This window comes from Pseudaeromonas paramecii (assembly GCF_039540575.1).
In the GTDB taxonomy this organism is placed as follows: Bacteria; Pseudomonadota; Gammaproteobacteria; order Enterobacterales; family Aeromonadaceae; genus Pseudaeromonas; species Pseudaeromonas paramecii.
Genome location: NZ_BAABFC010000011.1, coordinates 1 through 57671 on the forward strand (window position 1 = coordinate 1; position 57671 = coordinate 57671).

The 57671-nt window shown below is 60.6% G+C and carries 41 protein-coding genes, 4 tRNA genes and 1 pseudogene (1 of these 46 running past the window's edge); 5 read left to right on the forward strand and 41 right to left on the reverse strand.

Annotated features, from left to right (window positions below; genetic code table 11):
• Nucleotides 1-68: 68 nt before the first annotated feature.
• The 3 genes from ABD847_RS08320 to ABD847_RS08330 form a co-directional block, all read right to left on the reverse strand.
• Nucleotides 69-650 (reverse strand): superinfection exclusion B family protein, encoded by a 582-nt coding sequence (locus ABD847_RS08320; protein WP_345011912.1) that lies wholly within the window; start codon nucleotides 648-650, stop codon nucleotides 69-71.
• A 77-nt stretch (nucleotides 651-727) separates the two neighbouring features.
• Complete coding sequence (locus ABD847_RS08325) at nucleotides 728-2293, reverse strand: methyl-accepting chemotaxis protein (RefSeq protein WP_345011914.1); 1566 nt, start codon at nucleotides 2291-2293, stop codon at nucleotides 728-730.
• A 173-nt stretch (nucleotides 2294-2466) separates the two neighbouring features.
• Nucleotides 2467-3378 carry a LysR family transcriptional regulator gene (locus ABD847_RS08330; RefSeq protein WP_345011916.1) on the reverse strand — a complete coding sequence of 304 codons (912 nt, stop codon included), beginning with the start codon at nucleotides 3376-3378 and terminating at the stop codon, nucleotides 2467-2469.
• A 262-nt stretch (nucleotides 3379-3640) separates the two neighbouring features.
• Between ABD847_RS08330 and aguA the strand changes: the two genes are divergently transcribed.
• Together aguA and ABD847_RS08340 are read left to right on the forward strand one after the other, a co-directional pair.
• The gene (aguA, locus tag ABD847_RS08335; RefSeq protein WP_345011918.1) at nucleotides 3641-4735 is read left to right on the forward strand and encodes an agmatine deiminase; all 1095 of its coding nucleotides are present in this window, start codon (nucleotides 3641-3643) and stop codon (nucleotides 4733-4735) included.
• 147 nt (nucleotides 4736-4882) lie between these two features.
• On the forward strand, nucleotides 4883-6586 hold the full coding sequence (locus ABD847_RS08340) for an amidase (RefSeq protein ID WP_345011920.1): 1704 nt from the start codon (nucleotides 4883-4885) through the stop codon (nucleotides 6584-6586).
• Between the two features lie 376 nt (nucleotides 6587-6962).
• On the opposite strand, the gene ABD847_RS08345 is transcribed toward ABD847_RS08340, so the two are convergent.
• The gene (locus ABD847_RS08345) at nucleotides 6963-7730 is read right to left on the reverse strand and encodes an SDR family NAD(P)-dependent oxidoreductase (RefSeq protein WP_345011922.1); all 768 of its coding nucleotides are present in this window, start codon (nucleotides 7728-7730) and stop codon (nucleotides 6963-6965) included.
• Between the two features lie 122 nt (nucleotides 7731-7852).
• On the opposite strand from ABD847_RS08345, the gene ABD847_RS08350 reads away from it, so the two are divergent.
• Nucleotides 7853-8758: a LysR family transcriptional regulator gene (locus ABD847_RS08350; RefSeq protein ID WP_345011924.1), complete on the forward strand. Its 906-nt coding sequence runs from the start codon at nucleotides 7853-7855 to the stop codon at nucleotides 8756-8758.
• 10 nt (nucleotides 8759-8768) lie between these two features.
• Here the strand turns inward: ABD847_RS08350 and ABD847_RS08355 are convergent, their stop codons facing one another.
• From ABD847_RS08355 to ABD847_RS08480, 26 genes and pseudogenes are all read right to left on the reverse strand, one after another.
• Nucleotides 8769-9662 carry a DMT family transporter gene (locus ABD847_RS08355; protein WP_345011926.1) on the reverse strand — a complete coding sequence of 298 codons (894 nt, stop codon included), beginning with the start codon at nucleotides 9660-9662 and terminating at the stop codon, nucleotides 8769-8771.
• 60 nt (nucleotides 9663-9722) lie between these two features.
• Complete coding sequence (locus ABD847_RS08360) at nucleotides 9723-10946, reverse strand: DEAD/DEAH box helicase (protein WP_425568438.1); 1224 nt, start codon at nucleotides 10944-10946, stop codon at nucleotides 9723-9725.
• 178 nt (nucleotides 10947-11124) lie between these two features.
• On the reverse strand, nucleotides 11125-11583 hold the full coding sequence (locus ABD847_RS08365) for a methylglyoxal synthase (protein WP_425568442.1): 459 nt from the start codon (nucleotides 11581-11583) through the stop codon (nucleotides 11125-11127).
• Nucleotides 11584-11709: 126 nt separating this feature from the next.
• Complete coding sequence (tuf, locus tag ABD847_RS08370; protein WP_345011930.1) at nucleotides 11710-12894, reverse strand: elongation factor Tu; 1185 nt, start codon at nucleotides 12892-12894, stop codon at nucleotides 11710-11712.
• Nucleotides 12895-12956: 62 nt separating this feature from the next.
• Nucleotides 12957-15059, reverse strand: a complete 2103-nt coding sequence (gene fusA, locus ABD847_RS08375) for an elongation factor G (protein ID WP_345011932.1) — start codon at nucleotides 15057-15059, stop codon at nucleotides 12957-12959.
• 75 nt (nucleotides 15060-15134) lie between these two features.
• A complete protein-coding gene (gene rpsG, locus ABD847_RS08380; protein ID WP_345011935.1) occupies nucleotides 15135-15605 on the reverse strand; it encodes a 30S ribosomal protein S7 in 471 nt (156 codons plus the stop codon).
• Between the two features lie 93 nt (nucleotides 15606-15698).
• Complete coding sequence (rpsL, locus tag ABD847_RS08385) at nucleotides 15699-16073, reverse strand: 30S ribosomal protein S12 (protein WP_345011937.1); 375 nt, start codon at nucleotides 16071-16073, stop codon at nucleotides 15699-15701.
• A 185-nt stretch (nucleotides 16074-16258) separates the two neighbouring features.
• On the reverse strand, nucleotides 16259-16543 hold the full coding sequence (gene tusB / locus ABD847_RS08390) for a sulfurtransferase complex subunit TusB (protein WP_345011939.1): 285 nt from the start codon (nucleotides 16541-16543) through the stop codon (nucleotides 16259-16261).
• 8 nt (nucleotides 16544-16551) lie between these two features.
• Nucleotides 16552-16908: a sulfurtransferase complex subunit TusC gene (gene tusC, locus ABD847_RS08395; protein WP_345011941.1), complete on the reverse strand. Its 357-nt coding sequence runs from the start codon at nucleotides 16906-16908 to the stop codon at nucleotides 16552-16554.
• An 8-nt stretch (nucleotides 16909-16916) separates the two neighbouring features.
• The gene (gene tusD / locus ABD847_RS08400; protein ID WP_345011943.1) at nucleotides 16917-17312 is read right to left on the reverse strand and encodes a sulfurtransferase complex subunit TusD; all 396 of its coding nucleotides are present in this window, start codon (nucleotides 17310-17312) and stop codon (nucleotides 16917-16919) included.
• Between the two features lie 3 nt (nucleotides 17313-17315).
• Nucleotides 17316-17699 carry a RidA family protein gene (locus ABD847_RS08405; protein WP_345011945.1) on the reverse strand — a complete coding sequence of 128 codons (384 nt, stop codon included), beginning with the start codon at nucleotides 17697-17699 and terminating at the stop codon, nucleotides 17316-17318.
• 133 nt (nucleotides 17700-17832) lie between these two features.
• Nucleotides 17833-19380 (reverse strand): alkyl hydroperoxide reductase subunit F, encoded by a 1548-nt coding sequence (gene ahpF / locus ABD847_RS08410; RefSeq protein WP_345011947.1) that lies wholly within the window; start codon nucleotides 19378-19380, stop codon nucleotides 17833-17835.
• 66 nt (nucleotides 19381-19446) lie between these two features.
• Nucleotides 19447-20013 (reverse strand): alkyl hydroperoxide reductase subunit C, encoded by a 567-nt coding sequence (gene ahpC / locus ABD847_RS08415; protein ID WP_345011949.1) that lies wholly within the window; start codon nucleotides 20011-20013, stop codon nucleotides 19447-19449.
• Between the two features lie 236 nt (nucleotides 20014-20249).
• Nucleotides 20250-24551: a DNA-directed RNA polymerase subunit beta' gene (gene rpoC / locus ABD847_RS08420; RefSeq protein ID WP_345011951.1), complete on the reverse strand. Its 4302-nt coding sequence runs from the start codon at nucleotides 24549-24551 to the stop codon at nucleotides 20250-20252.
• A gap of 77 nt (nucleotides 24552-24628) precedes the next feature.
• Nucleotides 24629-28657, reverse strand: a complete 4029-nt coding sequence (gene rpoB / locus ABD847_RS08425) for a DNA-directed RNA polymerase subunit beta (RefSeq protein ID WP_345011953.1) — start codon at nucleotides 28655-28657, stop codon at nucleotides 24629-24631.
• Between the two features lie 233 nt (nucleotides 28658-28890).
• The gene (rplL, locus tag ABD847_RS08430; protein ID WP_345011955.1) at nucleotides 28891-29259 is read right to left on the reverse strand and encodes a 50S ribosomal protein L7/L12; all 369 of its coding nucleotides are present in this window, start codon (nucleotides 29257-29259) and stop codon (nucleotides 28891-28893) included.
• Between the two features lie 54 nt (nucleotides 29260-29313).
• On the reverse strand, nucleotides 29314-29817 hold the full coding sequence (rplJ, locus tag ABD847_RS08435) for a 50S ribosomal protein L10 (RefSeq protein ID WP_345011957.1): 504 nt from the start codon (nucleotides 29815-29817) through the stop codon (nucleotides 29314-29316).
• A gap of 236 nt (nucleotides 29818-30053) precedes the next feature.
• Complete coding sequence (rplA, locus tag ABD847_RS08440; protein ID WP_345011959.1) at nucleotides 30054-30758, reverse strand: 50S ribosomal protein L1; 705 nt, start codon at nucleotides 30756-30758, stop codon at nucleotides 30054-30056.
• Nucleotides 30759-30762: 4 nt separating this feature from the next.
• Nucleotides 30763-31191: a 50S ribosomal protein L11 gene (gene rplK, locus ABD847_RS08445; RefSeq protein ID WP_345011961.1), complete on the reverse strand. Its 429-nt coding sequence runs from the start codon at nucleotides 31189-31191 to the stop codon at nucleotides 30763-30765.
• A 134-nt stretch (nucleotides 31192-31325) separates the two neighbouring features.
• Entirely contained in the window at nucleotides 31326-31868 is a 543-nt protein-coding gene (gene nusG / locus ABD847_RS08450) for a transcription termination/antitermination protein NusG (protein WP_345011963.1), read from the reverse strand.
• Between the two features lie 3 nt (nucleotides 31869-31871).
• Nucleotides 31872-32255, reverse strand: coding sequence for a preprotein translocase subunit SecE (gene secE / locus ABD847_RS08455; protein WP_345011965.1), 384 nt, complete (start codon nucleotides 32253-32255; stop codon nucleotides 31872-31874).
• Nucleotides 32256-32309: 54 nt separating this feature from the next.
• Nucleotides 32310-32386, reverse strand: a tRNA-Trp gene (locus ABD847_RS08460).
• A gap of 53 nt (nucleotides 32387-32439) precedes the next feature.
• Nucleotides 32440-33626: pseudogene (gene tuf, locus ABD847_RS08465) on the reverse strand (elongation factor Tu).
• Nucleotides 33627-33729: 103 nt separating this feature from the next.
• Nucleotides 33730-33804 (reverse strand) — tRNA-Thr (locus ABD847_RS08470).
• Nucleotides 33805-33810: 6 nt separating this feature from the next.
• Nucleotides 33811-33885: transfer RNA gene (locus tag ABD847_RS08475), tRNA-Gly, on the reverse strand.
• 34 nt (nucleotides 33886-33919) lie between these two features.
• A tRNA-Tyr gene (locus ABD847_RS08480) sits at nucleotides 33920-34004 on the reverse strand.
• Nucleotides 34005-34240: 236 nt separating this feature from the next.
• Between ABD847_RS08480 and coaA the strand changes: the two genes are divergently transcribed.
• Nucleotides 34241-35188, forward strand: coding sequence for a type I pantothenate kinase (coaA, locus tag ABD847_RS08485; RefSeq protein WP_345011967.1), 948 nt, complete (start codon nucleotides 34241-34243; stop codon nucleotides 35186-35188).
• Nucleotides 35189-35191: 3 nt separating this feature from the next.
• Here the strand turns inward: coaA and birA are convergent, their stop codons facing one another.
• The 10 genes from birA to metH form a co-directional block, all read right to left on the reverse strand.
• Nucleotides 35192-36163 carry a bifunctional biotin--[acetyl-CoA-carboxylase] ligase/biotin operon repressor BirA gene (gene birA / locus ABD847_RS08490; protein WP_345011969.1) on the reverse strand — a complete coding sequence of 324 codons (972 nt, stop codon included), beginning with the start codon at nucleotides 36161-36163 and terminating at the stop codon, nucleotides 35192-35194.
• A complete protein-coding gene (murB, locus tag ABD847_RS08495) occupies nucleotides 36151-37194 on the reverse strand; it encodes a UDP-N-acetylmuramate dehydrogenase (RefSeq protein ID WP_425568439.1) in 1044 nt (347 codons plus the stop codon). Before murB ends, birA begins: the two co-directional genes overlap by 13 nt.
• A 49-nt stretch (nucleotides 37195-37243) precedes the next feature.
• On the reverse strand, nucleotides 37244-39220 hold the full coding sequence (locus ABD847_RS08500) for a DNA topoisomerase III (RefSeq protein ID WP_345011971.1): 1977 nt from the start codon (nucleotides 39218-39220) through the stop codon (nucleotides 37244-37246).
• A gap of 64 nt (nucleotides 39221-39284) precedes the next feature.
• Nucleotides 39285-41237: an ATP-binding protein gene (locus ABD847_RS08505; protein WP_345011973.1), complete on the reverse strand. Its 1953-nt coding sequence runs from the start codon at nucleotides 41235-41237 to the stop codon at nucleotides 39285-39287.
• A 65-nt stretch (nucleotides 41238-41302) separates the two neighbouring features.
• The gene (locus ABD847_RS08510; protein WP_345011975.1) at nucleotides 41303-41764 is read right to left on the reverse strand and encodes a hypothetical protein; all 462 of its coding nucleotides are present in this window, start codon (nucleotides 41762-41764) and stop codon (nucleotides 41303-41305) included.
• A 411-nt stretch (nucleotides 41765-42175) separates the two neighbouring features.
• Nucleotides 42176-46441 (reverse strand): pullulanase-type alpha-1,6-glucosidase, encoded by a 4266-nt coding sequence (gene pulA / locus ABD847_RS08515; RefSeq protein ID WP_345011977.1) that lies wholly within the window; start codon nucleotides 46439-46441, stop codon nucleotides 42176-42178.
• Between the two features lie 396 nt (nucleotides 46442-46837).
• Entirely contained in the window at nucleotides 46838-51079 is a 4242-nt protein-coding gene (pulA, locus tag ABD847_RS08520) for a pullulanase-type alpha-1,6-glucosidase (RefSeq protein ID WP_345011979.1), read from the reverse strand.
• Between the two features lie 363 nt (nucleotides 51080-51442).
• Complete coding sequence (gene asnC, locus ABD847_RS08525) at nucleotides 51443-51904, reverse strand: transcriptional regulator AsnC (RefSeq protein WP_345011981.1); 462 nt, start codon at nucleotides 51902-51904, stop codon at nucleotides 51443-51445.
• 280 nt (nucleotides 51905-52184) lie between these two features.
• Nucleotides 52185-52919, reverse strand: a complete 735-nt coding sequence (locus ABD847_RS08530) for a hypothetical protein (RefSeq protein WP_345011983.1) — start codon at nucleotides 52917-52919, stop codon at nucleotides 52185-52187.
• Nucleotides 52920-53037: 118 nt separating this feature from the next.
• Nucleotides 53038-56763, reverse strand: a complete 3726-nt coding sequence (gene metH, locus ABD847_RS08535; protein ID WP_425568441.1) for a methionine synthase — start codon at nucleotides 56761-56763, stop codon at nucleotides 53038-53040.
• Nucleotides 56764-56905: 142 nt separating this feature from the next.
• Between metH and ABD847_RS08540 the strand changes: the two genes are divergently transcribed.
• Nucleotides 56906-57232 carry an MGMT family protein gene (locus ABD847_RS08540; RefSeq protein WP_345011985.1) on the forward strand — a complete coding sequence of 109 codons (327 nt, stop codon included), beginning with the start codon at nucleotides 56906-56908 and terminating at the stop codon, nucleotides 57230-57232.
• Here ABD847_RS08540 and metA read toward each other — a convergent pair.
• On the reverse strand, nucleotides 57229-57671 hold the final stretch of the coding sequence (metA, locus tag ABD847_RS08545; RefSeq protein WP_345011987.1) for a homoserine O-acetyltransferase MetA. The gene runs 475 nt beyond the window's last position; 443 of the gene's 918 nt are visible here — the last part of the coding sequence; its start codon lies beyond the right edge, outside the window — the gene reads right to left on this strand; the stop codon is at nucleotides 57229-57231. The genes ABD847_RS08540 and metA overlap by 4 nt on opposite strands.

Sequence of the window (57671 nt, forward strand, 5' to 3'; positions counted from 1 at the left end):
CAGATCGCACAAACGACGCCGAGTTCCCTTCTTCCCCGGACAAGTGATCTACATTTCGGAACGGTTATTTAGCGATGAGCCCCCTTGGAGGCGTACTTGGGCCGGGCGTTCATGATGTACTCGATCTGCTCGTCGCTCATCTTGCCCTTGCTCAGACCCAGCACTCGATAGGTGATGTAGGGGCGCGCCGGCAAGGCGATCATCAGGGCCTTGATCTGGATGTCGTCCTCCAGATGCGGATTACCGTAGGCATAGGTCAGCACACCGGCATCCAACAGATTTTTGACGGCCGGCTCGGTGACCGGCAAATTGATGACGCTCTTGCGCTGAAAGATGAACTCCCGTAGCACCGCCTTCTCGTTAAAGTCCAGGCAGGCGATCATCTTCTCCAGCCGGGCCTGCTGATAGTGGCTGCGCAGGCGCCCAATCAGCCAGTCCCAGCCGATGAGCAGCCCCTGGCTGACAAAGTAGGAGAGCGCCACCAGCATGCCGGCCCACAACAGTAGGGTCACTTGGGCCTGCCAGACATCGAACGGCTCACCCAGCTGCTCCAGGGGCAGCAGCAACAAGGCGCCGCTGCAAAGCAGCAACCAGATCATCAGCCAGTTGAGTGAACGAAATTGGCCAAAGTAGGTGTTCCACTGTTTCATGATGTTTCCCTGACGGTTAGGAGCCTAGTGATCAGGGAATTGCAAAGGGTGTGCCAGCCTCGGCCGGCACACCCGACTCAGCGCTGGAACTGCTGGATCAAGCGGGCCAGGCCCTCCAGCCGATGCACCAGCAGACTGATCTGATCCACCGCCTTGTGGCTGTTGCGGGTGGTATCGCCGGCCAGGCCGCGGATGTTGTGGACGTTGCGGTTGATCTCTTCGGTCACATCGGCCTGCTGGGCCACGGCACTGGCGATCTGGTGGCTGGTATCGGTGACCTGATCCAGCATCACGTTGATCTCTTCGAGCACCTTGCCGGTGGCCACCGCCTGATCCCGACACACCTCGGAGCGCTCGGCCCCCTGCTCCATGCTGGCCACCGCCACCCCGGCAGACTGTTGCAGCTGGCGGATCATCTGCTGTATCTCCTCGGTGGAGCGCTGGGTCTTCAGCGCCAGCGAGCGGATCTCGTCCGCCACCACCGCAAAGCCGCGCCCGGCCTCGCCGGCCCGGGCCGCCTCGATGGCCGCATTGAGCGCCAGCAGGTTGGTCTGACCGGCGATGCTGTCGATCACCTCCAGGATACCGTCGATGCGCCGGCTGTTGGTGGCCAGCTCGTTGATCACCTGCTTGGACTGCTCCAGCTCATCATGCAGCCGGTTGACCGAGGCAATGGTGGTATCCACACTCTGCCGCCCCTGGGCCGAGGTCTGGCGGGCCAGCTCCACCAGCTCGGAGGCCGAGGTGGCGTTGCCCGCCACCTCGCGGATGGAGGAACTCATCTCATTGATGGCGGTGGCCAGCTGATCCGTCTCCGCCAACTGGCTCTCCAGCTTCTCTGTGATGCCGCGAATGTTGGCTCTGTCGTCCTCGGCCTCCTGCAGTATCAGCTCGCTGGTATCGCCGGTGCGGCCCACCACGGCCCGCAGCTCGGCCTGCTTCATGCGCAGCGCCAGCTCGATGGCCGCCAGCTCGTCCCGCCGTCCGGTGTAGATGACCTGGGTCAGCTCGGTATCAAACCCTTCCCGGGCCACCAGGGCCAAGCGGTTAAGCTTGCGGGACCACCAGGCGCCAAAGCCCAGCTGCAGCAGCAGGATTGCCAGCACGCCACACAGCAGGGGCCACTGCTGGGGTAACCAGAGGGCCAGCCCGGTAAGCAGCATGGCACTCAGCCCCATTATCTGGTTCAGCCAGCCCACCCTGAGGGCCGGCCAGCGCAGGGCGCGGGGCAGCTTGCCCTGCTGTATGCCCTGATACAGCCGCTCGGCTTGCGCCACCTCGTCGCGGGAGGGACGGCTGCGCACCGACTGGTACTCGCGCACCTGACCATCGGCATCCAGGATGGGGGTGACATAGGCATTGACCCAGTAGTAGTCGCCGTTCTTGCAGCGGTTCTTCACCAGCCCCATCCAGCTCTTCTTGGCCTTCATATGGGCCCAGAGATCGCTGAAGGCGGCGGCGGGCATGTCCCCGTGGCGCACTATGTTGTGCAGAGCCCCTTCCAGCTCGTCGGCCTGATAACCGGCGATATCGCAGAAGTGAGGATTGGCGTAGGTGATGCGGCTCTGCAGGTCCGTGGTGGAGATGAGATTATGCTGATCCGAGAAGTGTCGTTCCTGTCCCGACTGCGTTTGGGATGTCATGCCGTTGCTCCTGCCCCTGGCCAATAAACATTCAGTCCTCGGACATCTTAGCAGAGCGAGTCCCGCTCAAAAAAGCATGCCAACGGGCTCAAACAGAGATAAAAATCGAACGTTCCCAGCGATGTAACCGGCAGAAAATGCTGATATAACAATTTGATAAAAAATCTAACAGGTCAGCTGCAATCTACCAGCTGCCGCATCACCCCCTTGAGCCAGCGCAGGGCCGGCTGAGCATCCTGCACCGGGTGCCAGACACAGTTGAGGTGATAGCTGGGCATGGCGCTGGGCAGCGCCACCTGGCGCAGCGGCCAGGCCGCCGCCAGCAGGCTGGCCACCTTGGCCGGCAACACCAGCAGGTAGTCGGTCTGGCTGACGATGGCCGCCGCCGACATATAACTCTGACTGTTCACCGAGATGCGGCGGCTCAAGCCCTGGCTGGCCAGAAACTGATCGACGATGGACTCCCGGGTGCCCAGGGGCGAGTGAAAGACGTGGGGCGCCTCGATGAGCGCGTCCAGGCTCAACGCCGCCCCTATCTGCGGGTGATCCCGCCGCACCAGGCCGCTCAAGGGCTCGGTCAGCCAGGTTTCGCGGCTCAGGTGGGGCGGCACCTGCATGTACTCATCAAACCCCAGCACCAGATCGATACTCCCCTCGGCCAGCTCGGCCTCCGGCAGGCGATCCCGCAAGATCTCGATCTCGATATGCACCCCGGGCGCCAGTTGCCGCAGCCGGGCGATGAGTGGCGGGATCAGCACACACTCCACATAGTCGGTGGTGCTGATGACGAAGCGCCGCTGGCTGGTTTGCGGATCGAACACCTCCGGCGTGGTCAGCTGCTGCTCCAGCAGCAGCAGGGCCTGGCGTACCCCCTGATGCAACCCCTGGGCCCGCGGTGTGGGCAGCATGCCCTGGGGGGTGCGCACCAGCAGAGGATCGTCGAAGAAGCGCCGCAACCGGTTCAAGGCATGGCTCATGGCCGGCTGGCTGATAAAGAGGCGCGCCGCCGCCCGGGTAACGTTGCGCTCCTGCATCAAGGCGTCAAAGGCCAGCAGCAAATTCAGATCGAGCTGGTGCAGCTTCATCATCATTCCATAGGTGAATAAGGCAATTAATAATATTCATTTGATGGATGATGGCACAAGTTTCTACACTGCAGATCACTGATGCATACCGGTTCTGACCCTCGCCCAGTCGCACTCGGCCTGGGGTTGCCGATCGTCCGTCAAGGTATCGCTCTCGAACGCCACTGGTTGAGTTAAGCCAGTCCATCTAACCCAGTGGTGGGCCCAGGCCCGCCCGTTACCGCTGTTCTGGCAGCCCGTCTGCCAGCGCGAGGAGTCTGTAATGAGCAAACTTTTGAGCAGCCTGCCTGCCGCCGATGGTTTCTTTATGCCCGCCGAGTGGGCGCCGCAACAGGCGGTGTGGATGATTTGGCCGTACCGCCCGGACAACTGGCGGGAGGCCGGCCGTTACGCCCAGGCCACCTTCGCCCAGCTGGCCAAGGCCATCGGTGGAGCCACCCCGGTGTTTATGGGCGTCCCCGCCCGGTTTATGGAGCAGGCCCGGGAGATCATGCCCGCCGCCGTCACCCTGGTGGAGATGAACAGCGACGACTGCTGGGCCCGGGATACAGGCCCGACCGTGCTGATCAACGCCGCCGGTGAACGCCGTGGCGTGGACTGGGGCTTCAATGCCTGGGGCGGCCACAACGGCGGCCTCTACTTCCCCTGGGATCAGGACGAGCTGGTGGCCCGCCAGATGTTGGCGACCCACGGTTTCGACCGCTACCAGGCGCCGCTCATCCTCGAAGGCGGCTCCATCCACGTGGACGGTGAAGGCACCTGCCTGACCACCGCCGAGTGCCTGCTCAACGTCAACCGCAATCCGCACCTGAGCAAGGCGCAGATCGAGCAGCACCTGCAGGATTACCTGGGCATCCGCAAGGTGATCTGGCTGCAGGACGGCACCTACCTGGACGAGACCGACGGCCACATCGACAACATGGCCTGCTTCGTGCGCCCCGGCGAGGTGCTGCTGACCTGGACCGATGACGAGCAGGATCCCCAGTACCCCCGCTCCAAGGCGGCACTGGAGGTGTTGCAGAACGCCACCGACGCCCAGGGCCGCAAGCTCAAGATCTGGCTCATTCCGCAACCGGGTCCCCTGTACTGCAGCGAGGAAGAGGCGCAAGGCGTGATCGACGGCAGCGGCGTGCCCCGCGAGTCCGGTCACCGGCTGGCGGGCTCCTATGTCAACTTCCTCATCACCAACGACCGCATCATCTACCCGTTGCTGGATCCCAAGACGGACGCGCTGGCCCAGGCCAAGCTCGAGGAGATCTTCCCCGACCATACCGTCGTGGGCATCCCGGGCCGGGAAATCCTGCTGGGCGGCGGCAACATCCACTGCATCACCCAGCAGATCCCCAGCGGCCAGTAAGCCACGGCGGCTAACCCCGTTGGAGGGGTATCGCTGCACGGCCGGGAGAGAGCGTCCCTAAGCGCGCTCCCCGGCCCCGCCATCACGGCGAGGCTTGCCCTGTGGCACGGCCATCGCCAAACCGTCACCGTTTTTTGGAGGTCCAGCATGATCGAAGTGACCGAAGTATCCATCGCCGAGCTGCGTGCCGCGCTCGAATCCGGCCGCACCACGGCGGTCGAACTGGTGCAGGCCTATCAGGCCCGCATCGCGGCCTATGATGGCCCCGCGACCGCCACCAAACTCAACGCGGTCGTGGTGCCCAATCCCGATGCGCTGAAAGAGGCCGAAGCCTCCGATGCGCGCCGCGCCCGCGGCGAGACCCTGGGGCCGCTGGACGGCATCCCCTACACCGCCAAGGACAGCTACCTGGTCAAGGGGCTGACCGCCGCCTCCGGCAGCCCGGCCTTCAAGGATCTGGTGGCCCAGCGCGATGCCTTCACCATAGAACGGCTGCGGGCCGCCGGCGCCATCTGCCTGGGCAAGACCAACATGCCGCCCATGGCCAACGGCGGCATGCAGCGCGGCGTCTATGGCCGGGCCGAGAGCCCCTATAACGCCGACTACCTGACCGCCCCCTTTGCCTCCGGCTCCTCCAACGGCGCCGGCACCGCCACCGCCGCCAGCTTCTGCGCCTTCGGCCTGGCCGAAGAGACCTGGTCCAGCGGCCGGGGCCCGGCCTCCAACAACGGCCTGTGCGCCTACACCCCCTCCCGCGGTGTCATCTCGGTACGCGGCAACTGGCCCCTGACCCCCACCATGGACGTGGTGGTGCCCTACGCCCGCACCATGGCCGACCTGTTGGAGGTGCTGGATGTGGTGGTGGCCGACGACGTCGAGACCCGCGGCGATCTCTGGCGCATGCAGCCCTGGGTGCCGATCCCCAAGGCTTCCGAGGTGCGTCCGGCCTCCTATCTGGAACTGGCAGCCAACGCAGAGAGCCTGAAGGGCAAGCGCTTCGGCGTGCCACGCATGTTCATCAACCAGGATGAACTGGCCGGCACCAGCGAGCATCCCGGCATCGGCGGCCCCACCGGTCAGCGCATCCAGACCCGCGCCTCGGTGATCGCCCTGTGGGAGCAAGCCCGCCAGGCCCTGGAAGCCGCCGGCGCCGAGGTCATCGAGGTGGACTTCCCCCTGGTCTCCAACTGCGAAGGGGACAGACCCGGCGCCCCCACGGTATTTAACCGCGGCATCGTCTCGCCTGAGTTTTTGCAGGACGAGCTGTGGGAGCTCTCCGGCTGGGCGTTCGACGACTTCCTGCGGGCCAACGGCGATCCCAAGCTCAACAAGCTTGAGGATGTGGACGGGCCGCAGATCTTCCCCCACGACCCCGGCACCTTGCCGAACCGCGAGGGGGATCTGGCCGCCGGCATGGACGAATACGTCAAGATGGCCCAGCGCGGCCTCACGCCGTGGAACGAGATTGCCAGCGTGCCGGACGGCCTGCGGGGCCTGGAGCAGACCCGCAAGCTGGACTTGGAGGAGTGGATGGATGAGCTGAGGCTCGACGCCGTGCTGTTCCCCACGGTGGCCGACGTCGCCCCGGCCGATGCGGATGTGAACCCCGCCTCCGCCGATATCGCCTGGAGCAACGGCGTCTGGGTGGCCAACGGCAACCTGGCCATCCGCCATCTCGGCGTACCGACCGTCACAGTCCCCATGGGGGTGATGGCCGATATCGGCATGCCGGTGGGCCTGACCTTCGCCGGCCGCGCCTATGACGACAACAACCTGCTGCGCTTTGGCGCGGCCTTCGAGGCCACCGGCAGCAAGCGGCTGGTGCCGCCACGGACACCGGCGCTGGGCTGAGGCCAATCCGGCGTTCGCTATGCCGGATTGGCGCTATCAGCACATTAAAAACCACCTGAAAGCAGGTGGTTTTTTATCTGGCGCGGTCGGGTGACGCCGGCGCCGTTGCGCCATTGGTCAGCCGCTTAGCGGGGAAACAGCATGTAGGGGCGATTGGCGCAGCGTAATCGCCCGCACAGCAGGCGAAACAATAGTTAGACGAGCCTTGTTGGCGTGAGCGTGTGGATAGGCAGGTGCGATTTAAAACAGATCCCATCATTGGCTTTGTATTTATATGGGCGATTACGCTCTGCTAATCGCCCCTACGATCCTTGGCACACTCCTGCATACACCAAAGCCAAACCACCTGCTTGGCAGGTGGCTTGGTAGGGGCAGGTTACAGGAACATGCCGCCGGAGGCTTCGATGCGCTGGCCGGTGATCCAGTGGTTGTCATCGGCCAGCAGGGCGGCCACCACGGGGCCGATGTCCTCCGGCAGGCCGGCCCGGCCCAGGGCCGTCTGGGCGGCGACAAACTGGTTCACCGCCGGATTATCCCGCACCAGGCCATTGCCAAAATCGGTGGCGATGGCGCCCGGCGCCAGTGTGTTGACCGAGATGCCCCGCGCCCCCAGCTCCCGAGCCAGATAACGGCTCAGCACCTCCACACCACCCTTCATCACCGCGTAGGCGGAGGATCCCGGCAGGGAGAAGCGCGCCAGCCCGCTGGAGATATTCAGAATACGGCCACCGTCGGCCAGTTGCGGTAGCAGGGCCTGGGTCAGGAAATAGGGCGCCTTCAGGTGGATGCGGAACAGCTCGTCAAACTGCGCCTCCATGGTGTCGACGAAGGGCGCATGCAGACCGACGCCGGCGTTGTTCACCAGGGCATCGAAGCGCTGGCGCTGCCATTGATCCGCCAGCAGGGCGCGCACCGCGGCGGCGAACTCGACAAAGCGGCGGCTGTCGCCCACATCCAGTGGCAGCACGGCCACCTGGGCGCCCAGAGCCCGGGCCTCGGCGGCGGTCGATTCGGCCTCGTCGCGGCGGCTATGGTAGGTGAGTATCAGGTCCCGGCCGCCTTGCGCCAGCCGCAGCGCCATGCTACGCCCCAGGCCACGGCCGCCGCCGGTGATCAGAACAATCTTGCGCTTGCTATCCATCATCAGGTTCCTCGCGGTAGTTCGGGAGCCCTCTCCCGTTACCCCAAGTCTATTGATTTCAGGTTGGCGATAAATCCGTCTAACTTTGTTAGATTGTTCACCAGCTTTTGACAGTTGGAGTCATCATGGATCAGTTGCAGGCCATGCGTGTCTATGTGCAGGTGGCGAAACTCGGCAGCTTCACCCAGGCCGCCGACAACCTCGGCATGCTCAAGGCCAGTGTCTCGAATGCGGTACGCCAATTGGAGGAGCAGCTGGGCACCCGTCTGCTGCACCGCACCACCCGCAAGGTACAGATGACGCAGGACGGCCAGCTGTTTTACGAGCGCTGCCAGGATCTGCTGGCAGACATGGAGGAGCTGACCACCTGGTTCAGCCGCGAGGAGGATCAGCCGCTGCGCGGCCGGCTCAGGGTGGACATGCCGTTGGCCCTGGCCCGCACCCTGGTGATCCCCGCCCTGCCGGCGTTTTTGCGGCGTCACCCCCAGCTGGAGATGGAGCTGAGCAGCACAGACCGCCGGGTGGACATGGTGCGCGAGGGCTTTGATTGCGTGGTGCGGGTGGGAAATGTCCATGATCAGGGGATGATTGCCCTGCCCCTCGGCCAGATGGCGCAGATTAATTGTGCCAGCCCGGCCTACCTGGAGCGCCATGGTCTGCCGCAGGGCCCCGAGGAGCTGGCCAGTCACCAGCTGGTGCACTATGCCCAGTCCCTCGGCAGCCGACCGGCCGGCTTTGAATACCAAGACGCCGAGGGGCAGCCGCAGCGACTGACGGTGCCGGGCAGTGTGACGGTGAATAACTCCGATGCCTATCGGCAGGCGGCGCTGGCCGGACTCGGCATCATTCAGGTGCCCAGACGGGGTGTGCAGCGCTGGCTCGATAGCGGCGACCTGGTGGAGATACTGCCGGATCACCTGCCCGCCCCCCTGCCGGTGTCCCTGCTGTACGCCAATCGACGGCATCTGCCGGTGCGGGTGCGCCGCTTCATGACCTGGCTGCAGGCCTTGCTCCAGCCGGCGCTGAGCTGAGTAGCGGCCCCTAGCGCGGCGAACGCGTGCTAGGGCTCAGCACCAGCCAGGTGGCCACGCCGATCACCAGGGCGCCGAACACAAAGCCGGAGTTGAGGCTTTCCCCCAGCACCAGATAACCCCAGAAGATACCGAACGGAGGGATCAGGAAGGTGACGGTCAGGGAGCGCAGCGGGCCTATGTCGTGGAGCAGGCGAAAGTAGAGGATGTAGGCCACCGCCGTACAGAGCAGGCCCACCGCCACGACGCTGAACCAGGCCGCCGGCAGGTTCCAGTCAGGCAGGGGGCTGGTGACCTGGCTGTAGGCAAAGAAGGGCAGCAGGAACAGGCTGGCGCCGATCTGGGTGCCCAGGGCCAGCTGCATGGGATCGAGCCCTCCACGCTGGCCGACCCAGCGGCGGGTTAAGAAGCCGGCCAGGCCATAGCAGGCGGTGGCCAGCAGGCAGGCGAGGATCCCCTGCAAGGTGACCAGCGACAACGCCATTTGTCCCCGGGTGGTGATCAGCATGACCCCCATCAGCCCCAGCACGACGCCGCCGCTCTTTTTCAGGGTCAGCTGCTCACCAAAGAACAGACTGCCGATGGCTACGCCCATCAGGGGGGTGGTGGCATTCAAGATGGCGGAATAGCCGGCAGGCAGCCATTTGGCCGCCAGGCAATACATCAGAAACGGCAGGCCGGAGTTGATGATGCCCAGCAGCAGGGCCACCGGCAGCTTGTCGGCAAAATCGATACGCCGCCGGATCACCAGCACCAGCAGGCTCAGCCCCAGGCTGGCAAACAGCACCCGCAGGAAGGCGGTGTTGATGGCCCCCAGCGCCGGCGCGGCGATGCGCATAAACAGAAAGCTGGCGCCCCATATGGCGGCAAGTAGCAACAGTCGGCAATAATCGGCGGCACGCATCTCTAGACTCCAGCAACAGGGTGACGGCATCAATCAAAGGGAATAGACCATAGCATAGGGCTAGCGGCGGCGTCCCTTGCTCCCCAGAGCCCGCTGCTTGGCGCGCTGCTTCTGTGCCGCCTTGCCGTGGCGGCGTGGCGCGGGAGCGGTGCGGGTCAGATCCGGCTCGAAGCCCGGGCACCACTGCTGGGGCAGCCGGGTATTGAGCACCGCCTCCACCTCTTCGAGCAACACGCTGTCCTCGACGCTGAACAGGGTGATGGCCAGCCCCGCCTTGCCGGCCCGGCCGGTGCGACCGATGCGGTGCACGTAATCCTCCGGCTGGAATGGCAGCTCCAGGTTGATGACATACTGGAGATCCGGAATATCCAGGCCGCGGGCCGCCACATCGGTGGCGATGAGCGCCTGCAACTGACCGTCGCGAAATGCCTGCAGCACCTGCTCCCGGGCGGCCTGGGAGAGATCGCCGTGCAGGGCCTGGGCGGCGATCTGGCGAGCACTCAAGGCCTTGGCCAGCTGATCGCAGCCCTGCCGGGTACGGCTGAAGATCAGCACAGGCCGACAGCCCTGGGTCTGGATCAGGTGGGCGATAAGCTCTGCCTTGCGCTCGGCATCCACCACATAGACCCGCTGCTCGATAGGCGCCGCCGCCGTGTTGGCCGGCGCCGCCTCGATGCGCAGGGGCTCCCGCAGTCGCGCCCGGGCCAGGGCATAGACGGCTTCGCCGAAGGTGGCGGAGAACAGCAGGGTCTGGCGCTCGTCGGGCAGCTGGGCCAGCAGGGCGTTGATCTCGTCGGCAAAGCCCATGTCCAGCATGCGGTCGGCCTCGTCGAACACCAGCACCTCCAGCCCGGCCAGACTGACCACCCCCTGGCGCAGGTGATCCAGCAGGCGCCCCGGGGTGGCGATGATGAGATCCACCCCGGCCTGCAGCACCTCAGACTGGGCGGCGATGCTGACGCCGCCATAGACCAGCGCCGCCCGCATGCCACAGCCGGCGCCATAGCGCTCGACGCTCTGGTGGACCTGCTGGGCCAGCTCGCGGGTGGGCACCAGGATCAGGGCCCGCACCGCCGGCGTGGCGGCCGGGTTCAGCAGCCGCTGCAGGATAGGCAGCACGAAGGCCGCTGTCTTGCCGGTGCCGGTCTGGGCCGCCGCCAGCAGATCCCGCCCCGCCAGGATCGGCGCCATGGCCGCCTGCTGGATGGCCGTCGGCTGCTGGTAGCCCAGGGCCTGCAGGTTGGAAAGCAGACGCGGGTCGAGAGCGAAGTCGGCAAAGGTCATAGGGATCACCATGCTAGAGAAAAGAAGAGGGCCCGGTCAGCAAGAACGGTCAGGGCGCACATGGTAGCAAATCCTGATGTCACCGGTCGCAAATATGCTGCCGAGGCGGTTCGCATGGCCGAAAACGACCCAATAAAAAGCCAGTCAGGCGACTGGCTTGTTACGGCTGATGGACGGACTATTTGCTTTCGGTCCGCGCCTTGAGATAACCCGCATAGTCGGGCACCGCCACTTCGAATGCGCGGTCCATGTGCGGACAGTCCATCAGAAAATCGGCGGTGGCCTCATTGGTGGCCATGGGGATGTTCCACACCGCCGCCAGACGCAGCAACGCCTTGACGTCCGGGTCGTGGGGCACGGCGTTCAGGGGATCCCAGAAGAAGATCAGCACATCGATCTTGCCTTCGGCGATCAGAGCGCCGAGCTGCTGATCGCCGCCCATGGGGCCGGAGAACAGGCAGGTGATGGGCAGGCCCGCTTCCTTGCTCAATATGCTGCCCGTGGTACCGGTGGCATACAGGTGATGCAGCTTGAGCTGCTCGCTGCGCCGCTTGACCCAGCGAACCAGATCCATCTTCTTGTGATCGTGTGCCACCAGCGCCACCCGCTTGTGGGCCGGCATCTCACGATTGACCATCGCTTGCATGTAAGACTCCTTGTGAAAAGCGTGTCATCTTGGTACCAGATTGACCCCGCCCCCGCAATCGCCGGGATAAAAAAAGGGCGGCCTGGGGCCGCCCTTTTTCACTTTCGCGAATCGATATTACTCGATAACGCGAGCAACCACGCCGGCGCCGACGGTACGGCCACCTTCACGGATTGCGAAACGCAGACCTTCGTCCATCGCGATCGGGCAGATCAGGGTTACTACCATCTTGATGTTATCGCCAGGCATAACCATTTCCACGCCTTCCGGCAGCTCGATGGTGCCGGTTACGTCGGTGGTACGGAAGTAGAACTGCGGACGGTAGCCCTTGAAGAACGGGGTGTGACGACCACCTTCTTCCTTGGACAGTACGTACACTTCAGATTCAAACTTGGTGTGCGGGGTGATGGTGTTCGGCTTAGCCAGTACTTGGCCACGCTCTACTTCTTCACGCTTGATACCACGCAGCAGCACGCCTACGTTCTCACCAGCACGGCCTTCGTCCAGCAGCTTGCGGAACATTTCTACGCCGGTACAGGTGGTCTTGGCGGTGTCCTTGATACCTACGATGGCAACTTCTTCACCTACCTTCACGATACCGCGCTCTACACGGCCGGTAACTACGGTACCACGACCAGCGATGGAGAATACGTCTTCGATCGGCATCAGGAACGGCATGTCGATGGCACGCTCCGGCTCGGGGATGTAGCTATCCAGGGCCTCAGCCAGCTCGATAACCTTCTTTTCCCACTCGGCATCGCCTTCCAGCGCCTTCAGCGCGGAACCACGGATCACCGGAGTGTCGTCGCCCGGGAAGTCGTATTCGCTCAGCAGTTCGCGAACTTCCATTTCTACCAGGTCCAGCAGCTCTTCGTCATCAACCATGTCGCACTTGTTCAGGAACACGATGATGTACGGTACGCCTACTTGGCGGCCCAGCAGGATGTGCTCACGGGTTTGCGGCATCGGGCCGTCGGTGGCAGCTACTACCAGGATAGCGCCGTCCATCTGAGCAGCACCGGTGATCATGTTCTTAACGTAGTCGGCGTGGCCCGGGCAGTCTACGTGCGCGTAGTGACGGGTCGGGGTGTCGTATTCTACGTGAGAGGTGTTGATGGTGATACCACGAGCCTTTTCTTCCGGCGCCTTATCGATTTGGTCGAAGGCGAAGGCCTTACCACCGTAGGTCTTAGCCAGTACAGCGGTGATGGCAGCGGTCAGGGTGGTCTTACCGTGGTCAACGTGGCCGATGGTGCCTACGTTGAGGTGGGGTTTTGTACGTTCAAACTTTTCTTTAGACACGACGTTGTCCTTCCTAGGTTAATTACCGCCCACCTTGGGCGGGCGGCATTGATTACTTGGGATTACTTGGCTTTACGCGCTTCAATCACGGTTTGGGCGATGTTGTTAGGCGTTTCAGCGTACTTACCGAACTCCATGGAGTAGGAAGCACGGCCTTGGGTGGCAGAACGCAGATCGGTTGCATAACCGAACATTTCAGCCAACGGCACCATGGCACGAACGATCTTGCCAGAGGGGCCGTCTTCCATGCCTTCTACCATGCCACGACGACGGTTCAAGTCGCCGATTACGTCACCCATGTAGTCTTCCGGAGTTTCCACTTCCACCTTCATCAGCGGCTCGAGCAGCACAGGTTGTGCTTGCATGAAGCCGGCCTTAAAGGCCAGAGAGGCGGCGATCTTAAACGCCAGCTCGGAAGAGTCCACATCGTGGTAAGAACCGAAGTGCAGACGAACACCCAGATCCACCACCGGATAACCGGCCAGCGGACCAGACTTCAGCTGCTCTTGGATACCCTTGTCAACGCCGGGGATGAATTCACCAGGAATCACACCACCCTTGATGTCGTTGACGAATTCGTAGCCCTTGCCTTCTTCCAGCGGGTACATGTCGATCACCACGTGACCGAACTGACCACGACCACCGGATTGCTTGGCGTGCTTACCAGTGATGTCAGCCGCCTTGGCACGGATGGTTTCGCGGTAGGCAACCTGCGGCTTACCGACGTTGGCTTCTACCTTGAACTCACGCTTCATACGGTCAACGATGATTTCCAGGTGCAGCTCGCCCATACCGGCGATGATGGTCTGGCCTGATTCTTCGTCGGTCCATACGCGGAAGGAGGGGTCTTCCTGAGCCAGACGGCCCAGGGCCAGGCCCATCTTCTCTTGGTCAGCCTTGGTCTTGGGCTCAACGGCCACGGAGATTACCGGCTCAGGGAATTCCATCCGTTCCAGGATTATCGGAGAGGATTCGGCACACAGGGTGTCACCGGTGGTGACGTCCTTCAGACCGATAGCCGCGGCGATGTCACCGGCACGAACTTCCTTGATTTCTTCACGCTTGTTGGCGTGCATCTGTACGATACGGCCGATACGATCGCGCTTGCCCTTGACGGAGTTCAGCACGCTGTCGCCGGAGTTAACCACACCGGAGTAGCAGCGGAAGAAGGTCAGGTTACCCACGAACGGGTCGGTAGCGATCTTGAACGCCAGAGCGGAGAAAGGCTCATCATCGCTCGGGTGACGCTCAGCCGGAGTACCATCGTCCAGTTGACCGGCGATAGCAGGTACGTCGATCGGCGCAGGCAGGAACTCGATAACGGCGTCCAGCATCGCCTGAACACCCTTGTTCTTGAACGCAGAACCACAGGTAACCAGGATGATTTCGTTGTTCAGAACGCGTTGACGCAGAGCGCCCTTCAGCTCGACCTCGGTCATCTCTTCACCGCCGAGGTACTTTTCCATCAGCTCTTCAGAGGCTTCGGCAGCGGCTTCAACCAGGTTCTGGTGCCACTCTTCGGCAGCGGCTTGCAGCTCAGCCGGAATGTCTTCGTATTCGAAGGTGGTGCCTTGGTCGGCTTCATTCCAGTTGATGGCCTTCATCTTGATCAGGTCGATGACGCCCTTGAAGTTTTCTTCGGCGCCAATCGGCAGCTGCAGGGGAACGGCGTTACCCTTCAGACGAGTCTTGATCTGTTCAACCGCGCGCAGGAAGTTGGCACCGGTACGGTCCATCTTGTTGATGAAGGCGATACGCGGAACCTTGTACTTGTTGGCCTGACGCCATACGGTTTCGGATTGGGGCTGCACACCACCTACGGCACAGTACACCATGACGGCGCCGTCCAGTACCCGCATGGAACGTTCTACTTCGATGGTGAAGTCAACGTGACCGGGGGTATCGATGATGTTGATGCGGTGCGGTTGGAACTGCTTGCCCATACCACTCCAGAAACAGGTGGTAGCGGCGGAGGTGATGGTAATACCACGCTCTTGCTCTTGCTCCATCCAGTCCATGGTGGCGGCGCCATCATGCACTTCACCGATCTTGTGGTTAACACCGGTGTAGAACAGGATACGTTCGGTAGTGGTAGTCTTACCGGCGTCGATGTGAGCGGAGATACCGATATTACGGTAGCGCTCAATGGGTGTTGAACGAGCCACGATAGCTATCCTCTTACTAAGGTTGTGCCTTAGATAATGAAAATATGTGCAGACCCGAGGGCCTGCACAGCGGGATTACCAGCGGTAGTGAGCGAAGGCCTTGTTCGCTTCCGCCATACGGTGCACGTCTTCACGCTTCTTGACCGCAGCACCCTTGTTGTCAGCGGCGTCCAGCAGTTCGCCGGCCAGGCGCTGAGCCATAGATTTTTCACCACGTTTGCGGGCAGCTTCAACCAACCAGCGCATAGCCAGGGCATTGCGACGTACCGGACGAACTTCGACCGGAACTTGGTAAGTGGAACCACCAACCCGACGAGACTTAACTTCGACGGTCGGACGGATATGATCCAGGGCTTCTTCGAAGGTGGTCAGGTGATCCTTGCCACTCTTCTGGGAAATGATATCCAGGGCGCCATACACGATGGCTTCGGAGACGGACTTCTTGCCGTCTACCATTACGACGTTAATGAACTTAGCCAGCAGTTCAGATCCGAACTTGGGATCCGGCAGGATTTTACGCTGACCAACAACGCGACGTCTTGGCATTTTGAATTCTCCGTAACTTCAGGTTTTACCCAAAACTAGAAATAGATTTCTAACTAAACGAATGATCGTTTGGCCTTACTTAACGGGAATCCATTAAGCCTTAGGCTTCTTCACGCCGTACTTGGAGCGGGATTGCTTGCGGTCTTTCACGCCAGAACAGTCCAGGGCACCACGAACGGTGTGATAACGAACACCGGGAAGGTCCTTAACACGACCACCACGGATCAGCACAACACTGTGCTCTTGCAGGTTGTGGCCTTCGCCACCGATGTAAGAAGTGACTTCGTAACCGTTGGTCAAACGGACACGGCAAACCTTACGCAGCGCTGAGTTCGGCTTCTTCGGAGTGGTGGTGTACACACGGGTACAAACGCCACGCTTCTGAGGGCACGCTTCCAGCGCAGGAACGTTGCTTTTCACAACTTGCTTAACGCGCGGCTTGCGAACCAGCTGGTTAATAGTTGCCATTAAAAAGCTCCTGATATTAGCTTTACAAATTTACAAACATGTGAAAAATCCTCCCCGCAGAGACGGGGACGCGAAATTCTATGCTCCTCAACCCCATGAGTCAAGATTTAGACAACCTGGCTCACAGACAGTGCCTGAACGGAGTGGCAGGGGACTCTAGCGGAGCAAAATGACGCCTTGATGATCTAGCCCCACAGCAGGGGATTGCCCTGCTGGGCCACCAGCTCAACGAAGCCCGCCATGTCGATGACCTCCCCCACCCCGGCATTCAGCCCACGGGCAGCCAGATCCTCCGCCAAAACATAGACGGGAACCGCCAGGGCGGCCAGTTGTGCCTGCCAGTGAGGTGAGGCGGCCGCAATCACGGCATCGCGGCTAAGCAGCAGCCGATCCTGCCCAGGACGCAGCCGTGTCAGGCACTGGGCCAGGGAACACTGTTCGAAGGGGGAATGAATGATGTGATAGAGCATGGCCTCTCCTAAAACATCAGGCGCACCGGATATTGCGCCAGGGTGTCGGCCAGGGCCTTCGCCGCCAAGGGCTGGCCCGGGATCAGCAGGCTATCGGCCGCCAGGCCACGGGCCGTCAGGCTGTCCTGGCAAAAATAGATCTGCTCTATGTCATACAAGGGCAGCAGTTTGAAGGAGGGTGCGTGATCCCGGCTCAGCACCTGAGCCGGCGCCTGCTCCGGCAACAGCTGATAGAGGCCATCCTCGACGAAGAACACCGCCAGATCCTCGCTGAACGCCGAGGTGGCCAGCAGGGCATCCAGCCCCTCCCGCCCCGTGGCGCGGCCATGGGGGGCGGTACGAAACACGAAGGCAATCTTGTTCATCGCCCCTCCTAGAACTGCACCAGACGATCGGCAGACAAGGCCGCCTCGGCCAGCTGCCCCAAGCCGCTCAATACGAAGGGAGCCGACAGATTATGCCCTATCTTGCCGGCCTCCTGGGCCTCTGCGGCATCCAGCACACCACGGCGCTGTGCCGCCGCCACACAGACATCCAGGCAGATCCCCTGCGCCAGTGCCAACGCCCGCCACTGCGCAACCAGATCGACTTCGTCCGAGGCGGGACAGACATAGCCGTTGGCGTTATACACCCCGCCTTGGTAGAAGAACACTTGGCTAAGACGATGGCCACGCGCCAGCAGGGCCTGAGCGAACAGCAAGGCCTGGGCCGAGGCCTCGCAGCCATAAGGGGGCCCCTGCACCAGCAGGGCAAAGCGCAGTGCGGACATGATTTAGGCCAGGTGGGCGATGGCTTCAACTTCTACCAGCACATCCTTGGGTAGTCGGGCCACCTCGACGCAAGAACGCGCCGGTGCCGCTTCACCAAAGTACTGGGCATAGACCTCGTTGAAGGGGCCGAAATCGTTCATGTCCTTGAGGAAGCAGGTGGTCTTGATGACGGTGTCGGCGCTGGCGCCGGCCGCCACCAGGATGGCCAGCAGGTTCTTCATCACCTGTTCAGCCTGGGCACGGATATCCCCTTCCACCAGGGTCATGGTCTCGGGAATCAGCGGGATCTGGCCTGAGGTGAAGATGAGATCGCCAACCCGGGTGGCCTGCACGTAGGGACCGATGGCAGCGGGGGCGGCGGGGGTGTTGATAACCTGCTTTTGCATCCTTGACTCCTTGCATGACGGATGGGGCCCAACGGGCCAAACCCCAGCAAGGTATAAAACCCCCGCCGGGAGCGCAAGGGCTCAAAAACAAAGAACCACCCCGCAGGGTGGTTCTGATGATGCGGGCTGAGGCTTAAACCGAGGTGCGGATCAGGTAGTCGAAGGCCCCCAGCGCTGCCGTCGCACCGCTGCCCATGGAGATGATGATCTGCTTGAAGGGCACCGTGGTGGCGTCCCCGGCAGCAAACACCCCAGGCATGGAGGTGGCGCCCTTGGCATCGATCTCGATCTCGCCAAAGCGGGTCAGGCTGATGTCGCTCTCCTTCAACCATTCGGTGTTGGGCACCAGGCCGATCTGCACGAAGATACCCGCCAGCTCCAGCTGTTTGACCTCGCCGCTGCTGCGGTCCTTATAGGCCAGCCCCACCACCTTGCTGCCATCCCCGATCACTTCCGTGGTCTGGGCATTGAGGATGATGTCAACGTTCGGCAAGGAGCGCGCTTTCTTCTGCAGTACCTCGTCGGCCCGCAGGGTGTCGGCAAACTCCACCACGGTCACATGCTCGACGATGCCGGCCAGATCGATGGCCGCCTCGATGCCGGAGTTACCGCCGCCGATCACCGCGACCTTCTTGCCCTTGAAGAAGGGACCGTCGCAGTGGGGGCAGTAGGCTACGCCCTTGGTACGGTACTCGGCCTCGCCGGGGACGTTCAGCTCCCGCCAGCGGGCGCCGGTGGCCAGCACCACGGCCCGGCTCTTGAGCTTGGCGCCACTCACCAGATCCAGCTCGACCTGATCGGCGCGGGTCAGCTTGGCCACCCGCTGCTCCGTGATGATATCCACGCCATATTGGCGCACATGTTGCTCCAGGCTGGCGGAAAGCTTGGGGCCTTCGGTATAGGGCACCGAGATGAAGTTTTCGATGCCCACGGTATCCATCACCTGACCACCGAAGCGCTCAGCCACCAGGCCGGTGCGGATCCCCTTGCGCGCGGCATAGATGGCGGCAGCCGCGCCGGCCGGGCCGCCACCCACGATCAGCATGTCGTAGGGGGCCTTTTCGCTCAGCTCGGCGGCCTTGCGTTCGGCCGCACCGGTATCCAGCTTGCCGACGATCTCAGGCAGCGTCATGCGGCCTTGACCGAAGGGCTCGCCGTTGAGGTAAACATTGGGCACCGCCATGATCTGACGGGCATTCACCTCGTCCTGGAACAGGGCCCCATCGATCATGGTGTGGGTGATGTTGGGATTCAGGGTCGCCATCAGGTTCAGCGCCTGGACCACGTCCGGGCAATTCTGACAGGACAGCGAGATATAGGTCTCGAAGTGGAACTCGCCCTTGAGCTGACGAATCTGCTCCAGCAGTGCCGGATCGGCCTTGGACGGGTGACCACCACTTTGCAGCAGCGCCAGCACCAGGGAGGTGAACTCGTGGCCCATGGGAATACCGGCAAAGTGCACGCGCGGTGCCTGGCCGGCGGCCGCCACGCTCAGGGTCGGTTGCCGCGGGGCATTACCCACCTTGAGAGAAATTTTGGCTGACATACCGGCAACCTCTTCGGCGAGGGCCTGCAATTCAGCGGACTTGGCTTGATCATTACCGGACACGCTGAGCTCAATCGGGGTCACAATGTAGTTCAGATAGGTATCCAGTTGCTGTTTCAGATTGCTGTCTAACATGGCGTGTCCTTAGATCTGTTGGTAAAAGGCCGGCTTGCGCCGGCCTCGACATGGTTTGGCAGTGGCTTAGATCTTGCCGACCAGGTCCAGAGACGGAGCCAGAGTGGCGTCGCCTTCCTTCCACTTGGCGGGGCACACTTCGCCCGGGTGAGAAGCCACGTATTGAGCCGCCTTCACCTTGCGCAGCAGTTCCAGGGCGTCACGGCCGATCCCGCCGGCATTGATTTCCACGATCTGGATCTTGCCTTCCGGATCGATGACGAAGGTACCGCGGTCAGCCAGACCGGCTTCTTCGATCATCACGCCGAAGTTGCGGGTGATGACGCCAGTCGGGTCACCGATCATGGGGTACTGGATCTTCTTGATGGTGTCAGAGGTGTCGTGCCAAGCCTTGTGGGTGAAGTGGGTGTCGGTGGAGACGGAGTAGATTTCCACGCCCAGCTTCTGGAATTCGGCATAGTTGTCAGCCAGATCGCCCAGTTCGGTGGGGCAAACGAAGGTGAAGTCAGCCGGGTAGAAAAACACGACAGACCACTTGCCCTTCAGGTCAGCGTCGGAAACCTGGATGAATTGACCATTGTGGTAGGCGGTGGCGGTAAAGGGCTTTACTTCAGTGTTGATGTAGGTAGACATGGTTCGCTCCTTGGTAAAGAACCCTCAGACCGTGAGGGATTCGACGGGTTCATAGTAGACTGACCACACACTTATGCATAACGGTAAAAACCGACAGCAACAATCGACTCAACCGATTGCCAGGTCAACACCGCAGGGAGTCAATCTACCCCATTGCCATGGCAAACGCATGAACCCAGATAGCAAAAAGGGCCCCGAAGGGCCCTTTATCTTAGTGTCGGCATGCAACGACGTGCTTATTCGCCGTCGAAGCTGCCGGCGGCGTTGAGCAGATCCGCCAGGTTCTGCTCGGCCTCGTCGGCGGTCACGTGCGGCACAGCCTGTTGCTCCAGGGCAGCCTTGCGTTTCTGATGACGGCTCTGGTGGTAGGCAAAGCCTGTACCCGCCGGGATCAGACGACCCACGATGACGTTCTCCTTCAGACCGCGCAGATCGTCGATCTTGCCGGAAACGGCCGCTTCGGTCAGCACCCGTGTGGTCTCCTGGAATGAGGCCGCAGAGATGAAGGACTCGGTGTTCAGAGACGCCTTGGTGATACCCATCAGCACACGGCGATAGGTGGCCGGACGCTTGCCTTCGGCTTCCAGCTTGCGGTTGGCAATCTTGACCCGGGCCACTTCCACCTGTTCGCTTTCCAGGAACTCGGAATCCCCACCGTCGATGATCTCACCCTTACGCAGCATCTGACGCACGATGACTTCGATGTGCTTGTCGTTGATCTTAACGCCTTGCAGACGGTAAACGTCCTGCACTTCGTTGACGATGTAGTTGGCCACCGGGCTGATGCCGCGCAGGCGCAGGATGTCGTGAGCAGACTCGGGACCGTCCGCCAGCACTTCGCCCTGTTGCACCTTTTCCCCTTCGAATACGTTGAGGTTACGCCACTTGGGGATCATCTCTTCGTAAACGTCGCCACCATCGGTCGGCGTGATCACCAAGCGGCGCTTGCCCTTGGTTTCCTTGCCGAAGGAGATGGTACCGGAGATCTCGGCCAGAATGGCCGGTTCCTTCGGCATACGCGCTTCGAACAGGTCGGCAACGCGGGGCAGACCCCCGGTGATGTCCTTGGTACCGCCGGATTCCTGCGGAATACGTGCCACCGCATCACCCACGTTTACCTGGGCGCCGTCTTCCAGCTGGACGATGGCCTGGCCAGGCAGGAAGTACTGAGCGGCCACTTCGGTGCCCGGGATCAGGATGTCCTTGCCCTGCTCATCCACCAGCTTCACGGTCGGACGCAGTTCCTTACCGGAAGAGCTCCGCTCGTTGACGTCCAGCACCACGATAGAGGACAGACCGGTCAGCTCGTCGGTTTGACGGCTGATGGTGATGCCTTCGATCAGGTCGATGAACTTAATCCGACCGGCCACTTCGGTGATGATCGGGTGGGTGTGCGGATCCCAGTTGGCCACGATCTGGCCGGCAGTGACCGGTTGACCATCCTTCACTTCCAGTACGGAGCCGTAGGGCAGCTTGTGGCTTTCCTTGGTCCGGCCCAAGTCGTCCATGATGGTCAACTCGGAGGAGCGTGAGGTGATAACCAGCTTGTCGGCACTGTTGGTAACAAACTTGGCGTTTTGCAGCTTGATGTTACCTGTGTTCTTGACCTGTACGTTGCTCTCGGCCGCGGCACGGGATGCCGCCCCCCCGATGTGGAAGGTACGCATGGTCAGCTGGGTACCCGGCTCACCGATGGATTGGGCGGCGATGACGCCAACCGCTTCACCGGCGTTGACGATGTGACCACGGGCCAGATCGCGACCGTAACAGTGGGCACAGACACCGAAGTCAGTCTCACAGGTGATGGCGGAACGCACCTTGACGCGGTCGACGGAGTGACGCTCCAGCTCGTTACACCACTTTTCGTCCAGCAGGGTGTTACGGGTGACCAGCACCTCGTCGGAGCCCGGCTTGATGACGTCTTCAGCCACCACACGACCCAGCACGCGCTCACGCAGCGGCTCGACCACATCGCCACCTTCGATCAGCGGGGTCATCCACAGACCTTCTTCGGTACCACAGTCGGACTCGGTGATCACCAGATCCTGGGCCACGTCCACCAGACGACGGGTCAGGTAACCGGAGTTCGCGGTCTTCAGTGCGGTATCCGCCAGACCCTTACGGGCACCGTGGGTGGAGATGAAGTACTGCAGTACGTTCAGACCTTCACGGAAGTTCGCCACGATCGGCGTTTCGATGATGGAGCCGTCCGGCTTGGCCATCAGGCCCCGCATCCCCGCCAGCTGACGGATCTGGGCAGCAGAACCCCGCGCCCCGGAGTCGGCCATCATGAAGATGCTGTTGAAAGAGGCTTGCTCTTCTTCTTCACCGCGGCTGTTGACGGCCTTCTCCTTGGAGAGGTTTTCCATCATCGCCTTGGACACACGCTCGTTGGCGCTAGCCCAGATGTCGATAACCTTGTTGTAGCGTTCGCCCGCAGTCACCAGACCAGACTGGAACTGCTCCTGGATCTCGGCTACTTCGGCCTCGGCGGCCTCGATGATGTCCTTCTTGGCATCCGGGATCACCATGTCGTTGATGCCCACGGAGGAGCCAGACAGGGCGGCGTAGTGGAAACCGGTATACATCAGCTGGTCAGCGAATATGACGGTGTCCTTCAGGCCCAGACGACGGTAGCAGGTGTTCAGCAGCTTGGAGATGGCCTTCTTGCCCAACGCCTTGTTGGAGACATGCTTGAACCAGTTCTCCGGATGGGCAGCCAGGTCGGCCTTCTCGGCGTCAGACAGCACCTTGGGCTCGTCGATCAACGCATAGTCCATGCCCTTGGGCAGGATCAGCGACAGGATGGAGCGACCCACTGTGGTGTTCTTCAGCTCGGTCTTGGCCACCAGCTCACCGGCTTCGTTCTTCACGTACTCGGTGATACGGCACTTGACCCGGGCATGCAGGGAGGCAAGACCGGCACGGTAGACCTTCTCGGCTTCCTTCGCGCTACCCAGCACCATGCCTTCACCCTTGGCACCGACCTTGGCACGGGTCATGTAGTACAGACCCAGTACCACGTCCTGAGACGGCACGATGATAGGCTCACCGGAGGCGGGAGACAGGATGTTGTTGGTGGACATCATCAGCGCACGGGCTTCCAGCTGGGCTTCCAGGGTCAGCGGTACGTGGACCGCCATCTGGTCACCGTCGAAGTCGGCGTTGAATGCGGAACACACCAGCGGGTGCAGCTGAATGGCCTTACCTTCGATCAGGGTCGGCTCGAACGCCTGGATACCCAGACGGTGCAGGGTCGGCGCCCGGTTCAGCATGACGGGGTGTTCGCGGATCACTTCGTCCAGGATATCCCACACCACGGCTTCTTCGCGCTCGACCATCTTCTTGGCCGCCTTGATGGTGGTGGCCAGGCCGCGGGCTTCCAGCTTGCCGTAGATGAAGGGCTTGAACAGCTCCAGCGCCATCTTCTTGGGCAGACCGCACTGATGCAGACGCAGGGTCGGACCTACGGTGATAACGGAACGACCGGAGTAGTCGACCCGCTTACCCAGCAGGTTTTGACGGAAACGACCTTGCTTACCCTTGATCATGTCGGCCAGGGACTTCAGCGGACGCTTGTTGGAGCCGGTGATGGCTCGGCCACGACGGCCGTTATCCAGCAGGGCATCCACGGACTCTTGCAGCATGCGCTTTTCGTTGCGCACGATAATGTCCGGCGCAGCCAGATCCAGCAGGCGCTTCAAACGGTTGTTCCGGTTGATCACGCGGCGGTACAGATCGTTCAGATCGGAGGTGGCGAAACGGCCACCGTCCAGCGGTACCAGCGGACGCAGGTCCGGCGGCAGCACCGGCAGCACCGTCATGATCATCCACTCCGGCTTGTTGCCGGACAGCAGGAAGGCTTCCATCAGCTTCAGGCGCTTGGTGGTCTTCTTGCGCTTGGTTTCGGAGTTGGTCTGTTGCAGCTCCTCGCGCATCTGGGCGATTTCCTGCTCCAGATCCAGGCCACGCAGCAGCTCCAGGATCGCCTCGGCGCCCATCTTGGCTTCGAACTCGTCACCGTACTCTTCCAGGGCATCCAGGTACTGTTCTTCGGACAGCATCTGGCCGCACTCCAGGGCGGTCATGCCGGCTTCGATCACCACGAAGGATTCGAAGTACAGCACGCGCTCGATGTCACGCAGGGTCATGTCCAGCAGCAGACCGATCCGGGACGGCAGGGACTTGAGGAACCAGATGTGAGCCACCGGGGAGGCCAGCTCGATGTGACCCATGCGCTCACGGCGCACCTTGGTCTGAGTGACTTCAACGCCGCACTTCTCACAGATCACGCCACGGTGCTTGAGGCGCTTGTACTTGCCGCACAGACATTCGTAGTCTTTCACCGGGCCGAAGATACGTGCGCAGAACAGACCGTCACGCTCCGGCTTGAAGGTACGGTAGTTGATGGTTTCCGGCTTTTTCACTTCACCGAAAGACCAGGAGCGAATCATGTCCGGAGAGGCCAAGGCAATCTTGATGCCGTCAAACTCTTCGGTTTTGCTCTGTGCTTTCAAAAACTTAAGTAAGTCTTTCACGTGTGTCTCCCGTCAGGAGTTCAATCATGGCGCCCCGCAGGGCGCCCTTTTCTATCACGGCACTAAGGGCTGAACCCTTATTCCTCTTCCAGCTCGATGTTGATCCCCAGGGAGCGGATTTCCTTCAGCAATACGTTGAAGGACTCGGGCATGCCCGGCTCCATGCGGTGGTCGCCATCCACGATGTTCTTGTACATCTTGGTACGACCGTTCACATCATCAGACTTGACGGTGAGCATTTCCTGCAGGGTGTAGGCGGCGCCATAGGCTTCCAGCGCCCACACTTCCATCTCCCCGAAACGCTGACCGCCGAACTGGGCCTTACCACCCAGCGGCTGCTGGGTAACCAGGCTGTAGGAACCGGTGGAACGGGCGTGCATCTTGTCGTCCACCAGGTGGTTCAGCTTGAGCATGTACATGTAGCCCACGGTGACCTGACGCTCGAACGGCATACCGGTACGACCATCGAACAGGGTGATCTGGCCGGACTCCGGCAGATCGGCCAGCTTGAGCAGCGACTTGATTTCGCGCTCCTTGGCCCCGTCGAATACCGGGGTAGCCACGGGCATCCCCTTGCGCAGGTTCTGCGCCAGGGTCCGCACCTCGTCATCAGACAGGCTGTTGATGTCCACCTTCTGCTTGGTCTGCTCGCCCAGGTCATACACTTCCTGGAGGAAACCACGCAGCTTGGCCAGCTCCTGCTGTTCCTTGATCATGCGGTCAATCTTCTCACCGATGCCCTTGGCCGCGAGACCCAGGTGCACTTCGAGAACCTGACCGATGTTCATCCGGGACGGTACGCCCAGCGGGTTCAGCACGATATCCACCGGACGGCCGTACTCGTCGTGCGGCATGTCTTCAATGGGGCAGATCTTGGAGATAACACCCTTGTTACCGTGACGACCGGCCATCTTGTCACCCGGCTGGATGCGACGCTTCACGGCCAGGTACACCTTGACGATCTTCAGCACGCCGGGGGCCAGATCATCGCCTTGGATGATCTTCTGACGCTTGGCTTCGAACTTACGATCGAACTCTTCCTTCAGCGCCACGTACTGCTCGGCGATCTGCTCCAGCTCAACTTGCTTGGCTTCGTCGTCGATGGCCTGCTCCAGCCACTTCTTGCGATCCATGGCGTCGATCTTGTCGGCAGACACCCCGGAGTTCACCAGCAGGGAACGGGCCCGGCCGAAGATACCGTCTTCGAAGATCTTGAACTCTTCGGTCAGGTCCTTCTTGGCATCCCGCAGCTGCATGTCCTCGATTTCCTTGGCACGCTTGTCCTTCTCCACGCCATCGCGGGTAAAGACTTGCACGTCAACCACGGTACCGTAGACACCGTTGGGCACCCGCAGGGAGGAGTCCTTCACGTCGGAGGCCTTCTCACCGAAGATGGCGCGCAGCAGCTTCTCTTCCGGAGTCAGTTGGGTTTCACCCTTCGGCGTCACCTTACCCACCAGGATGTCGCCACCTTGCACTTCGGCACCCACGTAGACGATACCGGACTCGTCCAGCTTGGACAGGGCGGCTTCACCCACGTTGGGGATATCGGCGGTGATCTCTTCCGGGCCAAGCTTGGTGTCCCGGGCGATACAGGCCAGTTCCTGGATGTGGATGGTGGTCAGGCGATCTTCCTGCACCACACGCTCGGAGACCAGGATGGAGTCTTCGAAGTTGTAACCGTTCCAGGGCATGAAGGCGACGCGCAGGTTTTGACCCAGCGCCAGTTCACCCAGGTCGGTGGACGGGCCGTCAGCCAGCACGTCACCGGCCATGACCGGCTCACCCATCATCACGCAGGTACGCTGGTTGATGCAGGTATTCTGGTTGGAGCGGGTGTACTTGGTCAGGTTGTAGATGTCGATGCCTGCTTCGCCGGCAGCCAGCTCATCTTCGTTCACCTTGATCACGATACGGGAGGCGTCGGCATAATCCACCACGCCACCACGACGGGCCACCACGGTCACCCCGGAGTCAACCGCCACGGCACGTTCCATACCGGTACCCACCAGCGGCTTGTCGGCACGCAGGGTCGGCACGGCTTGCCGTTGCATGTTTGACCCCATCAGCGCCCGGTTGGCGTCATCGTGCTCCAGGAAGGGGATCAGGGACGCCGCCACTGAGACCACCTGTTGCGGACTCACATCCATGTACTGGATCTGGTCAACATTCATGAAGGTGGACTCGCCCTTGTGACGGCACGGCACCAGCTCGTCAACCAGCTTGCCGTTTTCATCCACATTGGCGTTAGCCTGGGCGATAACGTAGTTGCCTTCCTCGATGGCGGACAGGTATTCCACCTCGTCGGTGATCACGCTGTCCACGACCTTACGATACGGGGTTTCCAGGAAGCCGTATTCGTTGGTACGGGAGTAGACCGCCAGGGAGTTGATCAGACCGATGTTCGGACCTTCGGGGGTCTCGATGGGGCACAGACGACCGTAGTGGGTCGGGTGTACGTCACGGACTTCGAAGCCGGCGCGCTCACGGGTCAGACCGCCCGGGCCCAACGCGGAGATACGGCGCTTGTGGGTGATCTCGGACAGCGGGTTGTTTTGGTCCATGAACTGGGACAGCTGGCTGGAACCGAAGAACTCCTTCACCGCGGCAGAGATCGGCTTGGCGTTGATCAGGTCCTGCGGCATGACGGCATCCAGATCGCCCAGAGACAGGCGCTCCTTCACGGCACGTTCCACCCGCACCAGACCGACGCGGAACTGGTTCTCGGCCATTTCGCCCACGGAGCGGATACGGCGGTTACCCAGGTGGTCGATGTCGTCCACTTCATCGTTACCGTTACGGATATCGATGAGTTTCTGCATGACTTCGACGATGTCGTCCTTGGTCAGGATGCCCGGGCCAGTTTGATCTTCGCGATGCAGACGGCTGTTGAACTTCATCCGGCCCACGGTGGACAGATCGTAGCGATCTTCGGAGAAGAACAGGTTGTCGAACAGCTGTTCGGCCGCATCCCGTGTCGGCGGCTCACCGGGACGCATCATGCGATAGATTTCCACCAGGGCCTCGAGGCGGTTGGTGGAGGAATCGATGCGCAGCGTCTCGGACATGTAGGCGCCGTGATCCAGTTCGTTGGTGAACAGGACTTCGAATTGCTTGTGTCCGGCCTGAGACAGGTTGGCCATGGTTTCCAGGCTCAACGCCGCGTTGGCGGGGACTACTACCTCACCGGTATCGGCGTTGACATAATCCTTGGCAGACACCTTGCCAACCACATACTCGAGCGGAACCTCGATCTGGCTGACACCGGCTTTTTCCAGTTGGCGAATGTGGCGAGCAGTGACCCGACGGCCCTTCTCGACGACCACGTCCCCACCGGCAATGATGTCGAAGGTGGCGGTTTCGCCGCGCAGGCGTTCCGGCACCAGCTCCATCATCAGCTTGCCTTCTTTGATCTCGAACTTGATGGTCTCGAAGAAGCGCGCCAGGATTTCCTCAGTGGTGAAATCCAGGGCCCGCAAAATGATAGAGGCCGGCAGCTTGCGACGACGGTCGATACGCACAAACAGGTTGTCCTTGGCATCGAACTCGAAGTCCAGCCAGGAACCACGGTAGGGAATGACCCGTGCGTTGTACAGGACCTTACCAGATGAATGGGTTTTGCCCTTATCGTGATCAAAGAAGACACCCGGGCTGCGGTGCAATTGGGAAACAATAACCCGCTCGGTACCATTGACGATAAAGGTACCGTTCTCGGTCATGAGCGGAATTTCGCCCATGTACACTTCTTGTTCCTTGATGTCCTTGACAGTTCCAGGAGCCGCTTCTTTATCGAACAGCACCAGTCGCAACTTCACGCGCAACGGCGCGGAGTAGGTCACACCGCGAATTTGACATTCTTTGACGTCAAAGACTGGCTCACCCAGACGATAGCTCACATACTGCAGCGCGGCCGTACCAGAATAACTGGTGATCGGAAAGACGCTGCGGAAAGCTGCCTCAAGCCCGTAAGCCCCTTCCGGGTCGGCTTCGAGGAACTGTTTAAAGGAGTCCAGCTGAATGGACAACAGATAAGGCGTATCCAGTACCTGATCGCGCTTACCGAAGTCCTTACGAATGCGTTTTTTTTCGGTATAAGAGTAAACCATAGGGTTCCTCAGCTCGCTGATAAGTGACCCACTCTGCTCTGCAAAGAGCAGTTCTGATTTGACACCGCTTTGTGGTAGACGGACCAGTTAACAGTCCGTTACGCTGACCACGGACAAGAGGACGAAACGGTGTGGAAATCCTCTCATCACACAGCGCAAAAGGGCTGGTGAATAAAAATTCACCAGCCCTAGCCTGATTTTTACGTCAGGCCGCGAATCTGTCGTTCAACAGATTACTTGATCTCAACGGAGGCACCGGCAGCTTCCAGCTCTTTCTTCAGAGCTTCAGCTTCGTCCTTGGAGACGCCTTCCTTAACCGGAGTCGGAGCGGCTTCTACCAGGTCCTTGGCTTCCTTCAGACCCAGAGAGGTAGCACCACGGACGGCCTTGATGACGGCAACCTTGTTGGCGCCAGCGGCAGTCAGAACTACGTCGAACTCGGTCTTTTCTTCTACAGCTTCAGCAGCAACAGCCGGGCCAGCGGCAACGGCAGCAGCAGCAGAAACACCGAACTTCTCTTCCATAGCGGAGATCAGTTCAACAACTTCCATTACGGACATGGAAGCAACGGCTTCGATGATTTGGTCTTTAGTGATAGACATGACAAAGGTTCCTGTCGTTGAAGTTTTTTAAGTAACGAGATCCAGTTACAAGAATTAGGCCGCTTCGGCTTCTTTCTTGTCGCGCAGCGCAGCGAACGTACGAACCAGCTTGCCAGCGGCGGCTTCCTTCATGGTAGCCATCAACTTGGCGAGTGCTTCTTCGTAGGTCGGCAGCGTGGCCAGACGGTCGATTTGAGCTGCAGGGATAAATTCACCCTGGAACGCACCACCCTTGATGGAGAACTTATCGTTCCCCTTGGCAAACTCCTTGAACAGGCGAGCAGCAGCGCCCGGGTGTTCGTTGGAGAAAGCGATCAGGGTCGGACCGACAAATACGTCTTTCATGCATTCGAAGTCGGAACCTTCTACTGCGCGGGTCAGCAGAGTGTTACGAACTACGCGCATGTATACGCCTGCTTCACGAGCAGACTTACGCAGAGCGGTCATCTTGGCCACGGTTACGCCGCGAGAATCGGCAGCAACAGCAGACAGTGCGCCTTTGGCAGCTTCGGCGACTTCAGCGACAATTGCCTTTTTGTCTTCGAATCCTAATGCCATTGGCATAACTCCTGGAGATTAAACTGGGCAAGCCCAGCTACTGACATCACCTCCCCTAAATGGGGAGCACTGCGGTGGCAGATTCCAGAAGAAAGTAATCTTTCTCGCTGGGTTCCGGCACCGTCTACGCAGGACATTAAGGCTTGCGCCACCTGCGGTCTTGGACGGGAGTCGAGACCCCCAACCAAACAGAGCGCGAAATTTTAACCAAAACCTCGCGCCCTGTAAACGCTCAATTAGGCAGCGTTGGCATCCAGGGAGGACTGGTCAACAGCCACACCCGCACCCATGGTGGTAGAGATGCTTACCTTCTTGATGTACTGACCCTTGGCAGCAGAAGGCTTGGCCTTCTTCAGGGCGGCCAGCAGAGCTTCCAAGTTTTGCTTCAGTTGCTCTTCGGAGAAGGAAACCTTACCGATGGTGCTGTGGATGATACCGTTCTTATCGTTACGGTAACGGATCTGACCGGCCTTGGCGTTGTTAACGGCTTCGGCAACGTTCGGAGTTACAGTACCAACCTTGGGGTTCGGCATCAGGCCACGGGGACCCAGGATTTGGCCCAGTTGGCCAACAACGCGCATTGCATCCGGAGAGGCGATGACGACGTCGAAGTTCAGCTCGCCCTTCTTGACCTGCTCGGCCAGATCGTCCATGCCCACCAGGTCAGCACCGGCAGCCTTGGCGGCTTCGGCGTTGGCACCTTGGGTGAACACGGCAACGCGAACGGTACGACCGGTGCCGTGCGGCAGCACGGTGGCGCCACGGACGTTTTGGTCGGACTTACGAGCGTCGATGCCCAGGTTTACGGCAACGTCTACGCTCTCAACGAACTTGGCAGTGGCCAGTTCCTTGAGCAGGGCAACGGCTTCAGAGATACCGTATTCCTTGGTACCGTCAACCTTCTCACGAATTACGCGCATGCGCTTGGTCAATTTAGCCATCGTCTTAGTCCTCCACTACCAGGCCCATGGAACGGGCAGAACCCGCGATGCAGCGGGCCATCGCTTCCAGATCGGCACCGGTCATGTCCGGTTCCTTGGTCTTGGCGATTTCCAGCAGTTGAGCTTGGCTTACCTTACCAACCTTGTCCTTGTGCGGCTTGGAAGAGCCGGAGGTGATACCGGCAGCCTTCTTCAGCAGGAAAGAGGCAGGCGGAGTCTTGGTTTCGAAGGTGAAGGAGCGATCGCTGTATACGGTGATCACCACCGGAGTCGGGGCACCCTTCTCCAGCTTTTCTGTACGGGCGTTGAACGCCTTACAGAATTCCATGATGTTCACACCGTGTTGACCGAGCGCCGGACCAACAGGAGGAGACGGGTTGGCCATACCGGCCTTAACTTGCAGCTTGATATAAGCTGTGACTTTCTTAGCCATTTTTCATTTACCTCAAAATGGGTGATAACGCCTCGGAGAAGGTAACTTCCCCTCAAAGGCTCCCCAGTGGAAAAAGGGGCAGCGAATTATAGTGAAGTCCACCGCCCCAGACAAGCTGGTTGGCTAGATTATGCTCAGGACTTTTCCACCTGACCAAAATCCAGCTCGACCGGTGTGGCGCGACCGAAGATCAGCACGGACACCTTGAGGCGGCTCTTCTCGTAGTCCACCTCTTCCACCACACCGCTGAAATCGGCAAAGGGACCATCGCTGACCCGCACCACTTCCCCCGGTTCGAACAGGGTCTTGTGCTTGGGTTTGTCGACAGACTCCTGCAGACGGTTGAGGATGGCATCCGCTTCCTTATCGGAGATGGGGGCCGGACGATCGGAGGTGCCGCCAATGAAGCCCATCACCCGTGGCACATTCCGCACCAGGTGCCAGGTGGCATCGTTCATCAACATCTGTACCAGCACATAACCGGGGAAGAACTTACGCTCACTCTTGCGCTTCTGACCGGCACGCATTTCGACCACCTCTTCGGTAGGCACCAACACCTCACCGAATTGATCTTCCATGCCATGCATCTTGATGTGCTCTTTCAGAGACTTGGCAACGCGGCCCTCATAACCGGAGAAGGCTTGGACCACATACCAACGCATACGTTGTTCTGACATGACTTAACCCTGTACTCCAGTAATAACCCCGACCAGCCAAATCAGCAGGCCATCCAGCAGGAACAGGAACAGACCCACAACCGCGGTGACAGCAAAGATGATCAAGGTTGTCTGAATGGCTTCCTGACGAGTCGGCCACACTACCTTGCGCACTTCCATACGGGATTCGCGGGCAAACGCCAGCACGCCCTTACCGGTACCGGTTTGGAAGGCAATGACGCCTGCCATCACCAGAGTCACGATCACACCGGCAAAGCGAACATATGCCGGCTGCTCGCTGAACAGGTAATTGCCCAATACTGCGGCCGCCAGGAGGATGAAAGTCAGGCACCACAACAGAATGTCTTTCGCCTTGCTGCCGCCCTGGCTCTCAATATTCACACTCATACAACCTACCTGTAAGTTAATAGACGCAAAAGCCCCGCATACGCGAGGTGCAACTGGCAGGGGCGGAGGGACTCGAACCCCCAACCATCGGTTTTGGAGACCGCTGTTCTACCAATTAGAACTACGCCCCTACACAAAATAAAGCCCCTATTATAGGGGCCTTATTCATTTTATGTAAACCTGATTACTCGATAACGCGAGCAACCACGCCGGCGCCGACGGTACGGCCACCTTCACGGATTGCGAAACGCAGACCTTCGTCCATCGCGATCGGGCAGATCAGGGTTACTACCATCTTGATGTTATCGCCAGGCATAACCATTTCCACGCCTTCCGGCAGCTCGATGGTGCCAGTTACGTCGGTGGTACGGAAGTAGAACTGCGGACGGTAGCCCTTGAAGAACGGGGTGTGACGACCACCTTCTTCCTTGGACAGTACGTACACTTCAGATTCAAACTTGGTGTGCGGGGTGATGGTGTTCGGCTTAGCCAGTACTTGGCCACGCTCTACTTCTTCACGCTTGATACCACGCAGCAGCACGCCGACGTTCTCACCAGCACGGCCTTCGTCCAGCAGCTTGCGGAACATTTCTACGCCGGTACAGGTGGTCTTGGCGGTGTCCTTGATACCTACGATGGCAACTTCTTCACCTACCTTCACGATACCGCGCTCTACACGGCCGGTAACTACGGTACCACGACCAGCGATGGAGAATACGTCTTCGATCGGCATCAGGAACGGCATGTCGATGGCACGCTCCGGCTCGGGAATGTAGCTATCCAGAGGGCCTCAGCCAGCTCGATAACCTTCTTTTCCCACTCGGCATCGCCTTCCAGCGCCTTCAGCGCGGAACCACGGATCACCGGAGTGTCGTCGCCCGGGAAGTCGTATTCGCTCAGCAGTTCGCGAACTTCCATTTCTACCAGGTCCAGCAGCTCTTCGTCATCAACCATGTCGCACTTGTTCAGGAACACGATGATGTACGGTACGCCTACTTGGCGGCCCAGCAGGATGTGCTCACGGGTTTGCGGCATCGGGCCGTCGGTGGCAGCTACTACCAGGATAGCGCCGTCCATCTGAGCAGCACCGGTGATCATGTTCTTAACGTAGTCGGCGTGGCCCGGGCAGTCTACATGCGCGTAGTGACGGGTCGGGGTGTCATATTCTACGTGAGAGGTGTTGATGGTGATACCACGAGCCTTTTCTTCCGGCGCCTTGTCGATTTGGTCGAAGGCGAAAGCCTTACCACCGTAGGTCTTAGCCAGTACAGCGGTGATGGCAGCGGTCAGGGTGGTCTTACCGTGGTCAACGTGGCCGATGGTGCCTACGTTGAGGTGGGGTTTTGTACGTTCAAACTTTTCTTTAGACATGATCGTCCCTCTAACTAACACTGGTTTAGTGGTGGCTAGCTAACCACGGCACAAGTTGACAAATCGTATACAAAATACACGCAGCTTGAGGGTTTGGCGAGAGTGGTGCTGATAGCCAAGCCGAAGTGCCGACCTCACCCTTACCAAGGGTGCGCTTTACCGACTGAGCCATATCAACATTTTGTGGAGCGGGCAGCGGGAATCGAACCCGCATCATCAGCTTGGAAGGCTGAGGTAATAGCCATTATACGATGCCCGCTTTGCTCATCACCAAAGGCCGCAACCGGTGAAAATGGTGGAGGGGGAAGGATTCGAACCTTCGAAGGCAGAGCCGTCAGATTTACAGTCTGATCCCTTTGGCCACTCGGGAACCCCTCCTGAACTCTGTGAGCACGCACCTCCCTGCCAAACGGCGGGCAGGACAAACCGTGCCGACAGATGAGCGGTGGGCATTTTATTGCATGCCCCAGGCAGTCGCAACAGTTGCCCTGCCGTTTTTTTGGCTAAGACGGTCATTTTGTTAACTAATCAACCGGCGCTGTGGCCGCTGATCCTTGTGAGCCCGGGGGGCTTGGTGTAATGTCCCGTTGCTTGTAACCCTATGTGGCCCGCCGATGAACGATGTCGATAACCTCCTGTCTCCCTACCTGGTTTTCAACCGCGACCAATGGTCGGGACTGCGCAATTCCGTTCCCCTGACGTTAACCCAGGAGGATCTGGTCAACCTGCGTGGTATTCATGACGAGCTGTCGCTGGAGGAGGTCAAGGATATCTACCTGCCGCTGTCCCGCCTGCTCAATCTGTATGTGCGGGCCCGTCAGCGTCGCAGCAAGGTGATCGAACAGTTTCTCGGCACGGAACCGGCCCATGTGCCCTATGTGATCAGCATCGCCGGCAGTGTGGCGGTGGGCAAAAGCACCACGGCGCGCATCCTGCAGGCCTTGCTGGATCGCTGGCCGGAGCATCCCACGGTGGAGCTGGTCACCACAGATGGCTTCCTGCATCCCAACCATGTGCTGGAATCCCGCGGCCTCATGAAGAAGAAGGGCTTTCCCGAGTCCTACGACATGCACACCCTGGTGAAGTTTGTGGCCGACATCAAGGCCGGCAAGTCCCAGGTCAGCGCCCCCGTCTATTCACATCATATCTATGACATAGTGCCGGGCGCCAAGAAGGTGGTACAGAGGCCGGATATCCTGCTGCTGGAGGGGCTGAATGTGCTGCAAAGCGGCATGGACTATCCTCACGACCCCCACCGCGTCTTCGTGTCGGACTTCGTGGACTTTTCCATTTATGTGGACGCAAGCGAGGATCTGCTGAATCAATGGTATGTGGAGCGCTTCCAGTGTTTTCGCCGTAGTGCCTTCTCCGACCCTAACAGCTACTTTCACCATTACAGCCAGCTGTCTGACGCCGAAGCCGAGACCATCGCCAACCAGATCTGGCAGGAGATCAACTACCCAAACCTCAGGGCCAACATCCTGCCGACCCGTGAGCGGGCCAACCTGATCCTGACCAAGGGACAGTGTCACGCCATCGAGCAGGTCAGGCTGCGCAAGTAGCCCTTAGCGGGGGCGCAGAGAGATCTCGCCCCCTACCAGGGTCTGCAGTTCGCCCGCTTCATTTTCCAGCAGCAATGCCCCCTGGCTATCGATACCCCGGGCGATGCCATGCCAGCTGCGCTCCCCACTGATGAGCCTGACCGGTTGATCCCGATACAGATCCAGCTCATTCCAGCGCGCCACAAAGGGGGCCATGCCCTCTTGCTCGAAGCGGGTCAGGCACTGGCGCAACTGACGCACCACGGCACAGGTCAGCCGATGCCGATCCAGACGGCCCTCCCCCACCAGTGTCTGTAGTTCAGCCCAGGGCTGATCGATCTTCTGCGCCTCTCCCAAGGGCAACTGCAGGTTCATGCCCACCCCCACCACCATCTGGCAGGCGCCGCCGACGGTGGCGGCCATCTCCACCAAAATGCCGGCCAGCTTACGGCCATCCAGATAGAGATCATTGGGCCACTTGACCTTGATGCCCGCCAGCCCTTGCGACTCCAGCGCCTCCACCAGGGCGATGCCCACCACCAGGCTCAATCCCATGGCACTGGCCATGCCCTGCTCCAGGCGCCAGAACAGGCTCAGGATCAGCTGGCTGCCAAAGGGGGAATGCCACTGTCGGCCGCGCCGGCCTCGCCCGGCAGTCTGGCACTCCGCCAGCACACACTCGCCTTTTTGCCAACGATCCAGCTGACTCATCATGAAGTGGTTAGTGGAGTCGATGACCGCCAGCACCTGCACAGGAGCCTCAAGCAAGTCTTGCTGCAGGCGCTGGGCATCCAGCAGCTGTATGGGCAGCGCCAGCTTATGTCCCTTGCCGCTGACGCTGTGCAACTCCACCCCCAGCTCCCGCAACCCTTTGAGCTGCTGACTCACCGCCGCCCGGCTGATGCCCAGGGCCTCACCGATCTGTGGGCCGGGATGAAACTGGCCATCGGCCAGCAGATGCAGCAGCTGTTGTTGACGCTCACTCAGTCGGCGCATGACAAGGCCTCCTTCCACTCTCCCATCGCCCCCATGATCCGCACCTCATGCTCCAGCCAGAGACCAAAGCGCGCGTGTACGGTTTGCCGCACATGGCGGGCCAGCTGCAGCAACTCCTCGGCCGTCGCACCACCGAGGTTCACCAGTACCAGCGCCTGCTCCTGATGCACTGCGGCCCGGCCTAGCCGGTAGCCCTTGAGCCCGGCCTGCTCGATCAACCAGCCGGCCGCCAGCTTGGCAGCGCCATTATCAGCAGGATAGAGCGGCATATTGGGATACTCGGCCTTGAGGGCTGCGGCAAGAGCTTGGGGAACCGTGGGATTTTTGAAGAAACTGCCGGCATTGCCCAAGACCGCCGGATCCGGCAGCTTGGCCTGCCGCAGCTGGCAGATCCGCTCATAGATGTCTTGAGCACTGGGCTGTGACAGCGCCGCCAGGGGGCCGTACTGGCAGTGAGGTTGCCAATGCTTGTTTAGGCGTAGGCCGATGCCGGTGATGATATGGCTATGCTGCCAGTCGCCCTTGAAGCGGCTCTCCCGATAACCAAAGCGGCACGCCTCGGCTGGCAGGCGCTCCAACTGCCCCGTCAGCAGATTGAAGGCATCCACGTGTTCACACACCTGGGCCAGCTCGACGCCATAGGCGCCGATATTCTGCACCGGTGCGGCACCGGCACAGCCGGGGATCAGGGCCAGGTTCTCCAGCCCCGGCATGCCTTGTTGCAGGCTCCAGGCCACCAGCGCCGGCCAGTCCTCGCCGGCCGCCACCTGCAGATACCAGGCGTCGGCCGTCTCGGTGACCTCAATCCCCTTGAGCCGGTTGAGCAACACCAGACCGGCAAAATCACAGCTCAGCAGCAGGTTGCTGCCGCCGCCGATCACCAGGCGTGGCAGCTCGCGCCATTTGGGCTCACTCAGCAGCCGTTGCAGGCCGTCCAACTCGGTGATTTCACAGCCCCAGCGGGCGCGGGCGGCCAGGCCAAAACTGTTGTAAGGCTGCAGGTCAAAATCGGCAAGGGGTTGGCAAGACACGGGCTGACTCCAGGAAAACCATGGCCGCCGAGTGTACCCGATCCGCCCCTCAAGCCATAGCCTTGCGCCGGGTACTGCGCGTTCGGGAGGAAGACGAAGCAGGCCGCGCGCCCTTGGCGGATCGGCGCCGTGACGGCTTGCCGGCCGGAGCTCGGCTCAAGGCCCCCAGCCGTTGGCGAAGTTCGCCGGACAGCTGTTGCCCCTGTTCGATCAGCTCACTCAATTGGCGGATAAGCGGTGACATAAAATCACCGTAAGCCAGGGCCTTTTGTTCTATCTTGGCCAATCCCTGCTCCCAGCGCGCCGTCATATCCGGTTGCACCAACACCGGCGGCAAGGCATCCACCAGGGCGCAGCCGGCATCGCTGGCATGGATCTGCTTGCCCTGGCGATGCAAATACCCCCGGGTAAACAGCAACTCTATGATGCCGGCCCGGGTCGCCTCCGTGCCCAGGCCATCGGTTTCTTTAAGGATCGACTTCAAGGCCGGATCCGCCACGTGGCGCGCTATGCCGGTCATGGCGGCCAGCAGGCTAGCATCCGTGTAGGCCTTGGGCGGCTGCGTCTGCTTGTCATGGCGTTGTGCCGTTTGGCAAGCCAGTGCTTGCCCCGGCTGCAAGGGCGGCAGGGCCGCCGCCTCTTCGTCATCTGGCTCCACCGTCTGGCGGTCAAACAGGCTGCGCCAGCCCGACTCCCGCACCACCCGTCCCTTGCCAATAAACAAGCCCCCCGCCAGACGGATCTCGGCTCGGGTCTGTTGGTATTGGTGATCGGGATAGAACTGCGCCAGATACTGGCGGGCGATGAGGCGATAAAGCGCCAGCTCATCGCGACTCAGCTTGGCAGGATCCCCTCCCCGCTCGGTGGGGATGATGGCGTGGTGTGCCTGTACCTTGGCATCGTTCCAGGCGCCGCTGCGCCGGGTCAGATCCGCACTCTGGATCCGGTGCTGCCAATCGGGCAACAGCTGGGTCATGGCCCCACACACCTGAGCGGCGCGGCCATGGTGCTCCCGCGGCAGGTGGCGGCTATCGGATCTGGGATAGGTGATGAGCTTGTGCTGTTCGTACAGCCGCTGACACAGATCCAGTACCTGCTTGGCGGTCAGGTTCAACTGCCGGGCCGCATCGATCTGCAGGCTGGAGAGGTTATAGGGCAAGGGCGGCGACCGCCGGCACTCCTTCTGCTCGACCCGCTCTACCTGGCCGGTTTGCCCCTGCACCGCAGCCACCACCTTGTCGGCCAGGGCGCGATTGAGCACTCGCCCCTCCTCATCCTGCCAGGGCTGGCAGGCGGTCGACGGCTGCCACCAGGCGGTGAAGGTTTCGCCGCCCGCCGTCTGCAGCTGGACACTGACCTCGAAGTAGTCATGGGGTACAAACTGGGCGATGGCGCGATCCCGCGCCACCACCAACCCCAGCACAGGCGTCTGGACCCGGCCCACCGACAGGAGTGCCTCAGCGCCAGCTTCCCGGGCCAGCAGGGTATAGGTGCGGGTCAGGTTGATGCCAAACAGCCAGTCCGCCCGGGAACGGGCCAGGGCGGCGGTGCTTAGAGGCACAAACTCCTGATTGGCTCTGAGGCCGGCCAGGGCCCGGCGCACCGCCGGCAGGTTGAGATCGCTGATGAGGCAACGCTGCATGGTCTGGCGCTTGGCCGCCGGCACCTTGAGGTAATCGATCACCTCGTCCACCAGCAGTTGCCCCTCCCGATCCGGATCACCGGCATGCACCAGCTGGTCGGCCTGCTTGATCCAGTGGCGGATGACCTTGAGCTGGGCGGCACTGCCGCGCCGCGGCTCCCGCTGCCAGGTTTGCGGCAGTATGGGCAGATCGGTCAGGATCCAGCGCCGGTAGCGGGCGTCGTAGGCTTCAGGGGCCGCCTGCTCCAGCAGGTGCCCCACACACCAGGTCACCACATCCTGCTCGCCACACTGGATAAAGCCCTCCCCCTTACGCTGAGGAGACGGCAGGGCCGCCGCAATGGCACGGCCCAGGCTGGGTTTTTCGGCGATAAACAGGCGCATGGCAGGCTCGACTAACTGTATTTAAATACAGTATCTGAGATTCGGGGGATTTTGCCAAGACCGCCTAAGGGGCTGGCGGCAACAGCTCGGCTGGGGTGACCGGCAGGCAGACGGCCATGCAGGTATAACGCCCCGGTACTGAGCGAACCGCGATCCGGCCCTGATGCTGGGCGATGATCTGCTGACAGACATGCAACCCTATGCCCAGACCAAAGTTGCCATCGCGTTTGGTGGTGAAATTCAGCTCGAAGATCCTGGCCTGCAGCTCGGGGGCGATGCCGTGACCGTTGTCTTCCACCTCGATGCGGATCCAGGGAGCCCCGGCCTCGTCGTACACTTGGCTGCGCACCTGGATCCGCCCCTCTCGCCCCAACTCCGCCACCGCATCCAGGGCGTTGGCGATGAGGTTGGTCCACACCTGCTGCAAGGCGATGGGATAACAGAGCACCTTGGGCCGCGTCTCGTCATAGTGCCGCTCCAGGGTCAGCTGCTTGAGACGGTTTTCGAAGATGGTCAGGGTGTCTTCCAGTCCCTCCAGCAGATCCACCCGTTGCGGTACCGCATTATCCTGCCGGGCATACTGCTTGAGGCCCTTGACCAGATCGGCGATGCGCCGGGCACAGACATGAATGTTGTGCAGGAAGTTGCCCATCTGGTAGTAGTCGTCCAACCGCGCCAGCTGCGTCTGACGGGCCGCCGCCGACAGAGGGGCAAATTGGCGTTGCCAGAGGGCGGGGTCATCCAGCTGCATCTGCACCAGCTGCCGGGCCTGGGTGCGATCACCGGTGTAATGCTCGGCCTGGGCGGCCCGCTGGCGCACCGTGGCGGTGGACAGCGGCGTCACCTGCATGGCCTGCTGCAGTATGCTGGCGGCCAGGGCGCGCCAGGGCTCCGCCATGGGCTCCATCAGCAGGCCCGGCAGTTGGGCCTGCAGGGTGTCGGCACCGCGCAAGATGGCCGCCACCGGATTGTTCAGCTCGTGGGCCACCCCGGCCACCAGCTGGCCCAGCACCGCCAGCTTTTCCCGTTCCACCAGCTGCGCCTGGGCCTGCTCCAGCGACGCCAGGGTCTTTTGCAAGGCCATCTTGGTCTGGATGCTGTTCTGCAGTCGACGGTTGAAGTGGCGCAACAGCAGGTGGGTAAACAGCGGCAGCAAGTCGGACTTGGCCTGCATCACCTTGGCAAACAGCGCCTTGTCCAGCTTGATCACCTCGGCGGCGGTCAAGGTTACCCCTGTGGTAAAGGCCGGTTCACCGGTGACAAACGACATGCCCCCTACCAGCGCCCCCTGCTGATAGCGCACCACCTCCCACTCCTGTCCTTCGGCGTCGCGCTTCTTGAGCACCACCTCCCCCTGGGCAATAAACCAGAGGAACTCATTGCGCTCCCCTTGCCGGGTCAGCACATGATTGGGACTGTAACGGCGGCAGGCCCGAGTCTCGTCGTTGCCCTCGAAGAACTGGTACAGCGCCCGGATCACGGCGGCCGACAGCGCCTCGTCGGTGTAATGGGTGTAGTCCATGAAGCCCTGGCGATAGGCCGCCATCTGGCGATCCAGCTGGGCTCTGAGCAGGCGTTGGCCATCCAGCAGAGGCGCAAAGCGCAAGGGTTCATCCTGTTGGCGCGCCACATAGTCGGTGAGCTGCTGACGCACCGCCTGCAACAAGGTACCGGGCGCCCAGGGATACAAGAGCACATGATCCAGCGACCCACGATTGACCGCCTCGATCAGCTTGTCCGAGGCCTGCTGTCGCCCCCACAGCACCCGCTGACAACCTGACTGGGCCACCAGTGCACTGCCCAGCAACAGGCTGCCCTCGCCATCCTCCAGCTGCTGCTCACACAACACCAGGGCCACAGGTGCCGCCTCGCTGGCCTGGCTCAGGCACTCATAGGCGGCCGCCAAGGAGGAGGCCGTCTGCCAACCAAACAGGGAAAACAGCGGGGTCAGCTCCTCGGCAAACTGCGCCTGCAGTTGGGGCTCACCGCACACAGACAAGATGAGAGGCTCGGACATGGGGCGTACCGGCAAGGGGTTTGAGCCCAGTATAGAAGCCCGTCAGCGGCGGAGCCGTGGTGCTCTTAGCAATACTCCCCTTCGGCCAGGAAGTCGTCCATCAAATCCAGCAGATCCGGCCAGAGTGACTCGGGGATCGGCGCCTCGGGATCGTCCTCGTTGTCGTCCTGTTCGCCCCAGAAGTAGCGACGCACCGCATTGGCAAACTCATCATCCAACTCGGCCAGCTCCGCCAGCGAGCCCAGCCAGACGATGCGCCTGAGGCCGGAGGAGAGATCATTGAGGTGATCCACCATGGCCGGCAGACTCAACGACTGCTCGATGATGAGCGCAAACCGCTCGCGGGCCGCTTCGGTCTGCTCCTCGTCCAACTCACCGGTATCGGCCAGCAGATCCACGTACTCCTCCTGCAGATACTGGCACAGCTGTTCCTGATCCTCGAACCAGTGCAGCTGGCTGCCGCGATTACCCAGCAAGGAGGCATTAAAGGATTCGTCGACATGGCACAGGGCCAAGGGATTGTTCATGTTCACCTCACGCAAAACAACAACGCCCGGCAGCATACCGGGCGGCGAACAGACAGGATAGCGCAGCTTGCGTGAACTGCTAGGCGGTGCTCACCGCCTTGAGCATGACGCTGACCACAAACAGCAAGACAAAGACCAACAGCGGGGGAAGCAGCAGGGTTCTCAACATAGGCACACCTCCTTGGCACTTCATCTGACTATGCGCGAGGGTGGAGGCGGTTGCCAGATTTGGCTGAATTCTGTGCACTACGCCATAAAATCAGCCGCCGCGCCAACCACTACGGCCTGACTTGATAGCGGAGGTTCATCTCACCATCAATAAAAAACCCTGCGAAGGGAAACCTTCGCAGGGTTAACTCACCATCCTAGACACGGCTCGCTCGGCGAGCCGTGTTCAGTAGTCAGGCTAACTTACGGCAGCTGACAAACATCGATGGTTCCCTTGACGCCGGCGCCACTCATCTCGGCGGTCGTGTCAAGCTTCAGGCGGAACAGCCAGTTGCCTTCAGACAGGGCGATGTTGTTGTTGCCTTGGTCGGAGCCGGCACCACCGAAGCGACCATAAGCCTCATACACCACGTCCGGTTCCATGTTGGTCACCAGAGAACCACCTTGGCTAGCGAAGAACTGGGGATCCCAGGCTGAACTATCGGCAGAAACCTTGAAGCCACCGGTCAGGGTACCCTCAGTGATCACGGCCTCGTAGATGCCGTTGCCCTTGTAGCCCAGCTTGTATTGCACATCCCAATTCCAGCTGGAGTGTGCACCGCGCAGCGCCAGTTGGGTGTCACCCAGGGTCGGCGTCTCATTGGTGTCAGACAACAGCTCACAGGCCGCAGCCGGTTCTTCAATCGCCAGGGTCAGGGTCGGGCTGGCCTTGTTCACCACCTTGAAGGTAAAGGTGTAGGTACCCGCCTTGGTCAGATCCATCGGAACATCCCCGGTAGAACCACCAGCACACAGGGTCAACGGCGTGCCAGGTACCAACTTGTCGTCAGAGTTGCACTTGCCGTAGTTAATTGCACTCCAGTCTGCGTCAGCCACCTTCATGGAGGTGCCATTTTCAGACAGCATGTCGTCGGTGACTTCCACTGTCCAGGTGTAGCTATAGTCAGCACCGGTGAAGGCAAACTGGTTGGTTTCCAGCGCGTCCCAGGTACCGCCGAAGCCACGGGCATAAACCGGCACGGAGAAGGGTTCAACCGTGCTCAGATCCTGCTTCTTGGAGACCGGCAGACCGGTACCCTGAGCATCGCCTTGCGGCTTGACGAACACGGCAACGGACCAGGCCGGCACAGTGAACTCACCCTCGGCGAAGGTAGCACCAGAACCGATGGAGGCAGCGCCCAGCTCAGTCTGCACGTCATGCAGCTGGTAACCCGCCAGGGCGATGGCGTTGCCGCTACCGTCGATGAAATCCCCTACCGTCTGTTCGGACGGCGAAGAGTTGACGATAACCACAGCCGCATCCAGCTTAGCATCCAGATCCGCAACGCCAGTACCATCATCCAGAGTCATGACGATCAGACCAGGAACCTGTTCCGGACCCGTATTACGGAAGTCCACACGCTCCATCACCTTGGCACCAGTGCCCAGGGTGAACAATTCAGAGGAAGAGCGGATCTTCAGCATTTCCTTGAAATAGCTCAGCATCTGAGTCATTTCGCTGTTGGTCGGCTTCTCAAACTGCGCCAGGGCATGTTCGATCAGATCGTACTTGGCGCTGTCCTTGTCGGCACGCGGATAGCCCTTGTCGTAGTTGTTGTCTTCCAGGGTGTAATCCACCCAGTTGAACCAGTCACCTGAGTTATAGGAGTCGCGGTTGAAAGACTTGGAACGCAGGAACTCACCACCGATGTCGCTAAACACGATGCCTTGACCCAGCAGCACGGTGGCCTGGGACAGTGCCGTCATGCGGACACGCTCATCCAGGGTGGTCTCGTCAGCCGCCTTGTACTGAGTGATATCCCAGATGGATTGGTTGTCGTGCTTGGTCACATAGTTCAGCACTTCGAACGGATCCACGGCATAACCAGCCGGTGCGGAACCATACGCCATGTCGGACCCCTTGGTCGGCACACCCTCGTAGGTGGTCAGCACAAAATCCTTCAGGTTACCGGCCATCCCCAGACGAACCAGGTCAGTCTGCGCCATGGCGGCGGCCTTGGCTGCAGCATCATCGCTGATGGCGGTATTGGGCTCGACATAGGCCCCGTTACCAAAGCCTTGCGCGGTGTGAACGGCAGTGCCGTCATCACAGCAACCACCGCCCCGAACCGCATCACGCAGACGGTCGGAGTAAGTAGAGATACCTGTGCCGCCCATGTTCAGCTGAGAGGCGGTGACGAAGCGGGTGTTGTTGACCGTCTCGCCGTAATCCCAACCTTCGGAATAGAAGAACATGTCCGGGTTCACTGTCTTCACCTTGGCCAGCGCATCCAGCATCTGTGCCTTGGGGTGGAAACCGTTCAGGTCGAAGCGGAAGGAGTCGATCTTGTACTCCTTGGCCCAGGTGACCAGGGAGTCACTCATCAACTTGGCGAACATGGCGTGTTCCGGTGCCGTGTTGGAGCAGCAGGTGGACATTTCCACATCGCCACTGAGCTCATCCAAGCGGTGATAGTACCAGGGGACAATCTTGTCCAGCACGGACTTGTCATCGCTGGGGCCGGCGGCGTTGGTGTGGTTATACACCACGTCCATGACCACGTTCATGCCGATGTTCTGCTTGATGGCCATGACCATCTCGCGGAACTCCTTGATCCGAGTGGTACCCTCGGCCTCAGAGGCATAAGAACCTTCCGGCACAGTGTAGTGGAAGGGATCGTAACCCCAGTTGAAGCTGTCGTAGTCACGCAGATAGCTTTCGAAACGCTGCACCACAGGGTTGGACTTGCTGTCGCTCTCCTCCAGCTCTTCAAACACCTGCTGCACCGTCTTAGCGCTGTCGCAATAGCCGGAGAACTCGGAGGAGGTCATGGCGCTATTGAGTTCACACAGCTTGCTGACCGGATCCGGCAGATCCACCCGCTTGGCCGGATCTTCATTGATGGTGGCAATGTCGAAGGTCGGCATCAGGTGCATGTGAGTCACACCGCTCTTGGCCAGATCCATCATGTGTTGTACCGGCACCGTCTCGGTATCGGTAAAGGCCAGATACTTGCCACGCTCCGCCTCAGGCGTAGACACATCACGAGCAGAGAAGTCGCGGATATGGGTTTCCAGCGTGACAATTTTCGCCGGGTTATCCAATTGGGTATGCGGAGCCTTCAGGTCATCCCAGCCAGCCGGCTTGAGATCGGCAGATTCCAGATCCACCACCTGGCTGTAGGTGGAGTTCATGGACAGGCTCAGGGAGTAGGGATCAGTCACCTCATAGCTGTGCCACTTACGATCCACCGGGTGGTAAACGGTGATGGCATAGCGATAGTACTTGCCGACCAGGCTGGTGTCACCGGTGTAAGACCAGGCACCGGAGGCATTGTCCAGGGTCATGGCTTCGGTGGACGCGACGCTCTTATCCTCGTTGTAGATCACCAGGCTGACTGCGGTGGCAGTCGGCGCCCACAGACGGAAGGTCACGCCATCGTCGGCCACCATGGCGCCATAGCTCAGCTCCTTGGCGGATTCAGCATACAGATCATCCAGACCACCGGCGGTCTGCACATAGGTGCCGGCCAGCAGGGTGCCCTTGCTGTCCAGCGCCACGGCAGCGACCTGATTCTTCAGGACGGCCTTCAGGGTATCGGCATCCACATTGCTCGGCAGGCTGAAGGCGGTGAAACCAGACAGGTGCGGATAGGCGGCCTTCTGCTCATCGGTCAGTTCGGTGGCGGTCAGCTTGATGAATTTATCAGTGACCTTGCCATCTTCACCCGCGACTATGGTGCCGTTGTTGGCGGAGTAGTACAGGCGCACAAACTTGGCATCCGCCAGGGAGCTGTCACTCCACACCAGGGTGTTGGCATCGATCAGGTGCGCACTGGCCGCGGAGAACATGTCGAAGGAGGTGTTGGCCTTCCAGTCGGCATAGGCATCCTGCTTGGCGTCATAGAACTGCCGATCGCCCTCGCGGGCGGTGACGGTGCGATCGCTAAAATTGGCCAACTTGAGGGCATAGCTGCCATCGTTGTTATCGCCCAGGATCTTGTTCTGACCGGCATCCCGCACGATCAGGTTGACGCAGGCAGTGGCATCATCCATGGCCCCGTCTTTGAGTTTGAGATCCCAGTAAGGGCCGTATTCGTCATAGCCAGTGGGGGTGTTCTGCGCAGAGCCCCAAGCTGCAGCTTCACCGTTCTCGGTATCCCCGTCGGTGCTCAGCAGCTGACCGTCATCGGCATCGGTCGCCAGAGCTTGGCAGGTGTCCTGGTTATAGAGCCACAGGCTGTAGTTGGCCCAGGGCGTGCCAGTCGCATCCCGGCCACTCTTGGCCGCGGCACTGTTGGAGGAGAGATCCGGATCCACCAGGTAGAGACGAATGGTGTTGGCATCGGCAGGCGCCACATCAGCCTCGGCCGCGACGGTATCGGACGGCAGAGCAGGAGCGGCGTAGCTAAAATTGCTGTCTGAGGTAAATCCACCGCTCTCGTTGGAGTCAGAGCCACAGCCTGCCATGGCCAGCGCCACGACACTGGGCATTACCAGCAGGGCAAGTCTTTTGAATCGTAAGTCCATACTGTTTCCCTTGTTAGCCATTTTGCGAACGATGTCCGCTTGTAATATGAAATTCAGAAACAACACTTCACATCCATGGTCGTTTTTGTTGAAACGCGTCATGCGGGTGTTTCGCGGCGTAATATAATGTTGCAGAGCTGCCGTAAATTGTGATCAGGTAAAGAAAAAAGGATCGGCGTAGGTTTCCGATAAGATCGCTTAACACATCTTTGCGAGCCAGATCTCGGTGATATGGCAGAAAACGGTTTCATGAAATGAAATAATATTACGGAAATAAACAACAAACCGAGCGGTTTATTGACTAGACAGGCAGAAATTTGTTGCCCTAAAAAAGCAGATTAAGCAAAAAAAACCGCTCGCCATGGCGAGCGGTTTTAGGTGAAAAGACCGTCTGAATTACTGCAATTGGCAGACGTCGAAACTGCCCTTCACCCCGGCACCGGACATGGTGGCTTTGGTGTCCAGCGCCAGGCGGAACAACCAGGTTCCCTCAGCCAGATCCATGGTGTTGTTACCCGGATCCGACCCCTCACCACCGAAGCGACCATAGGCCTCATACACCACATCCGGCTGCATATCGGTCACCAGCGTACCGCCAGAGGTCGCGAAGAACTGCGGATCCCAACTGGTGGTGTTTGCGGCAATCTTGAAGCCACCGGTCAAGTCCACATCCGAAGAGATGGCCGCCTCATAGATGCCATCGCCCTTGTAGGTCAACTGATAGGCTGAATCCCAGGCCCAGGAGGAATGAGCCCCCCGCAGTGCCAGGGTGGTATCCCCCAGGGTCGGCGTCTCACTGGAATCATCCAGCAGGGTGCAGGCCTCGGCCTCTTCGGCAATCGCCAACGTCAGAGTCGGGCTGGTCTTGCTGGCCACTTTAAAGGTGAAGGTGTAGGTGCCGGCCTTCTCAAGTGCCATGGGGATGTTGCCACCACCGGAACACAGGGTCAGGGTGCTGCCGGCCTCCAGGGTGTCACCGTCACTGCAAATGCCGAAGTTGGCAGTAGACCAACTGGCATCGGCCACCTTGAGCTCGGCACCGTCATCGGAGAGCATGTCATCCGTCACCTCAACCGACAGGGTGTAGCTGTAGTCAGCCCCGGTGAAGGTGAATTTGTTGGCATCGGCGGCGCTCCAGTTGCCGAACATGGCCTGGTTACCCAAGGCGTAAACATCTACGTCGTAGGGTTCAACCGTGCTCATGTCCTGCTTCTTGGAGACCGGCAAGCCAGTGCCTTGAGCCTCGCCCTGCGCCTTGACGAACACGGCCACCGACCAGGCCGGCACGGTGAACTGACCGTCGGCGAAGCTGGCACCATAACCGATGGAGGCAGAGCCTAGCGCGGTCTGGATGCTGCTTTGCGTGTAGCCGGAGAGAGTGATGGCATTGCCATCGCCGTCCTTGAAGTCACCAATGGTCTGGCTGCTACCGGAGGCATTTACCAGCACCACGATGCCATCGTAGCTGCTGTCCAGATCGGTCTGGCCGGTACCGTCATCAAGGGTCATGACGATGAGGCCGTCCACCTGGTCACTCCCCACGTTGCGGAAGTCCACCCGGTTCATGACCTCAGCGCCGGTTCCCAGCGTGAACAACGGAGAAGACTGGCGCAGGCTGGCCAGCTCCTGGTAGAAGCTGTTCATCTCGGCAATCTCGGTGGCACCCGGCGCCCCCACCACGTCCTTGATCGAGGCGATCAGGGAGTAGTTGTCACCGTCCTTGTCGTAACGGGGCAAGCCAACGTCGTAGTTGTTGGTCTGCATGCTGTAGTCGACCTTGTTGTACCAGTCGCCTGAGTTGTAGGAGTCACGTTCGAATGACTTGGAACGCAGCAACTCGGAGCCTTGCTGGTCAAACGCGATCCCCTGTCCCAGCAGCACGGTGGCCAGGGAGAGCCCCTGCATCCGCACCCGGGTGGCCATATCGGCATCGGTGGAGGCCTTGTAGGCGATGATGTCGAAGAGGGTCTGGTTATCGTGTTTGGACACGTAGTTCTGCACTTCAATGGGATCCTGGGCATAACCTGCCGCTACTCCGTTGTAATCGAAGTCGGAACCCACCTTGGGAGTGCCCTCGTAATCCACCAGCACATAGTCCTTCAGGTTACCGGCCATCCCCAGACGGGTCAGATCCGCCAGGTGACGGGCGTCATCCTGGGTCATGGCATCCTCTTCGTTGGCCAGGACATAGGCGCCGTTGCCAAAGCCCTGATTCTTGCGAATGGAGCTGCCTGAATCGAAAGGACCACCGCCACGCACCGCATCCCGCAGGCGATCGGAGAAGGTACCTATGCCGGTGCCGGTCAGGTTCAACTGGGTAGCCGCCGTGAAGCGATCGCCTTGACCGGCATCCCAGCCTTCGCCCAAGAAGTACATCTCAGAGTCCACCGCCTTGGTCTTGGCCAGGGCATCCACCATCAGACTCTTGGGGATGTAGCCCATGAGATCGAAGCGGAAGGCGTCGATCTTGTACTCCTGGGTCCAGGTGAGTAGGGAGTCTTCCATCAGCTTGGCGAACATGGCGTGCTCCGGCGCAGAGTCGGAACAGCAGGTAGCGCTTTCCACCGTACCCGTGGTTTCGTCCAGGCGTTGGTAATACCAGGGGACTATCTTATCCAGCACAGAGGAATCCGCAGTCGGTCCGGCAGCATTGGTGTGGTTGTACACCACATCCATCACCACGTTCATGCCGATGTCTTCCTTGATGGCCTTGACCATCTTGCGGAACTCGAGGATACGGGCGGTACCGTCGGCATCCGAGGCGTAGGAGCCCTCAGGCGTGGTGTAGTGGAAGGGGTCATAACCCCAGTTGAAGGAGTCGGTATCGGCGATCATCAGGTTGAGGGTCTGCACCGCCTTGGAGTCCTTGTCCAGGGAAGCCAACACCTCGGCCACCGTGCTATCGCTGGTGCAATAGCTGGCAAACTCGCTGGCCGCCACGGCACTATTGACCTCGCACAGATGGCTGAAGCTATCGTTCAGGTTAGCCACCTGATCCGGGTCTTCATCGACCGAGGCGATATCAAATACCGGCATCAACTCCATATGGGTCACACCGGCGGCGGCCAAGGCCTTCAGGTGTTGCACCGCCAGGGAGTTGGCCTCGGTCAATGCCAGGTACTTGCCCCGCTCGCTGGCATCGATACCGGTGTCAAAGGCTGTCAGATCCCGTAGATGTGATTCGTGCAGCACCATCTTAGCCAAATCGGCTTCACTGGTCTGGGCATGGGGGGCCTGCAGGCTGTCCCAGCCATCAGGCTTGAGGGCCTCTGAGTCCAGATCCACCACCTGGCTGTACTCGGAGTTCATGGACAGGCTCAGGGAATAGGGATCGGTCACCTCATAGCTGTGCCAAGCCTGATCGGCCGGGTGGTAGACGGTGATGGCATAGCGGTAGTACTGACCTACCAGACTGCTGTCACCGCTGTAGGACCAGGAGCCGGAGTCGCTGTCCAGGGTCATTGCATTGGTGGAGACGACGCTCTTGTCCTCGTCGTAGATCACCAGGCTGACGGCGGTGGCGGTGGGGGCCCACAGGCGGAAGGACACGCCATCATCAGACACCTGGGCGCCATAGCTCAATGCGGTGGCCGCATCGGCATAGAGATCATCCAGGGCGCCGGCGGTCTGCACATAGGTGCCGGCCAACAGGCTGCCTTCACTATCCAGCGCCACTGCGGCGATCTGGTTCTTCAACACCGCCTTGACGGTGTCGGCGGTCACATCGCTGGGCAGACTAAAAGCCTTATAGCCAGACAGGTGGGGGAAGGCTGCCTGCTGTTCGTCGGTCAACTCGGTCGCCGTCAGCTTGATGAAGTCGGCCGTGACCTTGCCATCATCATCCGCGCTGATGGTGCCGCCATTGGCGGAATAGTACAGACGGACAAACTTGGCATCTGCCAGGTTGTCATCGTTCCACACCAGGGTGTTGGCATCGATGAGATGCGCCGCCGCATCGGTGAACATGCCGGAGGACAGATTGGCCTTCCAGGCATCGTAGGCATCCTGCTTCTTGTCATACAGGGTGCCATCGCCTTCCCGCACCGAGACGGTACGGTCGGCATAATCCGCCAGGGTGATGATGGTGTTGTCATCACCCAGCAACTTGCCGGTGCCATCCCGCACGATCAGACTGACACAGGCACCGTCTGTGGTCAGCGCATCGTCCGCCAACTTGAGATCCCAATAGGGGCCGTAGTCGTCAGAGCCCGTCGGCGTGTTGGCGGTATAGTCCCAGCCGGCACCATCTTCTGCGGCCGTCCCGTCCACCAATTGACCATCATCATCCGCGACGGCCAAACCGGAGCAGGTGCTGTCGTTCCACATGTACAGGTTGTAGGTGGAGTAGGCCGGGCTGGCGGTGGCGGAGGTTGAGGTGGCCGCCGACGAGGCGGTGCTGCTCAGTTCGGGATCCACCAGATAGAAACGCAGCGTGTTAGCGTCTTCTGGCGTCGCATCATTCTCAGCCGAGACGGTTGCATCCGGCAGGCTGGCCGCCGTATAGGTAAAGACGCTGTCTTCCGTGAAGCCGTCAGAGCTGGTGGTGGAATCATCAGAGTCGAAGACACAGCCACTCATGCTAAGAGCAACGACACTGGGCATCACCAGCAGCGCGAGCCGTTTAAATCGTAAGTCCATACTATTTCCCTTGTTAGTCATATTCCAAAACAACGCCGGTTTGTTATCGGAACGTCGCCAACAACCTTGGCGACCCTCGTTTATGCAGCGAAGACCACTGACGCAGCACGCTTGGCGCGGAATATAAAGAGCGACAACACAGGTAATTTGTGACCTAACGAGTAAATTGCATCGGCTTAGCATCCCTTAACCTAGGCTGACCTTTTTTTGTGACCTTAAGCAGAGGCAAAGACTTGAAAGCGCTTTCAGTTTTTGCCTCAAGACAGGTAATTCTTGTTCAGCAATGGGATAACTGAATCTGGCCCGTATGGGCCTATACCCGTCGGGCAAAAAAGATTCGGCAGGCAGATGGCGCCGTCGGCGCTATAACGAGATTTGCCGTTGGATGGGGCTACTGAGGGAGATCAGGGTCTCGGTGGACTGGATCTCGTCGATGGACTGGATGCGGTTGATCAGCAGCTGGTGCAGCTCGTCGATGGAGCGGGTACGCACCTTGATGAAGATGTTGTAGTGCCCTGTGGTGTAATGAGCCTCCGTCACCTCCGGCAGGCGATGCAACTGCTCGATAGCCCGACCATAGTCCTTGGCGCTCTTGAGGTTGATGCCGATGAAACAGCAGACGTCGAAGCCCAAGGACTGAGGATCCAATGTGATCTGGGCACCCGTGATGATGCCGGCCTGCCTGAGCTTCTCCACCCGTACATGGATGGTAGCCGGGCTGACGCCATTGAGTTTGGCCAGCTCGGCATAGGGCGTCCGGGCATTGTCCACCAGGGCAGTCAGTATCTTGCGGTCCAGATCATCGATCTGATAATGAGCGGCCACTTTTCAGCCTCATAAATAAACAAACGATAAAATATCGGCACCAAGATTAAACAAAAAAAAGCAAAGGCGGGGAATTTATTGTTGGGTATTGAACGAAAACGCAAAAATACTGATGATTGCCTCGTTTTCAGCCGCGGTGATCCGCGCTTCCGACCATCAGGAGCTGGTCGGGACTTGGCACTGAATTCCGGGCCATTCGCTCCACCCACGTTGAATGACCCATCATTCCTCTTTCGCCAGCCGTCCTAGGACGGCTGTTCTTTTTTCCAGCCGCCTTGTCTCACTGCGCCATCAGCTGCTCGGCCTTGCTTTGCCACTGAGCCGCCTTGGCCGCATCCCGCTCAAAGCCCAGCGCCTTGGCCATCTCCGGTGGCAGCGGCAACAGTCCCCGCTCATACAGGCTGGCGATGAAGCGGGCCAGGCTCGGCGAGGCCTGTTGGGCGTAATTCAGGATCGCCACCCGCCGCACCTGGGCCTCCGGTGCAGCCATGCTGCGCAAAAACGTCTGTCGGGCCGCCTCATCCTGCCCCACCATCACAGGCACCCCCTGTTCGTTCAAGGCCTGAAACCAGGACAGGCAGGCCTGCAGGTTCTGCTGCTGGCACAGGGTATCCAGCAGACCGAAGGACTCCTTGAGCAAGGGATCGGCCATCAGGGCGGGCCAGTTATCCAACTGGGCCTGGTTCAGCTGGCCATCCGGCGACAATCGCATCAAGGGTTTGTGGGCCTGGGCACTGAGCAAGCCGGCATAGAGCAGGGTGGCCACCGGATCCGCCGGCACCCTGGGCTTGAGCAGCGCGGCCAGGTGCTGGTACTGACCATCACCGCCATCCCGCAGCACGGGCTCGGTCACCAGGCTCAGATAGGCCAGGGGTGACTGGTGCAAGGAGAGATCCACGAAACGGCTCGCCAGGGCATGGTACTCCTGCTCGGCAGTGGGCGGAGCGACTTCGGTGGCCTGCAGGGCGGGCAGGGTCAAACAGCTCAACAAGAGGGCAAGGCAACGCAGTGACATGGGGCATCTCCAATACGGCGGGGCTGGCATTATGGCCGGGCCCCATCACAAAACCAGCCGTGGCAACCCGGCTTTGCGGGCCAGCTAACAAAAAGGGCGCCAGCGGCGCCCTCGGATTTTATTCCGGCTGGTAGCCCAGATTGGGCGCCAACCAGCGTTCCGCCTCTTCCACCGTCATGCCCTTGCGCTCGGCATAATCCTTGACCTGATCGGGCTGGATCCCCGCCACGGCGAAGTATTTGGCTTCCGGGTGGCTGAAGTACCAGCCGGAGACCGCCGCCGCCGGCCACATGGCATAGGATTCGGTCAGCTGCATGCCGATGGCCTCCTCCACCCCCAGCAGTTGCCACAGGGTGCCTTTCTCGGTGTGCTCGGGGCAGGCCGGATAACCGGGTGCCGGACGGATGCCACGGTAGTTCTCGCGGATCAGCTCCTCGTTGGTCAGTGCCTCGTCCGGGGCATACCCCCAGAACTCCTTGCGCACCCGCTCATGCAGGTACTCGGCAAAGGCTTCGGCCAGACGATCGCACACCGCCTGCAGCAAGATGGCATTGTAGTCATCCCCCGCCGCCTTGTAGCCTTCCGCGATCTCGCTCTCACCAAAGCCGCCGCTCACCGCGAAGGCGCCGATCCAGTCGGCGACGCCGCTCTCCTTGGGCGCCACAAAGTCGGAGAGGCAGTAGTTGGGGAACACCTTGCCATCCCGGGCCTGGCTCACCTTGTCGGTCTGCTGGCGCAGACCGCGCAGCACCTGTTTGACCTCGCTTCGCGACTCGTCGGTGTAGACCTCGATGTCATCGCCGACCCGGTTGGCCGGGAACAGCCCCAGCATACCGGTCACCTCCACCTCGCCGCTGCCCTCCAGGCGATCCAGCATGGCATTGGCATCGGCATACAGGCGCTTGGCCTCCTCGCCCACCACCTCATCCTCCAGGATGCGCGGGAACTTGCCCGCCAGCTCCCAGCTGAGGAAGAAGGGAGTCCAGTCGATGTAGTTACGCAGGGTGGCAATGGCTACCTTGCGCAGCACATGGATGCCGGGTTGGGCCGGCTTGGGCGGCTGGTAGGCACTCCAGTCGCAGGACCAGCCATTGGCGCGGGCCTCGGCCAGCGACACCGCCTTGGTGCGCGGTTGCTTGCGGGCATGCTGCTCCCGCACCGTCTCGTACTCGCGGCTGAGCCGCTCGGCAAAGGCCGGCTTGAGCTCGGTCGACAGCAGGCTCTGGGCCACGCCCACCGCCCGGCTGGCATTGGAGACATAGACCACAGGCTCTTGGTAGTTCTGCTCTATCTTCACCGCGGTATGGGCCTTGGAGGTGGTGGCGCCGCCGATGAGCAGCGGTATGGTGAAGCCCTGGCGCTGCATCTCCTTGGCCACGTGCACCATCTCGTCCAGCGAGGGCGTGATGAGGCCGGAGAGGCCAATCATGTCGGCGTTTTGCTCCCGGGCGGTCTGCAGGATCTTCTCGCAGGGCACCATGACGCCCAGATCGATGATCTCGAAGTTATTGCACTGCAGCACCACGCCGACGATGTTCTTGCCGATGTCGTGCACGTCGCCCTTCACCGTGGCCATGACGATCTTGCCATTGCTCTGGCCGCCGGATTTTTCCTGCTCGATATAGGGCTGCAGGTAGGCTACGGCCCGCTTCATCACCCGCGCCGACTTCACCACCTGGGGCAGGAACATCTTGCCGGCGCCAAACAGATCGCCCACCACGTTCATGCCGGCCATCAGCGGCCCTTCGATCACCTCGATGGGCCGCGCCGACTGGGCACGCGCCTCTTCGGTGTCCTCGTCGATGAAGTCGGTAATGCCCTTGACCAGGGCATGCTCCAGCCGCTTGGCCACCGGCCAGCTGCGCCACTCCTGCTCCTTCGGATCCACCACCTGCTGGGCACCTCCGCCACGGTACTGCTCGGCAATGGCCAGCAGCTCCTCGGTGGCGCCGGGGTGGGTGTTGCGCACCACCGCCTCCACCTTGGCCTTAAGCTCGGCCGGGATGTCCTCGTAGATGGCCAATTGACCGGCGTTGACGATGCCCATGTCCATGCCGTTCTGAATGGCATAGTAGAGGAACACAGAGTGGATCGCCTCGCGCACCGGCTCGTTGCCGCGGAACGAGAAGGAGACGTTGGAGACACCACCGGAGATCATGGCGTGAGGCAGGTGTTCCTTGATGTCCTTCACCGCTTCGATGAAGTCCATGGCGTAGTTGTTGTGTTCGTCGATGCCGGTTGCCACCGCGAAGATGTTGGGATCGAAGATGATGTCTTCCGGTGGGAAACCCACCTGATCCACCAGGATGCGGTAGGCCCGCTGACAGATCTCGAACTTGCGCGCCCGGGTATCGGCCTGCCCCTGTTCGTCAAAGGCCATGACGATGACGGCGGCGCCATAACGGCGAATGAGCTTGGCCTGGGCGATAAACTTCTCCACCCCCTCCTTCATGGAGATGGAGTTGACGATGGGCTTGCCCTGAATGCACTTGAGCCCGGCTTCCATCACCTCCCACTTGGAGGAGTCCACCATGATGGGCACCTTGCAGATGTCCGGCTCGGAGGCGATGAGGTTCAAGAAGCGCACCATGCAGGCCTCAGCATCCAGCATGCCTTCGTCCATGTTGATGTCGATGATCTGGGCGCCGTTTTCCACCTGCTGACGGGCGATGTCCAGCGCCTCGTCGTAATTCTCTTCCTTGATCAGCCGCTTGAACTTGGCCGAACCGGTGACGTTGGTGCGCTCCCCCACGTTGATAAACATGGAGTCGGCGCTGATAGTCAAGGGCTCCAGGCCGGCCAGACGACAGGCCACCGGCAGCTCCGGCAGCGGGCGTGGCGCACAGCCGGCCACCGCCTGTGCCATGGCGGCGATATGGGCCGGTGTGGTGCCGCAGCAGCCCCCCACCAGGTTGAGGAAACCCGCCTCGGCCCACTCGCGGATATGCACCGCCATCTCGTCGGCTTCCAGATCGTAGCCACCGAAGGCGTTGGGCAGGCCGGCATTGGGGTGCACCGACACATAGGTCTCGCTGATGCGAGCAAGCTCCTCCACGTACTGGCGCAGCTCCTTGGGGCCCAGGGCACAGTTGAGGCCGAACGAGAGTGGCTGGGCGTGGCGCAGCGAGTTGTAAAAGGCCTCGGTGGTCTGGCCGGACAGGGTACGGCCGGAGGCATCGGTGATGGTACCGGAGATCATCACCGGCAGACGCAGCCCCAGCTCATCGAACACGCTCTCCACCGCAAACACCGCGGCCTTGGCGTTAAGGGTATCGAAGATGGTCTCGATCATGATGAGGTGAGCCCCGCCTTCGATCAGCGCATGGGTAGACTCCATGTAGGCGGCCACCAGTTCGTCATAGGTGACGTTGCGCGCGCCGGGATCGTTCACATCCGGCGAAATGGAACAGGTGCGGTTGGTGGGGCCCAGGATGCCGGCGACAAAGCGCGGCTTGGCCGGGTCCTTGGCGGTCCACTCATCCGCCACCTGGCGGGCCAGCCGCGCCGCCTCCCGGTTGATCTCGGCGCTGAGATCCTCCATGTGATAGTCGGCCATGGCGATGCGGGTGGCGTTGAAGCTGTTGGTCTCGAGAATATCGGCGCCGGCGGCCAGATAGGCCTCGTGGATCTCGCGGATCACCTGGGGCTTGGTCAGTACCAGCAGGTCATTGTTGCCCTTGAGATCGCTGGGCCAGTGGGCGAAGCGCTCGCCCCGGTAGTCCGCTTCCTGCAACCCGTAGCTCTGGATCATGGTGCCCATGCCGCCGTCGATCAGCAGGATGCGCTGTTGCAGACAGTGGGTAAGCTGGGTCTGGGTGGACGTTGCCGGTTGGGTCGTAGGCACTTGGATAATCCTCTTTTACTGCTGGATGCCCGGCTCCGTCCTGGAACCGAGGATGCGTATTGGTCTAGAGCACCGCGGCTGGACAAGCCAGGCGCTCCACTGTCAGGATGGCTGACATTGTGTGCATGATAGCAAGATGTCCATGTCAATCCCTCCCTCTCACCCGCCCATGGGCTTTGCCCAGCGGGTCTATCAGGTGGTGGCGGCCATTCCCTACGGGCGCGTCACCACCTATGGCCAGGTGGCCCGCCTGGCCGGCTCCCCCCGTGCCGCCCGCCAGGTCGGCGGCCTCTTGTGCCGCTTGCCCGAAGGCAGCCGCCTGCCGTGGCACAGGGTCATCAATCGTTTTGGCCTCTGCTCGCTGCAGGGCGAAGACCTGCAACGACAATTGGCCCTGCTGCAGGCAGAAGGGGTACCCGCCGCGGCAGACTGCCCGCTGGATCTGGCCCGTTATGGCTGGCCAGACTAGCTAAGCGTCCCCAGGTCGAACGGCGTCAACTGATAGACGTAGTAATTCAACCAGTTGGCAAACAACAGGTGCCCATGGCTACGCCAGCTGGAGTGCGGTGTCTGGCTGGCATCGTTGTTGGGGTAATAATTGACCGGCATGGCCGGCGCCAACCCTAGCCCCACATCCCGCTGGTATTCGTTGTGCAGGGTATCGGCATCGTATTCGGGATGGCCGGTGACGTAGACCTGGCGGCAATCCGGGCTCACCGCCAGATAAACACCCGCCTCATCAGACTCGGCGAAGATCTGCAGATCGGTGTTGGCACGGATAAAATTCCCTTCAAAGCTGGCGTAACGGGAGTGCGGCGCCAGAAAGCGATCGTCGAAGCCGCGCACCAGCGGATCCAGGGCCACCAGGCGGCGATGCTCGTAGACACCGGACAGTTTGGCATCCCGGG

Excerpts from the sequence above, each read along its gene's own strand:
- ABD847_RS08320 (WP_345011912.1), bottom strand. The coding sequence starts at position 650 with ATGAAACAGTGGAACACCTACTTTGGCCAATTTCGTTCACTCAACTGG.
- ABD847_RS08345 (WP_345011922.1), bottom strand. The coding sequence starts at position 7,730 with ATGATGGATAGCAAGCGCAAGATTGTTCTGATCACCGGCGGCGGCCGT.
- rpsL (WP_345011937.1), bottom strand. The coding sequence starts at position 16,073 with ATGGCAACTATTAACCAGCTGGTTCGCAAGCCGCGCGTTAAGCAAGTT.
- tusC (WP_345011941.1), bottom strand. The coding sequence starts at position 16,908 with ATGAACAAGATTGCCTTCGTGTTTCGTACCGCCCCCCATGGCCGCGCC.
- tusD (WP_345011943.1), bottom strand. The coding sequence starts at position 17,312 with ATGTCCGCACTGCGCTTTGCCCTGCTGGTGCAGGGGCCCCCTTATGGC.
- rplA (WP_345011959.1), bottom strand. The coding sequence starts at position 30,758 with ATGGCTAAATTGACCAAGCGCATGCGCGTAATTCGTGAGAAGGTTGAC.
- ABD847_RS08365 (WP_425568442.1), bottom strand. The coding sequence starts at position 11,583 with ATGGTCAATCGTGAGATGCCGGCCCACAAGCGGGTGGCGCTGGTGGCA.
- ABD847_RS08505 (WP_345011973.1), bottom strand. The coding sequence starts at position 41,237 with ATGTCCGAGCCTCTCATCTTGTCTGTGTGCGGTGAGCCCCAACTGCAG.
- ABD847_RS08325 (WP_345011914.1), bottom strand. The coding sequence starts at position 2,293 with ATGACATCCCAAACGCAGTCGGGACAGGAACGACACTTCTCGGATCAG.
- ABD847_RS08530 (WP_345011983.1), bottom strand. The coding sequence starts at position 52,919 with ATGTCACTGCGTTGCCTTGCCCTCTTGTTGAGCTGTTTGACCCTGCCC.
- rpoB (WP_345011953.1), bottom strand. The coding sequence starts at position 28,657 with ATGGTTTACTCTTATACCGAAAAAAAACGCATTCGTAAGGACTTCGGT.
- ABD847_RS08540 (WP_345011985.1), top strand. The coding sequence starts at position 56,906 with ATGTCAATCCCTCCCTCTCACCCGCCCATGGGCTTTGCCCAGCGGGTC.
- ahpC (WP_345011949.1), bottom strand. The coding sequence starts at position 20,013 with ATGTCTACCTACATCAACACTGAAGTAAAGCCCTTTACCGCCACCGCC.
- coaA (WP_345011967.1), top strand. The coding sequence starts at position 34,241 with ATGAACGATGTCGATAACCTCCTGTCTCCCTACCTGGTTTTCAACCGC.
- rplL (WP_345011955.1), bottom strand. The coding sequence starts at position 29,259 with ATGTCTATCACTAAAGACCAAATCATCGAAGCCGTTGCTTCCATGTCC.
- pulA (WP_345011977.1), bottom strand. The coding sequence starts at position 46,441 with ATGGACTTACGATTCAAAAGACTTGCCCTGCTGGTAATGCCCAGTGTC.
- ABD847_RS08350 (WP_345011924.1), top strand. The coding sequence starts at position 7,853 with ATGGATCAGTTGCAGGCCATGCGTGTCTATGTGCAGGTGGCGAAACTC.
- ABD847_RS08360 (WP_425568438.1), bottom strand. The coding sequence starts at position 10,946 with ATGACCTTTGCCGACTTCGCTCTCGACCCGCGTCTGCTTTCCAACCTG.
- ABD847_RS08405 (WP_345011945.1), bottom strand. The coding sequence starts at position 17,699 with ATGCAAAAGCAGGTTATCAACACCCCCGCCGCCCCCGCTGCCATCGGT.
- pulA (WP_345011979.1), bottom strand. The coding sequence starts at position 51,079 with ATGGACTTACGATTTAAACGGCTCGCGCTGCTGGTGATGCCCAGTGTC.
- ABD847_RS08500 (WP_345011971.1), bottom strand. The coding sequence starts at position 39,220 with ATGCGCCTGTTTATCGCCGAAAAACCCAGCCTGGGCCGTGCCATTGCG.
- ABD847_RS08355 (WP_345011926.1), bottom strand. The coding sequence starts at position 9,662 with ATGCGTGCCGCCGATTATTGCCGACTGTTGCTACTTGCCGCCATATGG.
- ABD847_RS08330 (WP_345011916.1), bottom strand. The coding sequence starts at position 3,378 with ATGAAGCTGCACCAGCTCGATCTGAATTTGCTGCTGGCCTTTGACGCC.
- rplJ (WP_345011957.1), bottom strand. The coding sequence starts at position 29,817 with ATGGCATTAGGATTCGAAGACAAAAAGGCAATTGTCGCTGAAGTCGCC.
- ahpF (WP_345011947.1), bottom strand. The coding sequence starts at position 19,380 with ATGTTAGACAGCAATCTGAAACAGCAACTGGATACCTATCTGAACTAC.
- ABD847_RS08510 (WP_345011975.1), bottom strand. The coding sequence starts at position 41,764 with ATGAACAATCCCTTGGCCCTGTGCCATGTCGACGAATCCTTTAATGCC.
- rpsG (WP_345011935.1), bottom strand. The coding sequence starts at position 15,605 with ATGCCAAGACGTCGCGTTGTTGGTCAGCGTAAAATCCTGCCGGATCCC.
- ABD847_RS08340 (WP_345011920.1), top strand. The coding sequence starts at position 4,883 with ATGATCGAAGTGACCGAAGTATCCATCGCCGAGCTGCGTGCCGCGCTC.
- secE (WP_345011965.1), bottom strand. The coding sequence starts at position 32,255 with ATGAGTGTGAATATTGAGAGCCAGGGCGGCAGCAAGGCGAAAGACATT.
- rplK (WP_345011961.1), bottom strand. The coding sequence starts at position 31,191 with ATGGCTAAGAAAGTCACAGCTTATATCAAGCTGCAAGTTAAGGCCGGT.
- tusB (WP_345011939.1), bottom strand. The coding sequence starts at position 16,543 with ATGCTCTATCACATCATTCATTCCCCCTTCGAACAGTGTTCCCTGGCC.
- nusG (WP_345011963.1), bottom strand. The coding sequence starts at position 31,868 with ATGTCAGAACAACGTATGCGTTGGTATGTGGTCCAAGCCTTCTCCGGT.
- aguA (WP_345011918.1), top strand. The coding sequence starts at position 3,641 with ATGAGCAAACTTTTGAGCAGCCTGCCTGCCGCCGATGGTTTCTTTATG.
- birA (WP_345011969.1), bottom strand. The coding sequence starts at position 36,163 with ATGCGCCGACTGAGTGAGCGTCAACAACAGCTGCTGCATCTGCTGGCC.